We start from the raw sequence: 57,072 nt of genomic DNA, 5'->3' as shown, positions 1-57,072 counted from the left end.
CAACCTGATGACTAGCTACAACGCCTTCAACGCCGGCAAGTAAGCCAACCTTTCCGGGCACCCCCAGGCGGTGCCCGGCCAGGGCTGCATACCCATCCAATCCACCGCCCGTCCGCCGTTGCACAGTGGATGCGGGCAAGCTCATCCCAAGGAACGCCGATGAACACCGCACTCCAAGACAACCGCGAAGTGGTGACCGTATGCCTGCAACACAAGGTGCTCGGTAGCCCAACGGGCGCCACGGTAGCTCAACCGCCGCGCTGGAAGCAGGCGCTGCTGACCTACCTGGTGATCTGCCCGATGACCATGGTCATTCCGCAACTGCTGGCGCCGCTGTTCGCACGCTTCCCGCAGTTGGGCGGCCCGATCACCGGCAACCTGGTCGTGAACCTGTTCGTCATCCTGCCCGTGGTGTTCTACATCATGCCTTGGGTAACCCGCCGCTGCGCCAATTGGCTGCGTGGGTGAGCCGCGCCGTCTCGGGCTTGACCTCGAATGGGCAGCCTTGGCGGCACAAAATTTGATCAGGGCTAACCTTCTACAACCCATCGCACAGCCATCCAGGCCCTGACCCAGCACCAACCGGCATGCTCCACAGTTGCGCCTGCCACCGCACCCAGAGACGGAGAACATCATGTCCCAGGACCGCAACGACAAGACCCGTCGCCAGTTCCTCGCCACCAGCACCGTGCTCGGTGCCGCCGGCGCGCTCTGGTCCGCATTGCCCTTCACCGGCCAAGCCGGTTCAGCTCACGCATCCAGCCAAGGAGGTTCCATGTCCGCCGACCTGATTCTGTTCAACGGCAAACTACACACCGTTGACCGTGAAAAACCTACCGCGACTGCTGTCGCCATCAAGGATGGCCGCTTCGTCGCCGTGGGCAACGATGCCGAGGCCATGGCCCACAAGGGGGCAGCCACGCAAATCATCGACCTCAAACAGCGCACGGTGATCCCAGGCCTGAACGACTCGCACCTGCACTTGATCCGCGGCGGCCTGAACTACAACCTGGAGTTGCGCTGGGAAGGCGTGCCGTCGGTGGCTGATGCCTTGCGCATGCTCAAGGACCAGGCCGCACGCACGCCTACGCCGCAGTGGGTGCGTGTGGTCGGTGGCTGGAACGAATTCCAGTTCGCCGAGAAACGCATGCCGACCCTGGAAGAGATCAACCAGGCCGCGCCCGACACCCCGGTGTTCCTGCTGCACCTTTACGACCGCGCACTGCTCAACCGCGCGGCACTCAAGGCTGTTGGCTACTCCAAGGACACGCCGAACCCGCCGGGTGGTGAAATCCAGCGGGACAAGTTCGGCAACCCGACCGGCATGCTGATCGCCCGCCCCAACGCAATGATCCTCTACGCCACGCTGGCCAAGGGGCCGAAGCTGCCACTGGAGTACCAGGTCAACTCCACCCGCCAGTTCATGCGCGAACTCAACCGCCTGGGCCTGACCAGTGCCATCGACGCCGGTGGCGGCTACCAGAACTTCCCCGACGACTACTCGGTGATCCAGGAGCTGGCCGACAACAACCAGCTGACCGTGCGCATTGCCTACAACCTGTTCACCCAGAAGCCCAAGGAAGAACTGGACGACTTCAAGAAGTGGACCGCCAGCGTCAAGCTGCACAGCGGCACCGACTTCCTGCGCCATAACGGCGCCGGTGAAATGCTGGTGTTCTCGGCCGCCGACTTCGAAGACTTCCTCGAGCCGCGCCCGGACCTGCCACAGACCATGGAGGAAGAGCTGGAGCCGGTGGTGCGCCACCTGGTCGAGCAACGCTGGCCATTCCGCTTGCACGCCACCTACAACGAATCGATCACGCGGATGCTCGACGTGTTCGAGAAGGTCAACCGCGACATCCCGTTCAACGGCCTGCCGTGGTTCTTCGACCACGCCGAAACCATCACCCCGCAGAACATCGAGCGCGTGCGCGCCTTGGGCGGTGGTATCGCCGTCCAGGACCGCATGGCCTTCCAGGGTGAATATTTCGTCGATCGCTACGGCGCCAAGGCGGCTGAGCAGACCCCGCCAATCAAGCGCATGCTCGACATGGGCGTGCCGGTGGGCGCTGGTACCGACGCCACCCGTGTGTCCAGCTACAACCCGTGGACCTCGCTGTACTGGCTGGTCAGCGGCAAGACCGTTGGCGGCATGGCGCTGTACCCGGAAGGCCTGAGCCGCGATACCGCGCTGCAGCTGTTTACCCAGGGCAGTGCCTGGTTTTCCAGCGAACAGGGCAAGAAGGGCCAGATCAAAGTGGGCCAGTTGGCCGACCTGGCGGCGTTGTCGCTGGACTTCTTCAGCGTCGATGAAGAGGCGATCAAGGGCATCGAGTCGGTGCTGACGATCGTCGATGGCAAGGTGGTGTACGGCGCAGGTGAGTTCGACAAACTGGGCCCGCCGCAGGTGCCTGTGTTGCCGGAATGGTCGCCGGTGGTCAAGGTGCCGGGGCACTGGCGCGTCGGTACGCCATCGTTGGCCGCCGCCGTGCACCAGTGCAGCGGGCCATGCGGGGTGCATGCGCACAGCCATGAGAAAGCGCGGCATTCGAGCGTACCGGTGAATGACTTCCAGGGCTTCTGGGGTGCGCTGGGTTGTTCATGCTTTGCTTTCTAAGCTGAACTGATGTGAAAAGGGGGCCAGTTTTGGCCCCCTTTTCTGTTCTTTCACTGCTGGCGCTTTCGCCGGTGCTCAAGCCATGTCGCTGATGGCAAATTCCTCAGCCAGATGATCGATCAACGCTCGCACCGACGGCAGCAACCCGCGCCGCGACGGGAAGATCGCATGCACGATCCCGCAACGCGGGTGCCACTCAGGCAGCAGCTCTACCAGCCGCCCTGCCGCCAGGTCTTCACGCACCGCCACTCGCGGCAAGTGGGCAATCCCCACGCCTGCCACCACGAAGTGGCGCAACGCGAACAGATCGTCAGTCACCATGCGCGGCTTATGCGGGATGACGATGCTGCGGCTGTTGCCCTCACCCTGAAACAGCTCCCACTGGTACTCACGCTGGGCACTGCCCCAGTGCACGCTCGGTAGCGTGCCGAGCAGCTGTGGGTCGAAACCTTTGGGCAATTGCTCCAGGTATTGCGGCTGGCCGACCAGGCACTGGGTGCTGTTGCTCAGCACCTTCATCACCATGTCGGTGTTCTCCAGCGGCGGAAAGCGCACCCGCAGGGCAATGTCGAAGCCCTCGTGCAACAGGTCGACACGGCGGTTGGTACTTTCGATGAACAACTCCACCTGCGGGTACTTGAGCATGTAGCGGGTCAGCATCGGCCCAACCCAGGAATTGAGCAGGGTAGTCGGGCAACTGATGCGCACCAGCCCGCGTGGTTCGCTGCGGTTGCGCTCGATGATCTCTGCCGCGCCCTCGGCCTCTACGCGCATGGCCAGGCAGCGGTTGTAGTAGGCCTGGCCGATCTCGGTCAGTGAGCAGTGCCGGCTGGTGCGGTGCAGCAAGCGCACGCCCAGGCGGTCTTCAAGGTCGGCGATGCGCCGGCTGAGCTTTGACTTGGGCATGTCCAGCGCCCGGCCGGCTGGGGCGAAGCCACCGTGCTCAACGACTTGGGTGAAGTAGTAGAGGGAGTTGAGGTCTTCCAATGATCGTTCTCCAAATGGAACGCTAAAGGCATTTTTCGCAGTCTACCGCCGTGAAGGTGATGATTTTAATCTGTGCCCATCAACGCGAAACACCCCGAATTGCTGAAAAATTCATAACCCTTAGGAGCACAGACCATGAGCAAATTCACCTACAACCGCCTGAACAAAGACGACGCCGCCGTGCTGCTGGTGGACCACCAGGCTGGCCTGCTGTCCCTGGTGCGCGACATCGAGCCGGACAAGTTCAAGAACAACGTGCTGGCCCTGGCTGACCTGGCCAAGTTCTTCAACCTGCCGACCATCCTCACCACCAGCTTCGAGCAAGGCCCCAACGGCCCGCTGGTGCCAGAACTGAAAGCCCTGTTCCCGGATGCCCCGTACATCGCCCGCCCAGGCCAGATCAACGCCTGGGACAACGAAGACTTCGTCAAGGCGGTGAAGGCCACCGGCAAGAAGCAGCTGATCATTGCCGGTGTGGTGACTGAGGTCTGCGTAGCCTTCCCGGCGCTGTCGGCGCTGGAAGAAGAGTTCGATGTGTTTGTGGTGACTGATGCTTCCGGTACTTTCAACGAAATGACCCGCGATGCTGCTCATGACCGCATGAGCCAGGCGGGCGCCCAGCTGATGACCTGGTTCGGCGTGGCCTGTGAGCTGCACCGCGACTGGCGCAACGATGTGGAAGGGCTGGCTGCGCTGTGCTCCAACCACATTCCGGATTATCGGAATTTGATGACCAGCTACAACGCGTTGACTGCGGGTAAGTAACCAACCCATAGCAGTGCGCGCAAAGGCCGGCTCTCTCTATAGGGGGCCGGCCTTTTTTGTTTGCTGTGCTGGCCTCTTCGCGGGTGAACCCGCTCCCACAGGTACTGCACAGTTTCAGAACCAGTGGTGATCCTGTGGGAGCGGGGTCACCCGCGAAAGGGCCGGTACAGGCGGCATCAATTCATTGGCTGTGACTCAATCCCATCCAGCAGTGCCTCAACCAGCCCTTCTGCCATTTCGAGTGAGTTTAGGTTGCTCCAGAACAGGCTTTTGCCTGTCTCATCCAGATGCTCCAGGGCTTTGTAGCCACAGTCGTAGGCACCGCGCAGGTACTGGGCGACATGTACCAGGGCGTCGTGGGCTGAGACGCCGGGGTTTACGGTGAACAATGGGGATGGCCGGCATCGCAGCGGCTGAAAGGGCGTTGTGTGGTGTTGGGGAGGGGTGGATCGGGAACAATCTTTTTCATAGCCAAACTCCGATAGAGGTTGGCCGGCACCATCCGTTTCCACGCGAAGGGTGGCGGCTGCACGCGGGGTGGAAAGCCGGGCTATCGGAACCCCGGCAGGCCATACGGCCTCCCGCGTGCAACTGCCATGACGACAGCTGTTCCGATTACCTGCCGGGTTTCCACACCCGATCGCTGAACCGACAGCGACCCGGTCAGCCTAGAGAGCAGGCCTTCCCCGGACAATCAGACGGGCGTCGACACGGGGTGTAGGATAAATCCTCGGGATCGGCGGTAACGTAGGAAATGGTTGGTCGGGAAGTAGGATCTTGCTGAGAATCGGACGATTCCGTGATGGTTTCTTGGGTGCGCGTAATGGCGCCACAACCCTCAAGGCGTACGACAAAGGCCCTCAATCCCCATCCGAATCAAACAACCGCGCCAGCTCCACCCGCGCCTCCTTGGCCGTCTGCATCACCTTGGCCCGGTCATCGCGCACATGCCCCTGGGCCACCAGCACTTCTTCGTCATGTTGGGTAAACCGCGCAATACGGTCCGCCGCCTGTTCATCGCTCAAGCCCAACCCCACCAGCGCCCGGCGGGTCATTTCCAGGCTGGAGTAGAACGTCTCGCGAATCGGCTCGGCGCCTGCATCCACCAACTTGTGCACATGCTGGCGGTTACGTGCCCGGGCGAGCACTTTAAGGTGTGGGTACAGGCGTTTCACCCGTTCGGCGGTATGAATGGCAGCTTCAGGGTCATCGATGGTGATGATGAAGTACTCCGCTTCACCCACCTTGGCGGCGTGCAGCACCTCGGGGCGCAGGGGGTCGCCGTAGAACACCGGCACCTGTTCGAACATGCGGGTCATCTCGATGGTGTCCACCGAGGTTTCCAGGGCAATGAACGGGATCTTCTGCGCACGCAGGATGCGCGCGACGATCTGGCCCATGCGGCCCATGCCGACGATCACCACCCGCGGCGTATCCGTCTGGATCTGCTTGTACTGCTCGGGCACTTCACGCGCCGGTTGCGGGCGTTTGAGGGCGCGGGTGCAGCCCAGCATCAGCAGCGGGGTAATGGCCATCGACAGGGTGATGGTCATCAGCAGCAGGTCGTAGGTCTGGGTGTCGAACAGGCCCTGGTCCTTGCCCAGCTTGAACACCACGAAGGCGAACTCGCCACCCGCCGCCAGCACCATGCCCAGGCGCAGGGCGCTGGCGCTGTTCAGGCCACCAACCAGGCGGCCGACGCCTATCAGCAGCACCAGCTTTACCGCCACCAGCAGCAGGGTCAGGCCCAGCACCACCAGCGGCATGTCCAGCAGCAGGCGAAGGTTGGCGCCCATGCCCACGCTGATGAAGAACAGCCCCAGCAGCAGGCCCTTGAACGGCTCGATCTGCGATTCCAGCTCGTGGCGATATTCCGAATCGGCCAGCAGCAGGCCGGCGAGGAAGGCGCCAAGGGCCATGGAAATGCCGGCTTCTTCCATCAGCCAGGCCGTGCCGATCACCACCAGCAGCGCGGTGGCGGTGGACACCTCCGGCAGGCCGGTGCGGGCTACGGTGCGGAACACCGGGCGTAGCAGGTAGCGGCCGCCGATGATCACCACGGCGATGCTGGCGAACACCTTGAGGCCGTGTTGCAGGCTGTCGCCGTGACTGGTGTCCGGGCCACTGGCGGCCAGCAGCGGCACCAGGGCGATAAGCGGTATGGCGGCGATGTCCTGGAACAACAGGATGGCGAATGCCAGGCGGCCGTGCGGGGCGTTGAGTTGCTTGCTCTCGGCCAGGCTCTGCAGGCCAAGGGCGGTGGACGATAGCGCCAGGCCCAGGCCGAGCACGATGGCAGCCGGCAGTGTCTGGCTGAAGCCGAACAGGGCGATGGCACCGATCAGCGCGCCGGTCAGCAGCACCTGGGCAGTACCGACACCGAACACCGACTTGCGCATCAGCCACAAGCGCTTGGGCGACAGTTCCAGGCCGATGATGAACAGCAGCAGCACCACCCCCAGCTCGGAAATGTGCGCCACGCTTTCGGTGTCGCGGATCAAACCCAGCGCTTGCGGGCCGATGACCACGCCGGCCAGCAGGTAACCGAGCACGGCACCCAGTTGCAGGCGCTTGGCCAGCGGGACAGCGAGGACGGCGGCAAGCAGGAAAATCACCGCGGTTTGCAGAAGGCTGCCTTCGTGTGGCATTGGCTCGTACTCCATGAGCTGCCGGGGCAGCGTTTGAACAGTTTGGCCGACGATTCTGGGGCTTGGAGTGGGGGCAGACAATCTGCTGCCAGGGAGAAACATTGTCCTGATAGAAGAGACGATAGCGGTGGCCAGCGATCAATTGGCGAGCAGCCATGGGCCGCACAAGGCGAATCTAACCGCTCCCTGGTCGGTATTGCAGGGCCTCGGCCAGATGCGGCCTGCCAATCGTTTCACAACACTCCAGGTCCGCCAGTGTCCGCGCCACTTTCAACAACCGGTGTGCCGATCGCAACGACAAGGTCAGCCGCTCGCAGGCCCCCTCCAGCCAGGCCTGGTCCGCCGGCGCCAACCCGCAGTGGCGGCGCAAGCCCTCGAGATCGAGAAAAGCATTCGCACACCCTTGCCGCTTGTGCTGCACCGCGCGCGCCTGGGCCACTTTGGCCGCCACATCGGCACTGGGCTCACCGCAGGGTTGGTTGTTCAGCGTGGTGCTCTCGCGGGCCACGGTCAGGTGCAGGTCGATGCGGTCCAGCAGTGGCCCGGACAGCTTGTTGCGATACCGTGCGATCTGCTCGGTGCTGCAGCGGCAGCGGCCGGTGGGGTCGCCCAGGTAGCCGCACATGCACGGTCGACATAGTATCAATGGACAAGCGCTGAAGGCGGCGTAAACGAACGGTTTGGACTGCTCATAAAGTGTCCATGGATATCTTGAATGAACGTGGACATCAGACTCGAAAATGTCCATAGGCAATGGGATTTAGTCATTGGCTGGGCAATTGCACTCCACTTGACCACGCTTTTGCATTGCCGCTGACCGGTCATCTGCATTCGACTTGACCAGCCGCTTGCACCGGATCTGACCAGCACAGTAGGAGCGCCTTGACCGGCATCTATCGACCCAAAGCCGACGTCGAGGACTCTTGTTTTATGCCATTCAGAAACGGTTTAAATGGTGCCGCCAGGGAGCATGGCGATCGCTTTAGACCTGAATGAGTCGAGACGATCTGCACCGAACGCAATACGTTCAGACGCCACGAGCGTGCGGACAAAGGCAACACTGTATCGACTCCCAACGCACACCGCGCAGGGTTGCTGATTAGCGTTCCTCACCACACTCTTGGAAGCATTGATCATGAAAACCTTCAGAATCGAGAACTACGAAACCAACAGCGCACAAAACCCTTCAACGCTCGGGTTCAAAACCATGGCGCTTGGCATCTACGGGGCCTATTTTGCGCTCGCCGTCATTTACTTCTGGTTCGGCGGAATGAAGTTCACACACTACGAAGCGGTCGGACTGGTTCCGCTGGTGAGCAACAGCCCTTTCCTGGGTTGGGTTTATGAGATTTTCAGTGTCGACACCTTCTCCAATCTGCTTGGCGTTCTGGAGGTCTCGATCGGAATACTGATTGCAGGTCGCTTGCTGTCACCGAAGCTTTCTTTGATAGGTGGCGTGCTCTCTGCCGGACTCTTTTTCACCACCTTGAGCTTCATGTTCTCGACCCCCGGCGTGATCGAACCCGGCCTCGGTTTTCCCGCTATTACGGTCGCTCCAGGTCAGTTTCTACTTAAAGACATCGGGTTACTTGCCGCTTCGATTTTCGTGGCTGGCCATTCTCTGACGGAGCTGGAACGCCGTTGAGCCGATGATCGACCACCCGGGATGGCCCGGAGCAGTTAGATGTTTCAGGCCATCGCTCCATCATCTGAACCTGCCAGGTCTTTAATCCAGTCCCGAGGACTGTAGCCCGTCTTGCGTCGAAACGCGCGCGCAAGTGCCGAAGGACTTTCATAACCGACTTCGGAGGCGATCAGTGTAATCGACCGTCCTTCACGAAGTCGCTTCTGCGCCAGGCTGATACGCCAACTCAGCAGATAATCGGCGGGCGTCTGCCCGATAACGGCACGGAAATGCACCGCGTAGGCCGCGCGAGACATGTTCGATTCGCTCGCCAGTTCCGCAATTGACCAAGCACGATGAGGTGCGTTGTGAATCTGCACCAAAGAGCGCGACAACCGCGGGTCAGCCAGTCCAGCCATCATTCCAGTACGCAACTGGTTGTGATCAAGCAGATGTCGAAACAACAGGATGACCAGCAGTTCGAATAACCGTCCCAGCGCTGCCTCCCGACCACAATGTGCACCCGCCGCCTCGCCGAACATCCATTTCAACGTATCGGCCAGCATTGGCAGTTCATCCAGGGACAACACCAGACAATCGGGTAACGAAGCCGACAGCGGGTTATCGACCCCACCCTCAAACTCCATTGACGCACACAACAACTGAGCTCCCTCGGACTCACCGGCAAACAATTGATGCCGGCTGGGGCGCGGCATAAAAATCAGGCTGGGCCGGATCAGCAGCAATTCCTTACGATCGGCTCCCAGTAACGTAACACTGCCAGCTTGTAGCAGATGGATATACCCACGACCGTCAGCGCCGTCGTAAGACGACAAGCCGCACAGTTTGCCACTGTAAAACAGGTTTGCGCGCACGCCGAACTGTGACAACAAGGTAGACAAGCGATCCATGGGCAATCTCTTGGCAGAAATAGACGCCCAGATCATAACACCGCCGGATTGCGCCCCATCGTGACTCAAATGCTGTATTACCTGATGGGCTAAGTTCGATCAATCTTTGCCTGAAGTGACGGCCGCTTAGCGTCGATTACTACCCGTCACGACAGGCAGTAATCGGCCATGAGCTGCCATCTGGTATCGACGAAGCCAGTGACGATATTCCAGTCACAGCTGCTAAAGCGCGCCGCATCGAATATCCTAGCTCCACGCAACCACCTCGAAGCAGTGTATTGAACGATGGGTTTTGAACAACTAGCGGAGCTACGTGACCGTCTGCGGGCTGAAAAAGAGCCAGCAAAGGCCGTCATCCAGACAGACCTCAAGTGCAAATCCTCCCCCCAGGCCAAGCCTCTCAGCCAGGATCCTGCGTTAGAAGCGATCTGGCCATTGCAGAAGCATTTTCCATTGGCTTTCCCAGTCAATCCGTCCCCCAAGGTTCCGCTCAAGGAAGGCATTCTCAAAGATGCTGAGCAACACTTGGAACTACTCGGACTAACCCGCGAACAGCTCCAGTTAGGAATTTCTACTTGGTGCCGAGGAACTCGGTACTGGGCAAGCATGGTAGAGAATGCGCCACGCTTGGACTTGGGCGGTCAAGCAGTTGGCACTGTGACCGCCACTCAGGCGAAGCAGCAAGCTTCGCGGCAACGCGTCCAAGACCGAAAAAATCGGGCGAAGTTGAAAACGCATGTCCCGGCACCAGTCGAAAGCTGACAGGGTTTGCGGGCCCCTTACGCGAAATGCGACGCCCAGCGTCGCATCTGCAATGTGATTCGATTACAACGAAGCCTGGATTCTTTGTGCGGCCGCATCGCTCACCCATCCGTGCCAGATTTCCAGATGCTCCCTGAAGAATATCTTCGCCAGCTTCGCGAGTCGATGTGCTCCTTGGTCATCAGCGCCAGGTTCTGGTTGAGTAGATCGATAGGAAGATTGACCTTCTCCAGCACTAACGGGCAGTTCACCCTCGCGCGCAGTCTAGGATCTCGTGAAGCGCAGCCCACGGGTATTCTTTTTTTCCATGGCTAGCCTCGCATGTACCGGCATGCAGAAACGGTCTCTCACAATCTTCCAGCGCTTGGCTCTCCAGGCAGCCAGTGCATACCACTCGCCCGGCAACGATCATCCATAGATCGTTCCATTTCTCAATTCTTCGCTCGATTTCCATATCCTGACTCCTTTCATGTGGGTCCATGGATCGAACGATACATCGGGGGGCAGCCGCTTTGATACGCTCGAAAACATCCCCCATTTTGAGGGAAATAATGCTGCACTGATATTCGGGGCATCGGGTGAAAGCTGTGTTTGTCATCGTCGGCTGGTTGCCTCACACCAACAGGAAAATTCTAACTTTGCTCTAAAAGTCTAGGATGGCAGCATCCAAACTAGAGGTATTTTTCAGTATCAAAAATTTCACAGCTGCCCAGCGTTTGTGCACTGGTTCCAACGTAGTGCAGCTCTGAAAGGTGGCCGAGCCCTCCCCATCCGTTACCAAATCCTGCTAACTATCTGTTTTTAATAGCTTTCAACTTCCCCCTTCTCTTTCTGTAAAATTTGGCACGAGTCCTGCTTTACCCAACTGCGGTCATCACGTGCGTCATCGACGCCGGCCGAAAATACATACCTGTCAGCTATTCGCTGACAGATCGGCAAATAAGCCCTTCAAGCCTTCACGGCTCGGAGGGTTTTTTTTGGTTTTTTTAAGGAGCACGCGCATGAAGCTTCAGCAGTTTTTGGGAGGAATCGAAGGATTGGGCCCGGTCACGGTGGAGAAGCGGGTATTCGTACAGCCGTGGGAGGCCCGTCTATTTGGGGTGCACGCGACGATGATGGGCACCAGCATTTGGGCCTGGCCAGACCTGCGGGTTAAAGCCGAGGGCATGAACCCGCTCGACTATTTCAAGTACCGCTATTACATCAAGTGGCAAGGCGCGATGGCCGAATTCCTCGTGGAACGTGGGTATATCGAGGCTGCTGAACTCGACGCACTGACCCAGCGTTTTCTCGACAACCCGGACACGCCACTGCCCGAAAAAGGCAATCCGCAGATCACCGAACGCGTGATCGATTACCTCTGGACCGGCGACAACCCGTATCGAAACATCGCCACCCAGCCCAAATTCAAAGTCGGCGACACCGTCTGCGTCAAAGATGTACCACTTGGCATCCATACCCGGCTACCCGGCTACCTACGCAACAAAGTGGGCGTTGTGGAAGTGGTGTACGACGGCGCCTACCTGTACTGGGACAAAGGGCCGACCGATGGGCTCGGCACACCCCAACCGGTTTACAACGTGCGCTTCAAGACCACCGACATCTGGTCAGAGATCCCTGACCACGGCGACGTTTTGTACAACGACTTTTTTGAAGTTTACCTGGACAGCGTTCAGCAGCAATGACGCGCCAAGCGCACGCGGCCTCGCCCCTTTTACGAACCAAGGAATTGCACCGATGAGCACACACGATCACGACCACGACCATCAACATGCGTCCGGCGAGCACCATCACCACGATGAAGAACGCGGCCCGGAAAGCTATTACGCGGCCCGCACCAAAGCACTGGAATCGCTGTTTCGTGAAAAAGGCCTGATCGGCACCGACACCGTTGATCGCGTCATCCACTTCTTCGACCACGAAATGGGGCCGTTCAACGGCGCCCGGGTCGTAGCCAAAGCCTGGACAGATGAGGCTTTCAGAGCGCGTCTGCTGGCCGACGCAAACCAAGCCATTAAAGAGCTGGGCTTGCGTGAAGGCATCGAAGGCGAAAACCTCAAGGTCGTCGAAAACACCCCAAGCACCCACAACGTCGTCTGTTGCACGCTGTGCTCATGCTGGCCGTGGCCGCTGTTGGGCCTGCCACCCTACTGGTTCAAGGATCCGGTGTTCCGCGCACGCGTGGTGCGAGAGCCCCGCGCGGTGCTGAAGGATTTCGGTGTCGAACTGGACAGCTCCAAGAAAGTCGCGATCTGGGACAGCAGCGCCCAAGTGCGCTTCTTCGTGATTCCTCAGCGCCCTGAGGGCACCGACCACTTCTCCGAGGAGCAGTTGGCCGCATTAGTGTCCACCGAAGCGATGCAGGGATTGGGTCTGGTTAGCACGGCGCAGCAAGGAGCCTGATCATGAGCACGCTGAAAAACCGAGTGGATCAACTGTGCGGCGACCGCAGCGCCCTGCCGAAAAACCAGGAACGTTTGGTGTTTGATGAGCCGTGGCAAGGGCGAGCGTTCGGCCTAGCCCTGGCGCTCGCCGAACAAGGCGCTTACCAGTGGGATGAGTTCCGCGCTTCGCTGATCTCGAACATCGGGGCCTGGGACAAGACTCACACTCCCGACGACCCTGACTGGCATTACTACCAGCACTGGCTGGCCTCGCTGGAAAAACTGGCGATGGACAAAGCACTCGTCACTCCCGAATCCCTCAACGCTCGTACGCAAGAGTTCCTTGAGCGTCGTCGGGACGAAGTCATCTGAAGCCGTTGGCTTCAACACCCTCATCACAGCGCGAACACGAGGTACACATCATGTCTACTCTTCAATCCGTTTCAAGCATCACTACCACCGTATCGTCCGCTCGAAGCGCCCGGCGCGTGCTCAACGCCTGCTGCGTGATGTCCCTGGGCGCGGTGCTGCTGTACTTCGCCGGTTTTTCCAGCCTGCCGGCTTTGCACAACGCCGCGCACGATACCCGTCATACCGCTGCATTTCCTTGCCACTGAGAGGGCCTGAGCCATGATCAAGCGCATGCTGCAAACGGCGGGTTTCGCCGGGATGGGGGCCGCTCTAGTGTTGACGCTCATCCAAGCAATCTGGGTGTCCCCGCTAATCCTTCAGGCCGAAACCTATGAGCAGGCGGCCAGTGCCGGCCATTCCGATCCCCATGAGGCAGGCGAACATCATCACGAAGATGCCGGTTGGGCCCCAGAGGACGGCTGGCAGCGGGTGACGTCCACCGCCGCTGCCAACTTGGTGGTCGGCGTGGCGTTCGGGCTGGTGCTTGCGGGGGCGATCAGCCTACGGCCGCCGCGCAAGCTCTCAACGGGGGTGCTGTGGGGGCTGGCCGGGTACGCGGTGTTTGTACTGGCGCCCTCGGCGGGTCTGCCACCGGAACTGCCCGGCACGCAAGCGGCTGATCTGCACGCCAGGCAACTCTGGTGGGTGGGTACAGCGATTGCTACGGCCATTGGACTGGTGCTCATCGCCTTCGCGCCAAAGGCCTGGTTGAAGGTGGCTGGCGTCGTGCTGTTGGCGGTGCCTCACCTGATCGGCTCGCCGCAGTTAGCGTCGCCGGAGATGCTGGCGCCCGCCGCGCTGCATCACGAGTTCGTGATCGCGACGTTGATGGCGGACGCCTCGTTCTGGGTCACGCTGGGGCTGCTCTGCACCGTATTTTCCCGTCGTGCCGCAACTTCCGGGCTGTTCAAATCCCCACAGCAGGAGTACGCGTAATGTCTGAATTGACCAGCCTTGCGATCAGTGTTGCCCTGCTGGGCGGCGTGTGTACCTGGTTCACGCTCTCAGTGGGGGTGCTGCTCATTTGGGCGGCCTTCGCCGCCAGGGCCTGTTTTTTCCACTCAGGTGGAGACGTGCGCGCCCTGCGCACCACGATCGTCTCCAATTGTTTTGGCGTGTTCACCGCATGGCTGACGGCGGTAGTGATCGTCTCGGTGCCGGGGGCGACGGTGTTGGGCGAGACGATCTGGGCCAGCGTCGTGGTCTGCATCAGCATCGCCTGCTACATCTCGGCGGCCAGGGTTGGCCTGTTCTCCTCGATCCCGGCGGTGACCTACGGCTATGCGTGCACGTTTGCATTTCTGCTGCAAACGCCCGGAAAGTTCAGCACTGAAAACCTCACCAGCCTGAGCTTCTCCAACGCATTGATCATCGTGCCCGCGTCAATGGTCGTGGGCGCGGTATTTGCCTTTGCGTCGGCCCGCTTCGCTGCACGCCTGCAACGTCGCGCTGCATTAGCTTCGTAGGAACTGATGATGGCAAACCTTTCTCACAAGACGTGCGTGCGGATCGGCCTGATGTGCTCCACCACTGGCTCGTACCAGAGCATCGGCCAGGCGATGCTCTGTGGGGCGCTGCTGGCCATTGAGCGCGTGGCGCGCGACCCGCGCTTCACCTTCTGTTTTGAGCCTGAAGTAGTCAATCCGGGCGGGGACTTGACCCAGTACTACGCGCAAACCCAGGCACTGCTGGACAGCGGAATTCGGCACGTCGTGGGGTGTTACACCTCGTCGAGTCGCAAGGAAGTTTTACCGCTGTTCGAGCGGCGCGACGGCTTGCTCTGGTATCCCTCGCACTATGAAGGGTTCGAGTGCAGCGACAACGTGATATACGTAGGTGCCTCGCCCAACCAGCACATCGTGCCGCTAATCAGCTACCTGATGAACACCGTGGGCAAGCGCGCCTATTGCGTGGGCTCCAACTACGTGTGGCCTTGGGAAAGCAATCGGGTGATGCGCGAAATACTGGAAGCCAACGACGGCGATGTCGTCTGCGAGCGTTATCTCCCGATTGGCTCCACCGATGTCGAGCAGATCATCGATGAGGTCCAACGCCTCAAGCCGGATTTCGTGTTCAGCTCGTTGATCGGGGAATCCGGCCAAGCCTTCGTGGCCGCCTATGGGCAGGCCGTAAATACACAGCGGATTTCTGCGTCCACTCCGCTGGCCAGTTGCACGTTGTCGGAGGAGGAACTGAAAGCCGTGGATGCCAGCGTGCGCGCCGGGCATATCTGTTCATCGGTGTACTTCCAGAGCATCGGCACCCAGGCCAACGCGGAGTTCGTTCGTGACATTAAGCAGCGGTACGGCGTGCAACAGGTGACGTCCGCCGATGCTGAAGCCTCGTTCATCGCGGTGCTGTTGTTGGCCGAAGCCATTCACCTGGCAGACACCGACGACGTGCAGCAGGTCAGAAGCGCCTCCGTTCAAAGCCGGTTGAACGCCCCTCAAGGGCCAGTGTGGATCGACCCGGAAAACCACCACTGCTACCTGACGCCGCGCTTGGGCATCTCCAACGCCAACGGGGATTTCGAGATCCTGGCGAGCGCGAAGGAGCCGCGCAAACCAGACCCGTACCTCACATGGTTGGACATGGGCAAAGTCGGCGATGGCGCCGTGATGGAAGACCATGGCGATCGCCTTAAACCGGAGTTGAGGATCGTCAGATGAAAAGGCCTCAGCTTCCCAACCTGCGTGACCATCGCGTGCTGATCCTGCACAAGAAGGACCATGACTATCAGGTCTTGAGCGGGCAACTGGTGAGGCTGGGATTGAAAATCATCGAGCCGGTCGAGGGCCAAGCCTTGCCTTGGTCGGAGGTGGACGTGTGTTTTTTCGATGCCAATCAGGCCCACAAAAATACCTTCCCTTGGCCGGATGGGGAACCGCGAGTGCCGTTGATTGCCATGTTCAGTGCCGAAACCCCTGAGAGGATTCACTGGTCATTGACGCAAAGGGTGTGCGCGTTTCTGGTCAAACCGGTGCGCTCAAGCGGGACATTCCTGGCCCTGCAACAGGCGATTTTTGAATTCGGATCGCGGTCCCGGGCCGACGCTGAAATTACCCAATTGCAAGAGCGTGTGAAGGCCCGGCGGGTAGTGCTCAAAGCCGTAGTCAAGCTGATGGAGTTGGCCAACATCGACGATGACCAAGCCTATGAACAGCTGAGGGAATCGAGCATGACCAATCAGATGTGCATGGAGGAAATGTGTCTGCGGTTTTTGCAAAGCGGCTGTGAGAAAAGCGCGCTGAACATGCTGCGTCACCAGCGAAGGCCCTGACTCGGCCAGACACAAACGCTCGCGGCCCAAGCCGCAGTTTATCGATATCACCCCCCTCAATGGCGCACCGCTGGTGGTCCGCCAAAGGGAGCTTTTTGCCAAAAAAATGGAGTCAACGTATGAACTGGCTGGAAAAATCGATCATGTTTACCCGGGGCGTGGCCCAGGGCAAAGAAGGTGAAACCCACGAGCTGACAACAGATCGTCAGGGAAAATTTCACTACACCATGGGCCCCTACTCGGACCCGGTTCTGCACATTCGCCCAGGGGACAGGGTTATCGTCGAAACCGCCGATGCCTTCGAAGGCAAAGTCAAACATGAGCACGATCGCCCCAGCGAACTGCTGCGCATGCCGTTTCTCAACCCTCAGAGCGGCCCCATCATGATTGCAGGCGCCGAGAAGGGAGACGTGGTGGCCGTCCGCATCGAGTCGATCCTGCCACGGGGTGAAAACCCTCGGGGTACGTGCTGCATGATCCCCCGTTTCGGCGCCCTGACCGGCACCGACCTGACCGCGATGCTGACCGACCCATTGCCCGAGATCACCCGCAAAATCCATGTCGACGAGCAGCATGTCCATTGGAGTGATCGCGTGACCCTGCCCTATCAGCCGCACATCGGCACGCTAAGCCTTTCGCCTGAAATCGACTCGATCAACTCCCTTACGCCCGACAACCACGGCGGCAATATGGACTTGCCTGACATGGGCCCAGGGAGCATCACGTACTTGCCGGTGCGCTCGCCAGGTGGGCGTTTGTTCATCGGCGATGCGCATGCGTGTCAGGGCGATGGTGAGGTGTGCGGCACGGCCGTGGAGTTCGAGAGCACGACGACCATCCATGTCGAGCTGATCAAGAACTGGAACATCGACTGGCCGCGCCTTGAAACCGAATCCATGCTGATGGCCATCGGCAGTGCACGCCCCTTGGAAGACGCGACGCGCATTGCGTACTGCGAATTAATTCTTTGGCTGGAAAAGGAGTACGGCTTCGATCGCTGGGACGCCTACATGATGCTGAGCCAGTGCGGCAAGGTGAGACTGGGCAATTTCGTCGACCCAAAATATTCAGTCGGTGCAGCAATCGACAAGCGATACCTCTGAGCAGCAAGGCCACCCACCCTGTTGTTGACGAGCCAAAGTCCTCCAAAAAACATTCAGTGCACAGTCACGTTTGATCGCCAGCCATGCTCCCGCAAACGGGGCGAGGCTGGCACCCAGCATGAGACGACTCTAGACGAGAAGGGCGAGCCATTGAGCAAATGGGGTAGGGACTTATAACAGAGTTCCATTGTGCGTCCCTGCTAGAGCGGGGCGAACTCATTCGTCCCGTGGTGCGAAAATTATGGAACTCAGGATAGCGGCGATCACTAGCTGCTGCTAGTGGCCTTCTGCCCCAGCAAGCTAGAGAGCCTAGGTTGTTGCCGCTGATGCGATTTTGACCCAGGCTGCTAATTTAGCTTGGCCCACATGCGGCATTCGAACTCACCCCAATGAATAGCCCTAGTTTTCCCAAACACGTCGAAGGTCTGCTTCTGGCCGTTGGCTGCCCTTCGTGAAGGGCAGCTAAGCGTCTACGTACTCGCGGTAGCCGTCTTGTTGATAGCCGGTGTGATGCATGACGACCGGCTGAGAAGGCCGAGGGCGAACGCTGCTGGTTCACTCGCGATGCCTGGTAGCATCAGTTGATGCCACCTTGGCCGCGTAGAATGCTTCGTTAGCTGCAGAGTCCATGGGCCTGAGCATCGGCTATCTGAAAGTTATGCGTAACGCAGCGAAAGAGGTTGCCTAAAGCCTTTTACGCTAGCCAATTTACTTGCTGCTTAAGTTCATCCAACGCAGTCTGAATGCGTTCGTCTGGGTTTTCTTCCAGGCTCAGATATAGCGATGCCGCGTCTGCTATGTAGTGCCTTTCGGTGAGCGACGGATAGGCCCAGATCTCTACCCATTCCTCGATCTCGTCCAACGAATCTATGACTTCGAACGCATCAAGCGCCAGCATATCGTTGAACACTTTCTTGGTCATTCCCCATACGGCCTGCTTAGGCTCCGCTAGCATCGTGTATTTGGCCAAGGCCGCTTCCCCCGCGAGATACACGTCGGTCGCCATGGGGAGAGTGTTGCGGGTTATGCCAATTCTCTTTCTGACGGGGACCGTAGGTATCGCTTGGCCTTTCGGAACACCTCAGCTGGTGTCCCGTTGAAGGCATAGGTCTTCCACGGAAGCTCGCTCTTTGCAGGGGTAATCACCTCAAGGGAGGTCAGCTGTTCCACAGCCTTCGAGAGAGTTACCCGGCTGTAATTGAGGTCGCCCAAGAGGGCGTTCGTCGTGAAATAGGCTTCGTAGGTTTTGCCGGCATACAGGCATGAGAGCAGCATGGCTTGGGCGGCGGGGAAGAGGGCGGACAGCTCGCTTTGCTCTCGACGCAGGCGGAAGCTTTCGCGCAGGTCCAGTGCTATTTCCGGTATGAACATCTGGAATCTGGGCTGGATGAAGTTGACTTGATGCGTGATGAGGCTATGGCGCTCTTGAATCGACAATGATCTGCAGACGTAGACTACTACCTGGTTGGTGACCTTGTGCACGAGCTCAATGTGCTTCTGAAGGCTCACGATGCCCGGATAAGCAACCTCATCACGCGAGACCAGCAGCATGATATTGAACGCCGAACTTTTCCCCATCGGCATTTTCAATTCGTAGGTCTTGTAGCTATCCCGGATGGTGTAGGGGACCCGAATTGGCATCGGCGTTAGGTGCGCTTTTACACCTAGAGCGGACTCGATGTAGGTCTTAGCTTCGTCTTGTAAATCCGGCATGTCCTGGCTTCGTGTAAACTACTTTTTTCACTGTAAACCAAAGTGGTTTACAAGTAAAAAAAGTGGTTTACAGGCCAGCATTTATGGGAGTGAAAAAGGATTGCTGGACCTTTCCCGTAACAACGGACGCCAAAAAGCGATACTTAGATCGCTAAGGTTACCAGGTACTCGAGCACTCGCCGTAACCACACTGATGGGTTCAAGGCTCAGGCCGTTGCGCTAGCTGAAAGCGTTGACACAACCGAGGCTCCCCGCCAGCTAGAGATGCCCGTTAAGACGCTAAACAACTGGGTAGGTGCCATGCGCAGTGGTAGGCCGTTGAGCTCTTCTACCGGACCAGTCTTCTGCATTCGTGCTTACCATCGATACCACCGGATTTGCCATGCACACATTTTGACCATGATCGGCAAAAAACGGACCGAAGCGATCGTTAACTGACGTAATCTTGCTAGTGTGACTTGCAGTCACAGGGAAGATCTAAGCGCAGATGCCCAGCATGGTGAAAAATAGAAGCTCAAACAGACACGGAGGGACGGCAGTGCTCAATCATCTTTATAGGTTTCGTCCTGTCAGTAGCCTGCTTGGCGGTACCAGAGAAAGCGAGCTGGAAGGGTGCTATATCTATTTCTCGCCACCGGAAAAGCTCAACGACCCACTGGAAGGACATCGGGAGATCGTATGGAAAGGGGATTCGGTCGTATGGGAGAATTTCTTCCAGCACTTCATGGACTGCTTACTCATTCGAAATACTCAATATTTTACTGGGGAGTTTGAAACTTTAGATTTTCCGATATTTCCAAATTATGACATTCAAGCAGTACCACCTGAAAATTACAAAGAGATCGCCGGTCTTGTATCGAGATTTTTTGACTCGCCAAATGTAAAAAGACATATCGCAGTTTTGGCTTTTAAGGGGCGGCAAGTAAATCAACACGAGCTAATACTGCACCTGCGATCGATTCAATCCTTTGCAATGCATATTATTTCTGAAGTGTTAGTTTCCTACAAGCTTGTTGAAAAAGGCTTCGGTATAAATGGCGCTTCGCATGAAGAGTTGCTAGCAGTTTCAACCAACCTTCTAGATTATCTAGAAGGGCTAGGTGACGAGCTGTTAAACGTTGAATTCGATAGTTCTGCGCTGGCATTTTTAAGAAGTGATGACTTGGTAAAAGGTTATGCTAGATCTAAAATAGGCGAATCCAAAAATTGGACACGGCTTTGCATAGATTTTCCAGAAGAGTTTTTGACATCCAGGATCAGACTCACAACCTCTGAATGGTTCGTAAGCTGTTTTATGGAGAATTGTGAGAACTCGGCAATCTGGGGTACATATGGCAATAACCACCAAGGCGTTTGTCTAAAATTTAAAGTAAACAATGAGGAAGGGCAGCCAGGGATCTCGCTTATGAAACCCGGATTAAAGCAGGGCATAAAGTGGTGGACTCAAACCAAATTTCATTTCACTAAAGTATCTTATACAGAAAAGAGCCCTAATCTTGATTTTTTTTGTAGCCTGGCTGCATATGGTGCACAGGAAGTTATAGATAAATGGTATACCGATAAAAATGGAAATGTAAGCTCGAGAAAATCAGATGTCTTCGAGAATTATTCACAATGGCGGGATAATTACCACAGGGACAATTTTAAAAGCCTTACAGTGAAAACAAGGCACTGGTCGAATGAACAGGAGTACAGGCTTATTCTAAAGTCTCAGTTTAACTCCTATCTTAACGAAGAAGATAGGAAGCTTCGTTATAGCTTTGATGACCTGGACGGAATTATATTTGGGATAAAAACAGCGGATTCAGATAAGTATAAGCTTTTAGAAATGGTAGAAAGGATGTGTAAGATAAGAGGTCGCGAAGAATTCACATTTTACCAATCGTTCTATGATTCATCCACGGATGCCATTCGTTATCGGCCTATTGCTCACGTTAGTAAGCAAGGTGTTAGAACTCATAGGGACTGAGCACCGAGCACCATCTGAAACGGTGACTGCTCAGAGCGATCCCATCGAAGCTCGAAGAAAACAAGATGTGAAAACCTCTCACCCTTCGAGCTTCCATTCCCTTTCCGATTTCAACCCCGGCGAACTTTCACCCGCTGACAATAATGTCTGTGGAGATGCGAGCACGTCAGATGATCAAATCCGTCGGAAATATCTGGTCATGCCGAAATGCAAATGGGTGAGAAAGTCTCGGCTTACCTGCCTAACTTGGAAATGTTGCTTTTTGGCTTTGTTGCTTGGAGCCGTTGATTTTCCATCGTGAGTTCAAGGATTTTTGAGTCAGCCTCCACTAGCAGAGCCAGAGCATTATCCCGTTGGCTTTTGAGTGCCTCAATTTGCTCCCGTAGCGTCCTATTGCGATTGCGCTGAGCGTAAATTGATTGTGATGGAGAGCGGGGTTGCTCATCACCGTACTGGTTGATCCAATACTGGATCTCCTCAACAAGTGTGGGAAACCTGGCTTTTTTCAAAGCCGATGGATCTAAACCCGCCTCCCTGGCCACGTTATTTTGAGTAACCCGCGTTCCCTTAGGTAATAGGTTCGGTTTACCCCGCTTGAGCCTGTCAAAAGCCTCACGGAACGCTGTCTCGGCACGCCCGCCGCGAGGTGAATTAGGAATTTTTGATGACATCCAAGACGCTCTCTACAGCCTGCAGCTGATAGTTGATTGATATATGGAATGGTGATCCATCTTCGGCATCTCTCGAACGCTTTTGAAGGACTTCCCGCAATTTTAGGATTTGTTGTTTTTTACCCTTATCAATCAGCAGATCAAGACACGGGGGTTTGCCATCGCCACCACCACATCTGCCAACATAATCTATCCCCCCATAGGGGCAGGGCATTGGGTTGGCGCATGCTCCTAGAAGAATTTCGCGGTAACCAATCGCGCCATCTTTCGCAGCCTTTACAAGCTTGTTGTGATCTTTCACGCTGACTAGATTTAAAATTTGATCTTTTCTCTTTTCGCCATGTGGGCTTACGAAGGTAGAGGTGTTGAGTGCAGAGAAGCTTCTAGCCACTGATTCATACATGGCGCGGATATACTCAGCCTGCGCTTCTTGATTTAGGTTAGCATTGAGATGGTAATACCCATTTCCATAATACCTAGTCATGGCACGACTCGCATGCTTCAGTTGATACTGAACTGAGGGATCGCTCACAATCCCTGAGGCGCTCATGTTAACCGCCCCCGTGCGCCGAAGCTGATGCCATGCAAGCGGCCAGATTTTACCCACAGCATATTTTGCAGGGGATAATGTTGGAGTGATCAAAAGAGCCCCTACTAAATCGCCTTCCTGGATCTTAAGCTCGTTCGTATCAAATAATCTTGGATATCTGCTTAGAAACATACTGTAATGGAGTTCATGGCAGCGGATATCGGGGGTGGTATCAAATCTGGTACTTCTACGCCATGGCTCGTAAGCTCTAAGTGCAAGAAAAGGATTTTGTTTGTCTTCCTCAGTCAATGAAATATTTGAGTTGAAGGAGGCACACCTGGTCCTAAATTTGCTTACGGAGTTCATTACCTCAATGGCCAAGTTAGAAGATGGGGAGGTGATCCAGTATGCTTCATCGTCCTCGATTGTTTTGTTAGTCGAGCCTCTAAGGAGGTAAATGTCCTCTTTTGTAATCTTGTCTTTTTCAATCACCAAGCAATCGGATCTGAGCGAGGATGTTTCATCGATACGCATTAGCGTAAAATTCAGTAAGTATGCTTTACCGATATTGCTAGCCATTGAAAAATACTGCGACAAGATGGTGGCGCCATTATGTCGGACATCTCCACACCATTTCTCTAGCAGATCCAATATCCCAAAATTTTCGGCGGTGATATAAAAAGGGCCAAATTTATGACCGCTAAATAACTTTGACTTTAAAGCTGGATTGTTTAGTGATACAAAGGGGAGGTTATATTTTGTCAATTGTTGTGAGCATGAAGCTCTCAAGCTTCCGGCGTTTAGAGCGTATGCTTGAAGGCAGTATTCCGCACATGCCTCCAAAGCACCTAAGTTATTCCTGAAGTCTTCAAGGAAATCACGGAGTCGACTTAATTGATATAGCCATATACGGGGTGGGATATAAGCTGTCTGTGATTTTTCATGTGAAGGGATTTTTGACTGTAATTCGGCTATTCCTTTGGCGTCAAGAATGTATACGCCAGAATGCTCGCGTTGCTCCCATAAGGTATGAAGCAGTACGATAAGTCGACGAGCCTGAGACGGCCAGACGACCTTAGAGAAGCTTTCAATAACTTTTGGGAATCGATACAAGTCAGTCGCTAGAAGATTGTTCTTTGTGCAGTATGTGAAGATCTGTCTAAAATTTTCATAGTGACCCACTAATGTCCGGATTTCTCTACACGGATTAGGGCCGTAAATCCAAAATGCTACAATGCGTTTGAAGATTTCAGAGTTCTCCGGGCTGATATCTCCGGATCTTTTTCTCTTAGACTCTCCAAAGTTTAGCTTTAGTACAAAGCCTGCCCATGGTGTTAGGTCCCACTCGTTATCGCCATACCTCGCTGTTATTTCACCCTCGGTAGATATGCAGATTGGAAAGTCAGGTGCGGGCGGCCACGCGCTCGGCATAAAATTCACGTCGCTTGGCGATGCCGTGGCTGTAACTATATTCAATCCAGCAAAAACCATACTCGGCATCACCGCGCTAGCTCCATAAGTTGTATTAGTCCCTCATAGTTGCGATGAAAGCGGCCTTCTCTCATTCTGTTCTCAGATTCTAGCACCCAAGATGTGCGAGGCTCACCACTTTTGGAAAAATGGTTAAGCTTTGTATCTATGCGGTTTATCAGTGTAGTTATGGGGTGATCTTTTTTTGTTTCTTTGGAAGGAACAGAACGATCTAGTTCCAACGCTTTTAGGTATTTATAGGTAGCTAAGGACCACACGTAATCTTCGCTATCTACATCGCGTTGGTATTCGCAGAAAAGGCAACCTGCAGGTGTTGAGCAATCAGGCTTATAGGCTCCATCCAATAACGTGCCCGACATGATGGGATGAACTGGTGCTATACACATTCCGGGCCCCACTGACGCGACAGCTGGATCGGTCATTCGATAGAATCGAGATATCTCTACAGCCGCTGCTTGGTGATGTGGCTCCTCATATATATGTAGCAAGGTTTCTTTTGTATGCTGGGCCATTTCAGCCACGAGGTCAGGACTGCGACTTTTCCGAAGTAACCAATTGATTCTAGACTTACGCAAGGCCATAGGGCGGAAATGTTTTATTCCTAGTGTTCTGCACCGAGAAATAATACCCTGAAATGTTGGAAAGCTACCCTCGACGGGTATCTTGTTTGAGTACACAAAGGGGAACAATCGGTCGTCGTCAGCGACTCCTAAAATTTTAACCCATTCTAGGTATCTCTTGAATAGTGGTACATATTCTTTGAATATTACAAACTCAGCCTCTCCGCCCAGACGCCCCTTGTAGACTCTGTAAACTACAACGTCATCCCCATCGGTCTTATATCTAAAACTTCCAACTTTCAGTCTTGCGGCTTGGGAAAGATTCATTCCGGTCTGGGATATGAAAATTAAAATCTCGACTTCTATCCGGAGGTTTACCAGGGATTTCCGCTTTTCAAAAACCAGATGAGGTGGAATTGCCGCTCTGCGCTCTAAAAATCTATTTTTTTCTGAGGTGGCTTGGCAGGAATCTTCGATATTTATGTTTAGCAGCCCCGGTTGTTCAGTAAGTACATCGCCGGATTTTAATTTTATTAATAACGGCAGAGGTCCAGTCATCGCCTCTACCGTTAAGTTATTTGATAGATCCATCAATAAGCTGCCGAACCTAAAGAGCTCCTCTAAGTTTTGTTTGTCAGCCTCTGTGCCCAAGGCTCTATTTTTTTTTGAGCTCACCCTAAGCCTAGTTGTGGATAGAAGGCCGACAGTGAGCCGGAGGCAAGGCTTTAGTAGGTTGTCAATCGTTTTTGCCTGCCTGTAGGCGGTCATATTTTTTAAGTCTCGATTGACCCGCACTCTCTGGATCAAGTGTTCTACCCAAGATTGGTAGGACGCAGCGACTTGCTCTATAGTCGCCTGGGAAGTGTTCTGGTCACACCATGAGAAAAATGTGCGCAAAGTTCGTATTCTGGTTTTGACAGTAACTTGCTGAACGCCACGGACTATCTGTGCGGTTAATTCGTCATGCAATGCCTGAACCAGCGGGAATCGCTTAGCGTCAGGTAGGCCGAAATGGCCAGCCTCAATCAATTTCATAACCTTGTCAGCGGGGGCTTTAGAGGCCCCGATGTAGAGCAAAGAAGCTAGGTCAAACTTAGCTTCATGCGTGCCATAGGGGAGCGCTGGAAAGGTTAGGTCTAGAATTTTACTCATCGCCGAATGCATCCGAGCCGGCTATTCCTAAGAAGTCACGTGTGAAAGCGTCCGCTATTTCTGACATAACTTCCATCTTCTCGATGAAGCGAATATAGGTAAGGGAGGTTTTTTCGCTTTTATGTAGCAGTGCTTGTCGAACCAGTTGAATAGCCGTGCTAACTGAGCCGTGTTTTAATGCAATGCGAGCGAGTTCAGTTGCGAAAGTGCACCTACTTTGATGAAATCGGAAGTTTCGAAAGGCACTGATCCCATTTGAAATTCCGTCTTTTCGCAGCCTGCCCAGTTGTACACTGATACCGCGACTAGCATTGCCATCTCCGTGGCCGAAAGCTTTCCCGTAACGACTCAGGAAGATCACATCGCGGCTATCAGGGGCAGCCTGGCTCTGGCGGGCTAACCTTCGTGTCGAGTAAATGTATTCATTCAAAAGCTTCAGATCTTCGTCGCTGATCCAGATCTGACCTGTAACACCAAACTTAGTGTGTACTGGCGGGTGCGCTCCTGGGCCAACTGCAAGCTTGTTGAAACCTGGGAACATGGGATCAGGCACGGCCCGCTTAATTGTGGCGATCCTCAGATCACATAGCGTGCCTATCCGCATCCCTGTGCCGAAGCCGAGTCTCAATAGAAGGTAGAGCTCATAATTCCCATGTATCAAAGCGAAGCTGACCACCTGACTGGCAGCCTCTGCGGTAAGTGGGATGAGCCCATCTTCAAGCTTTTCTCCCTGAGACTTGCGATTTGGGATCGCTAAATTTGTGGTCGCGACCATCATCGTTCTAGCAAAACCGAACTCATCCACCAGCCGGACGCCGACTTGCTCGTCAGTCCACATGGGCCATTCTGTAGACAGCAACCGGGACGCTGCCAACCACTTATAGAATCTGACAACTGCCGCCATGCGTTGAGACGCCGTAGACGGTGCCAGCTCTCCGCAATCTCTAGCCGCGATCAGGTCGCCTCGGAACCTCACTAAGCATCGATCTGCCTCACGCGCCGGAAAATGCCACCACTGAACATTTTGTCGCTCTAGCCATTTGGCATAAGCATGAAGGTGGGTGATCGAAGATAAAGTAGTTTTCGAGTCGGTACTTTTGCTCGCCTGCTCGAATGCCCAAAGGTTCGCCTCTCTCCACGGGGTCTGGTCAGCCCAAACGATTTGCGGGAGTGACTCGATGATGTTCTTAGCTGACGCTGGTGTTCTGTGCAACTCACCGTCTAGCAGCTTGATTTGGCTGGGGGTGTAGCGAATTTTTTCTAGGGTTGCCATTTAGGTGTGAGGGTCTAAATGTCCATGGGGCGCACAATGTAGACTATGTCTGTCCACGTCGTCCATGTCGACCGTGCAAGGGCACGGGTTCATCGCCGCCACCAGTTGGAAGCGCGCTGGGAAGCGCACCTTGTCGCGGGCCCGGGCAATCACGATTTCGCCCGACTCGAGCGGCTCGCGCAGCACCTCCAGCACGCGCCGCTCGAACTCTGGCAACTCATCCAGAAACAGTACGCCGTGATGGGCCAGGGTTATTTCGCCTGGTTGCGGTCGGCTGCTGCCCCGACCAGCGCCGGGCCGGAGGCGGAGTGATGAGGGTGGCGGAACGGCCGCTGCGGCCAGCTGTTCAGCGGTGCATGCCCGCTGATTGACTGGATTGCCGCCACTTCGAGCGCCTCGTGCTCGTCCAGCGGCGGCAGCAGCCCCGGCAAGCGGCTGGCAAGCAACGTTTTACCGGTGCCGGGAGGCCCGGTGAACAGCAGGTTGTGTGCCCCGGCGGCCGCCAGCAACAGGGCACGCTTGGCCGCCAGCTGCCCCTGCACTTCACTCAGGTCCGGGTAAGGCCGTTGCTGCAGGATCAGGCCGTTGGCAGCATACGGCGGCAGCGGCACCTGGCCATTCAGGTGGGCGACCAGCTCCAACAGGTGCCCCACCGCATACACCACCAGCCCGCCTGCCAGGCTGGCTTCCTCGGCATTCTCCCGTGGTACTACCAGTGCCCGGCCTGCCTCGCGCGCCGCCAGTGCCGCCGGCAGCACACCCTGCACCGGGCGCAGTTTGCCAGACAGCGCCAGTTCGCCCAGGCACTCGACCTCGGTAAGGGCGGCAACCGGCACCTGGCCGTCGGCGGCGAGGATGCCCAAGGCAATGGCCAGGTCGTAACGCCCGCCATCCTTGGGCAGGTCGGCGGGGGCGAGGTTTTGGGTAATGCGACGCTGCGGGTAGTTCAGCCCGGAATTGACGATGGCACTGCGCACCCGGTCCTTGCTTTCCTTGACCGTGGTTTCCGGCAGGCCGACTAGGGTGAGATGGGGCAAGCCATTGGCCAGGTGGGTTTCGACACTGACTGCTGGAGCCTGCACGCCCACTTGGGCGCGGCTGTGGACGAGTGCTAGGGACATGGACACTCCGTTGTCACTGGAAAGGGCCGCTTCCTGCGGCAGGTGCAAAGGATAGCCAGCACTGCCACGGCAGGCGCAACAACTATGCGTCCTGGTATTTCAGGGCAGTGTTTTTCCCTGTGTTTCGATGCCGTCCGGCAAAAATGGATCCAATAGACTTTGCGCAGTCGCCAGGTATGGCTTAGTGTTGTTGGGCAATTGCAGTTGCCATGGGATGGCACCGCGTCTTTTTTCAAATGGACTTGAGGTATTGCGCCGTGCAAACGCTTACCCGCACGCGCCAGGTAATCCGCGAACTGGTACAGGCCAGTGCATTCGTTGAACTCAACCGCTTTTTCGACAGCCTTGAGGCACGGTGGCGCCAAGCCCCGTTCGGCGAGTTCCCGGCCTACCTGGCTGCCATCGAAGGGCACATGCTGGTCGACCTGGAAAACCAGGGTGACAGGGCCCTGAGCCAAGCGCTCAAAGCCTGGATTGACGCCTGCCCCAAGGCGTACCACCCACAAGTGGTCATGGGCATGCATTGCTTCCACCGAGCCTGCCAGGTGCAGGTTGGGGGCCAACGCAACGCTGCCCGCGTGCTGGCCGTCGAGCAAATGTGTGAAACCGCAACCGCGCACCTGTTGCGTGCAATGGACCGGTCTGCACAACCCGTGGCCGCGGCCATTGGCATGCTGCGTATCAGTGCGCAGCTGCGCGAGCCTGGCTGGTTGATCGAACTGTTTCAGGGGCATCCAGCGCGTTACAGGCCCAGTGCCCATGCTGATGTGGAAGTGCAGGAAGCCGCAGCGCCCTTGCTGGTGAAGCATGGGGTATTCCCCCTGGCTGAGCTGCCACAGGCGTTGCCGCCTTGCCTGGGCAGGCGGGTCGATCATGAAAACGAAGACCCCCGCTATTACTGGCTGCGCCATGCACTGGTCGCTCGCCCTGGATGCTTCGAAGCGATTCAGGCCATTGCCGTTTACCTGCAGCCCCGCTGGGGTGGCAGTTTCGATGCGCTTGAGCTTTTGGCCAATGGCCCGTTGTGTTCAACCTGGGACGAAAGCTTGCGCAATGCGCTGCGCTGGATGGCCGTCGAATGCAGGCTGATGCTGCCGCATGCCAACCCGTTGCAGGCCGTCGCCGAATGGCAGCCGGTGTTCGAAAGCTGGTCACAACGCCCGAAAAGGCCCCGAGAAAGCGCGGTCGTGCTGGCCTGGCGGGGGGCGCTGCGCAGCCGTGCAGTGCAAGACCATGCCGGCGCAATGCGCGATTTTGCCGCGAGCTTTGCGTGCAATACCGACCACGGCGCCATCCGTGCCATGGGCGAGCCATTTCGCTGCCTGGTCGAACTGATACTGCGCAAAGGCATGACGGATGAGAAACACCTGTTGCGCAGCGCCATCGAGCGGTTGTGTGAAGGCCGCTCCCATGCGGGCGCCTGTGCATTGCGCGCTGCCGGGCACCGGTTCGGGCTGTGGGGGCTGCCACGCTCGGTCGAGCAGGCAAGGCTTTGGTCGCAGCGGGCGGTGAAACGCCAGTGCGCGGGTCAGGCACCGGGGCTCGAGGTGCTCGAGGTGGCGAAGTTGCTGTGGGCAGCCAACCGGCATGAAGTGGCCTGCTACCTGTATGAACGCTGCGCCGAACTGAACCTGCCTGGGGCCGCCCTGGGCCTGTACGAGCTGCACAATGGCGGCTTGGCCAACACACCGGCGCATTACCTGGATGATGAGGCAGCCGAGTACTGGCTGCAGCGCGCGGTGGAAGCGGGCAGCCGGCAGGCCAAGTACAACCTGGCCTGCCTGCGCATGGATGGCGATGAGGACCTGAGTGAGCGCAGTGCCATGCTGGCCGTCAGGCAGCTGCTGGTCGACGCACTGGGCAATGCGCAGACCAATGCCCGTGCACGTTTGCACCTGGGGATTTTGTTGCGTCAGTTTGGTGAAGCACAGGAGCGAGCCGAGGCAGTTACCTACCTGCTGAGCCTGGTGGAGTACCCGGACCCTTGGATTGCCGGGCGTGCCAGCGCCGAACTGGGGCTGGCGTGGATGCAGGGCCGCGGCACCCGCAAGCAGAGCCGCTTTGCCGCCATCGAATGGGCCAACCGGGCGGCCAGATTACAGCCGGGGGATACGGCCATCGAGGATATCCAGGCCGAGATCCTCAATTCGCGCAACCGGGTGAAGACGTTGTTTACCCAGTGTGGCGCGGCATTGTTCCGCGGCACCTTGCATGCCAGCGAGTTGCCACCGAAACAGGCCTGTATGAATTAGACCGGGGCTGCAAAGCAGCCCCCTCTCATTCAGGGCTTGGCGCCAAGGATGATGTGCGAGGCCTTGATCAGCGCGGTGGCCTTCACGCCTGGCGCCAGCCCCAGCTCCTGCACGGCTTCGCGGGTGACGATGGCATACACCTCGGTGCCACCGGCCAGCTTCAGCACTACCTCGGCGTTCACAGCACCATCGCCAACCCGTACCACTTCACCTTCCAGGGCATTACGGGCCGACAGCTTGTAACCGGCAGCGTCAGTCAGCAGCACCACCCAAGGCGCCTTGACCAGCGCCACGGCGTCTTTACCGACATTGATGTTGAGGTTATGCAGGCTGGCCATGGTGACCACTGCCACCAGTTTTTCACCACCACCGAGGGTCAGCTCGACTTCGGCATTGACCGCACCGGGCTGAACTTGGGTGACTTTGCCTTCGAAAACATTGCGTGCGCTGACTTTCATGGGGAAACGCTCCGTGTAACAACCCGCGCCCGAGGGATTCAGGCGCGCACATAAACCCAGGCAGTCAGGCCCGAGGCGAGGGTGACGGCGACGCGCTTGTAGTCGGCGACTTCATAGCGGTCCGCCGCCGCCAGCTCTTCTTCGCTGATCTGGAAGACCATCCCGGCCACGCTGTCGTCGGCCTGGCTGCTGGGGGAAACGATGGGGTGATGGGGCTTGCCGCTGGCGGCCAGTACGCCCGGGTCGGTGATCTCGACCCAGTCCTGGCGGTAGCCAAGCATACGGTCGGCCTGGCCGCTCAGCTCACGGCCGAAGTTGGCCAGTTGCACGGCTTTGTCCTGCAATGTGCCGTAGGAAAACAGCAGTACCGGGTATGCGCTGGAGGGCTGCATTCACTCACCTTGTGGGTTCAGCCGTGCTTCCAGCTCGGCTACTTGTTTTTCCAGTGCTTCCAGGCGCGCGCGGGTGCGCGCCAGCACGACCATCTGGCTGTCGAATTCGTCGCGGCTGACCAAGTCCAGCTTGCTGAAGGCACCTTGCATCAGCACCTTGAACTGGCTTTCCAGTTCTGCACGGGGCTGGGCGGTATCGTTGCTGAACAGGCGCGAGGCTTGATCGCTCAGGGCATCGAGAAGGGCTTTTGGCGCGAGCATGGGGCGGTCCACTGAAACTGAAAGTGGTCGGCAGTGTAGCACGGGCCATTCAGCCACTCAGGCTCGCTCCCCCTGCACATTTTTCGCGCAGTACGCCCTGCCAGCGCGCACCGATATTGTGCATGTTTTCCATACTGGCGACTGGCCAATCCCGACTGTTTCACATAACCCACTGTTTTCCGGTGCTTTGCCGGAACTGGCAAGGTTTCTGCAAAGACCTGAACGAGCCATGCACTGATGCAGTTCCTTGTGACCGGGCAGTGCGCACGCGGAGCCGGATACCGACGACGCGTTACAAAGCCAAGCGCTGCGCTTAGACTTGAGACGGGTTTGTTTTCCTGGGGCAAGTCCACCAAATCGGGAGAGAGTTTCATGAAGCTAGTCACAGCCATCATCAAGCCGTTCAAGCTGGACGACGTGCGCGAGTCGCTGTCGGAAATCGGCGTGCAGGGCATCACCGTCACCGAAGTCAAAGGCTTCGGTCGGCAGAAGGGCCACACCGAGCTGTATCGCGGTGCTGAATATGTGGTCGATTTCCTGCCCAAGGTGAAGATCGATGTCGCCATCGATGACAAGGACCTTGATCGGGTAATCGAAGCCATCACCAAGGCAGCCAACACCGGCAAGATCGGTGACGGCAAGATTTTCGTGGTGAATCTGGAGCAGGCAATCCGTATCCGTACCGGCGAAACCGATACCGACGCGATCTAAGCAGCAAAAAAGCCTCACCAAACCCAACGCCCCAGGAGAAAACAACATGACTCTGCGTAAGATCGCAGGGCTAGGAGCCCTATTGTCCCTCGTAATGCCCGGGCTTGCCCTGGCAGAGGAAGCTGCCCCAGCGCTGAACTCCGGCGATACCGCCTGGATGCTGACCGCAACGGCGCTGGTGCTGTTCATGACCATTCCGGGCCTGGCCCTGTTCTATGGCGGCATGGTGCGTTCCAAGAACGTGCTGTCGGTGATGATGCAGTGCTTTGCAATCACCGGCCTGATGAGCATTCTCTGGGTCGTTTACGGCTACAGCATGGCCTTCGATACCACCGGTATGGAAAAGGGCGTGCTCAACTTCAACTCCTTCGTTGGCGGTTTCTCCAAAGCCTTTCTCAGCGGCGTGACGCCCGAGAACTTGACCTCGGCCACCGCGCTGTTCCCTGAAGCGGTATTCATCACCTTCCAGATGACATTTGCCATCATCACCCCGGCGCTGATCGTCGGTGCCTTCGCCGAGCGCATGAAGTTCTCCGCGATGCTGGTGTTCATGGGTATCTGGTTCACCCTGGTGTATGCGCCTATCGCGCACATGGTGTGGAGTGGTGACGGCGCACTGATGTGGGACTGGGGCGTGCTGGACTTCGCTGGCGGCACCGTGGTGCACATCAACGCCGGTATCGCAGGCCTGGTCTGCTGCCTGGTGCTGGGCAAGCGCAAAGGCTACCCGACCACGCCGATGGCCCCGCACAACCTGGGCTATACCCTGATGGGCGCGGCCATGCTGTGGATCGGCTGGTTCGGCTTCAACGCAGGCTCCGCCGCTGCGGCCAACGGCACCGCCGGCATGGCCATGCTGGTCACCCAGATCGCCACTGCCGCTGCGGCACTGGGCTGGATGTTCGCCGAGTGGATCGGCCACGGTAAACCCAGTGCCCTGGGCATCGCCTCGGGTGTGGTTGCCGGCCTGGTCGCCATTACCCCGGCTGCAGGCACCGTGGGCCCGATGGGCGCTCTGGTGATTGGCCTGGCGTCGGGTGTGATCTGCTACTTCTGCGCCACCACCCTCAAGCGCAAGCTGGGCTATGACGACTCGCTGGACGCTTTCGGCGTGCACGGAATCGGCGGCATCATCGGTGCCATCCTCACCGGCGTGTTCGCAGCCCCTGCACTGGGCGGCTTCGGTACCGTCACCGACATCGGCATGCAGGTCTGGATCCAGGCCAAGGGCGTGATCTTCACCGTGGTGTACACCGCCATCGTCACCTACGTGATCCTCAAGGTGCTGGATGTGGTGATGGGCCTGCGGGTCAACGAAGAAGAAGAGTCGGTCGGCCTCGACCTGGCTCAGCACAACGAACGCGGCTACAACCTGTAACTGCGACGCGGTAAAAATTTGCCCGGCTTGCCGGGCATTTTTTTGTCAGATTTTCAGCATTTCGCGCTCGGCAAACGGTTTATTCGACACGTTCGCGACGTAGGTAAAAAACTTACAAGTCGTAGGGCGTTTATGGAGCTTTGCTTTTTCCACGGGCGCGCTAGAATGCGCGCCGAAGGGTGTTTGACGTGTAGTCCACACACTTCGCCAGCCTTTGCTAGGCTTGCCAATAGCGTGTGGCCAGCAGGGGTTAATGGATTTGTCAGGTCCTGCCAGGAGCAGGGCCTGCTGGGTGCCGCCTCCCATCAGGAGTGCCGACCCAAGGGCAGTGGCCTAACCCACGGCCAGTTGAATTTTCACTGGTGGCTGCCGGTCTACGGCTGCACTGGTCTATAACTAACCTGCTTTTCGCAAGTCATGAGGTAGAACATGAGCGACGACGATCTGGAAAATGATGACCTCGAAGTAGGCGACGAAGACGAGGCTGATGAAGGCCTCGAAGCGGCGGCTGACGACGGCGCCGAAGATGCTGGCGATGACGACAGCAGCCCGGCACCCGCTGCCAAGGGCAAATCCAAGGCGGCGGTCTCGGTAGACGAGATGCCGAGCATGGAAGCCAAGCAGAAAGAGCGTGATGCCCTGGCCAAGGCGATGGAAGAGTTCCTTTCGCGCGGTGGCAAGGTGCAGGAAGTCGAGGCCAACGTGGTCGCCGACCCGCCCAAGAAGCCGGACAACAAGTACGGCAGCCGCCCTATCTGAGTGGCTGATCGCAAAAAAGCCCGCCGTCGCTGCGGGCTTTTTTGTGCCTGTTGTTCAGAACAGGTTGCTGTGCAGGCCGGGCCTTCAACGCCAGCGCGAAAGGATGTCGGGTAGCTGCGACAGGCGCTGGATCTCGGCATCCGGTGCCTGTTCGCCCGCCCATGCCTTACCCTGTGGGTTGAACCATACCGCACGCAGACCGGCGCGCTGGGCGCCAGCGATGTCATCACCGGGGTGATCGCCAATGTGCACCGCCGCGCTGGCTTCCGATTCTCCACGGCGTAGGGCTTCCAGAAACGGCGCCGGGTCCGGCTTGCCGATACCGAGGTCCTCAGCGCACAGGGCAAAGCGGAAGTAGTCCGCCAGCCCCAGCCGGCTCACATCGGCGTTGCCGTTGGTGACCACGCCCAGGGTGTAGTGGTGGCGCAGAATCTCCAGCACCGGTTGCACTTCGGGGAAGATCTCCACCTGATGGCGGGCATGCAGGAATACTTCGAAACCTGTCGTTGGCCAGTTCCTGCGCATGTTTCTCGCTGTAGCCGACCTCTTCCAAGGCATGGAACAGCACGCGCCGGCGCAGGGCGCTGATGCGGTGCTTGAGGCCGGGCTCGGCTTGTACCAGGCGCTCGCGGATGGCGAACAGGTGCTCCACCGGCACGCCGCCAAGGATCGGGGCGTTGGCTTCGAGCCAGTCGCGCAGCACGACTTCGGCAGTGGCAATCACTGGCGCGGTGTCCCACAGGGTATCGTCCAGGTCGAAGGTGATCAGCTTGATGCTCATGAGTCATTGCCCTTGCTGCGTTTGGCCCGAGGGTGGGCGCTGTCATACACCGCGGCCAGGTGCTGGAAGTCCAGGTGGGTGTAGATCTGCGTGGTGCTGATGTCGGCATGGCCGAGCAGCTCTTGCACCGCACGCAGGTCCTGGGACGATTCCAGCACATGGCTGGCGAAGGAATGGCGAAGCATGTGCGGGTGCAGGTGCTGGCCCAGCTCGCGCTCACCGGCGGCCTTTACCCGCAGCCGGACGGCCTGGGGGCTGATGCGGTTGCCCTGGCGGGTAATGAACACCGCGCGGTCGCGCGGGTTGCCAATGCCGCGCAGGCGGTACCACGCCTGCAGCGCCTCGCGCGCCTTGCGGCCAACAGGCAGTACGCGGGCCTTGCCGCCCTTGCCCAGTACCTGTACCAGGCCGGCGGCGAGGTCGAGGTGATCGAGGTCGAGGTTGGTCAGCTCGGACAGGCGCAGGCCCGACGAATAGAACAGCTCAAGGATCGCCTGGTCACGTCGGGCGATGAAGTCGTCGTCGACGCCGCCATCGAGCAATTGCAGAGCGCGGTCGGTGTCCAGCACCTTGGGCAAGCGGCGCTCACCCTTGGGCGCGCTCAGGCCGGTGGCTGGGTCGTGCTGGCACAGGCCTTCGCGGTTGAGGTAGCGGTACAGGCCGCGCACGGCCGACAGTAGCCGCGCCAGGCTGCGCGAAGACTGGCCATGGTGGTGCAGGCGGGCGATCAGCTGGCGCAGTTGCTGGATCTGCAGCGCCTGCCAGTCGGCAATCCCGTGTTCCTTGCAGTAGGCGATGACCTTGTCCAGGTCACGGCGGTAGCCCAGCAAGGTGTGCTCCGATACCTGGCGCTCGTTGCGCAGGTGTGCGCAATAAGCCTCCAGCTGGCGTTCCATCAGCGTACCGAGCGCAGGGTCTGGGTAACGCGTGGCACAACGCGGCCGAGTACTTCGGCGATGTAGCCGAGGAACAGGGTGCCGACGCTGCTCTTGTAGTGTTGCGGGTCGCGGCTGCCGATGGCCAGCACCCCATGCAGCCCCTGGTACTCAAGGGTGGCCACGGCACTGGAGCCTACTTCCCGGCGCTGTTCCTCGCCGAACAGGAAGGCCAGCTCGTGCTCGCGCAGGTTGCCGCTGACCGTCTTGCCGCCGCCCAGCAGGGCGCCGATGGCCTGCTGGGCCTCGGCGTTGCTGACCCAGCGCCCGACCGGCGCGACGTTGTCGCCGAACAGGATCAAGCTGACGAAGGGCACCTGGAACTCCTGGCGCAGGCTGTCTTCGACCGCCATGACCACGTCTTCCAGGCTGCCGGCATCCAGCAGGTCAAGGATCAGCCGGCGGGTCTTGTCGAACAGCCGGTCGTTGTCGCGGGCCACGTCCATCAGTTGCGACAGACGATGGCGCATTTCGATGTTGCGGTCACGCAGCAGCTTGAGCTGGCGCTCCACCAGCGACACGCTGTCACCACGCTGGTGCGGGATGTGCTGTTCGATCAGCAGCTCGTCGTGCTCGGCGAAGAAGGTGGGGTGGGCGCGCAGGTAGGCGACCACCGCTTCGGCATCGAGTTCGGTGGACTGCTTGGGTACAACCTTGGGCTGATCGGTCATGGCGGTTACTCGCTTAGAGACGAACCTGTCCTTCGTAGACGCGTACGGCCGGGCCGGTCATCAGTACGGGCTTGCCGGGGCCGGCCCATTCGATGTGCAGGCGCCCGCCGGGCAGGTCGAGGGACACCGGAGAGTCCATCCAGCCCTGACTGATGGCTGCCACGGCTGCGGCGCAGGCGCCGGTGCCGCAGGCCTGGGTTTCGCCCGCGCCGCGTTCCCACACGCGCAGGTTGGCGCGGTGGCGGTCGATGACCTGGATGAAGCCGGCATTCACCCGCTGCGGGAAGCGTGGGTGGTTTTCGATCTTCGGGCCCAGCTCATGCACGGGGGCAGTACGCACGTCGTCGACACGCAGCACGGCGTGCGGGTTACCCATGGACACGGCGGCAATCGAATGCAGCTGGCCGTCAACTTCCAGTGGGTAGCTCAGCGCCTGTGCGTCGGCGACGAAGGGGATTTCGGCAGGGATGAAGCGCGGCGGGCCCATGTCGACACTCACCTGGCCGTCGTTCTGCACGTCCAGCACGATGATGCCGCTCTTGGTTTCCACACGAATGCGCTTTTTCGCAGTCAGGCGCTTGTCCAGCACGAAGCGGGCGAAACAACGAGCACCGTTGCCACATTGCTCGACCTCGGAGCCGTCGGCATTGAAGATGCGGTAGCGGAAGTCCACTTCCGGGTTGTTCGGCGCCTCGACGATCAGCAATTGGTCGAAGCCGATGCCGGTATGGCGATCACCCCATTGCTTGGCGTGCTTGGGCTGGATGTGCGCGTGCTGGCTGACCAGGTCGAGGACCATGAAGTCGTTGCCCAGCCCATGCATCTTGGTAAAACGCAGCAGCATGGGCTTACTCCGGCAGCAGGCTTTCGCCAGCGTACAGTTCGGCGATGGTCTCGCGGCGGCGTACTTCGAACGCCTGGTCGCCGTCGACCAGGATTTCAGCGCAACGGCCACGGGTGTTGTAGTTGGAACTCATGACAAAACCATAGGCGCCCGCAGACGCTACGGCCAGCAAGTCACCTTCGGCCAGGTTCAGCACGCGGTCCTTGCCAAGGAAGTCGCCGGTCTCGCAGATAGGGCCGACCAGATCGTAGGCACGGCCTTCGCCCGCACGAGGCTTGACCGCGCTGACACCCATCCAGGCTTGATACAGGGCCGGCCGAATCAGGTCGTTCATCGCCGCATCGATGATGGCGAAGTCCTTGTGTTCGGTGTGCTTGAGGTATTCCACACGGGTCAGCAGCACGCCAGCGTTGGCCACGATGTAGCGGCCCGGCTCGAACACCAGGGCCAGGTCGCGCTCGCCCACGCGCTCGCGGATGGCTTTGATGTAGTCGGCCACCAGCGGCGGCTGTTCGTCGCGGTAGCGAACGCCAACACCGCCGCCCAAGTCCAGGTGGCGCAGGTGGATACCGCATTCGGCCAGGCGGTCGACCAGTACCAGCAGGCGGTCGAGTGCGTCGAGGAACGGCTCCACGGTGGTCAGCTGCGAGCCAATGTGGCAGTCGACACCGACCACTTCCAGGTTCGGCAGCTGTGCGGCACGCACGTAGATGGCCTCGGCGTCGGCGATGGCGATGCCGAACTTGTTTTCTTTGAGGCCTGTGGAGATGTAGGGGTGGGTACCGGCATCGACGTCCGGGTTGACGCGCAGCGACACCGGGGCAACCTTGCCCATTTCAGCGGCCACTACTTGCAGGCGCTCCAGTTCGTCGGTGGATTCGACGTTGAAGCAGTGCACGCCAACTTCCAGGGCGCGGCGCATGTCTTCACGGGTTTTACCGACGCCGGAGAAGACCACGCGGTCTGCGCGCCCGCCAGCGGCCAGCACGCGCTCCAGCTCACCGCCGGAGACAATGTCGAAACCTGCGCCCAGGCGCGCCAGTACATTCAGTACGCCCAGGTTGGAGTTGGCCTTTACCGCGAAGCACACCAAGTGTTCAGTGCCTTGCAGGGCATCGGCGTAGCTACGGTACTGGGCCTCGATGTGGGCGCGCGAATACACGTAGGTGGGGGTGCCGTAGCGCTCGGCGATGGCCGACAGGGCCACGCCTTCCGCGAACAGCTCACCGTCGCGGTAGTTGAAAGCGTTCATCTGGTTTCCTTACTGCGCTGGCGACTGCTCGGGCTCGGGCTGCAGTTCGGGCTGCTGCTCTTGTACCGGGGCCGGCTTGGCTTTGGGCTGGTGCTGGTGCGCCTTGTGCGCTTTGCCGTTATCGCCGTCTTCAGGCAGATACAACGGGCCTTTCTGGCCGCAGGCAGAAACGAGGCAGGCAACAGCGACCAGCGCCGCGAAGGAGGAAATCAGGCGCTTCATGGGTGAAATCCTTAGAAAAATGCAGTATTGCGCCCGAGTATACCGAGCGACCGGCGGCTTGCCTATGCAAGGACCGGTCCGCCGGGCGGGCTATTCTTACCCCCTTCAGTGGCTAATCTTTGCATTCGGCGGCAAGCGCCCGTATCTTGCCCGGCTTGCCTGTAACGCAGCCAATTTCGAGGTTCCTGCAATGAGTTTGAGTGAAGCGCGTTTCCATGATCTGGTCGACGCGACCCAACAGGCCCTGGAAGACCTGTTCGACGAGAGCGGCATGGACCTGGACATGGAGAACTCCGCCGGCGTCCTTACCGTCAAGTTCGAGGGCGGCGCCCAACTGATCTTCAGCCGCCAGGAGCCGCTGCGCCAGCTGTGGCTGGCCGACCGTTCCGGTGGTTTCCACTTCGACTACGACGAAGAGAGCAAGAAGTGGGTGTGCGAAAAGAGCGAAGAACTGCTGGGCGAAATGCTCGAGCGCATCGTCTGGGAGCGGGCCGGCGAGAAGCTGGACTTCGACGAGATCTGACATGAGCAGCGCCCAGGCTCGGCCGCCCAAGCCGCTTTACAGCAACGTCAGCCCCGCCGTGCCATCGCCGTGCATTAGCGTATGCCGGTTGGACGAACAGCGGGTGTGCACAGGTTGCCACCGGCATGTCGAGCACATCCGCGAATGGCGCTCGGCTGACGACGAACGGCGTCGGCAGATCTGCCGCGAGGCCCAGGCCTTGCGCGATCAGGCTAAGGCACACTGAGCGCAGGGGCTTGAGTATTTACCCGGCTGTGGTAGTGTCGGGTTCTGCGTCGGTGACGCCAAAGCCTTCTCAAACCCCGCCCTTGGGCGGGGTTTTGCTTTATTTGCACATTGAAAACTGCCTGTTCAAAGGAGTCTGACTGGATCATGAGCACCAAGCCTTCCCTCATCCTCACCCGATTGGACGTACAACGTCTGGAGCGTCTGATCGACAGCCTCGACGAGAGTACGCCGGGTGTGCTCGCCTTGCAGGACGAGCTGGACCGCGCCGGGCAGGTGGTCGGTCACGAGGAAGTGCCAGCGGGCGTGGTGACCATGAACTCGCGCGTGCACTGCCGTGAGGAAGCCAGCGGCAAGGATTACCACCTGACGTTGGTTTACCCGAAGGATGCCGGGCCGGAGGGCAAGGTTTCGATCCTGGCGCCCATTGGCTGCGCCTTGCTGGGGTTGTCGGTGGGCGAGCAGATCGACTGGCCGGCACCGGGTGGCAAGACCCTCAAGCTGAAGCTGCTGGAAGTGGAATACCAACCGGAAGCGGCGGGCGATTTCGACCTGTAAGGGCCAAGGGGGCCGCTTTGCGGCCCATCGCGACACAAGGCCGCTTCTACAAGGAATCGCATTCCCCTGTAGGAGCGGCCTTGTGTCGCGATGGGGTGCAAAGCACCCCCGGCAATTCAGGCGCCTTCCGCCAAAACCTGCTCCAGCCCCTCATTCAAAGCCTGCTCCAGCACCCGCTTGTAGCTCAGGTACACCTGCGTCGCCCCCAGCCGGTCATCCAGCAACTCGGATAAATCCAGGTCGGTGATATAGCACTGGTACTGCCCTGCGCCGTGGCGCTGGCCAATGATCTGCCGGGCCACCACCGCATACAGCTGCTCGCCATGCTCCAGCTCGGAAAACTCCTGTTGGTCGCAATACAGCGTTACATGCGCCGCGCCCGCGACCCCGGCCTGGATGATCGCCTGCACCTCATAGTAAGGCTGGTCGCTGCCCTCGATCGGGGCCAGGCGCGGCTCGATGCTGCGTGCCTTGCCTGCGCCAGAGGGCAGAAGCTGCGCATAGTGGATATCCAGCGAGGCCGGCCGCAGGCCGTCGAGCGGCAGGCGGGCATCGCGACGCATCACCACCGAGCGCAGAAAGCGTTGCAGCGGCAGCAGCAAGTGCGTTTCGTCATGCAATGGCAGGCGTTGTTGCCACAGCGCGTTGTACTCATCCAACACATACAGCTCGGCCCAGCCGTCCTGCAGGCGATAGAACACCTGGATACAGGCCGGCCTGCCGTGCTCCAGTACCAGGCGCAGGTCGTGGTCTTGCAGGGCGTTGGCGTCCAGGTACAGCGGGCTGTAGGCGCCGCGCTCTTCGCCCAGGTAGGCTAGCAGCGCCTCATGCTCGTCCAGGGTGGTCAGGCTGACATGCTGGGGTAGCAGCTCCAGTACATGGGTGTGCTGGGCTACCTGCAGCAGGTAGCGATGGTGCAGCCCCTGGTCCAGCAGCAGTTGCACGGTGTCGAAAATCTCCTCTACACGCTGGCCGATGGCCTGGGCGCGGCTCTGGCAGAAGCAGCGCACCCGCACCCGCGGCCGGTGGCCGTGCAGTACCGGGCTGTTGAGGAAATCGCGCAGGCAGCGCACCAGTGCGTGCTCGCCGTCATAGCGCTGGACCAGCACCTCGTTCCAGCTGTTGATGGTGACCTGGTCCAGGGTCAGCACCAGGTTTTCGCGCACGCCGGCGTAGCTCAGCGAGTCGGTGCGCTCGGTGGTCATCAGAATGTTCAGGTCGCGGTGATGGCGCAGCGGGTCGATGGCGACATTGACCAGCAACAGCACCTCGTCGGCAACGCTGGGCTGCAGCAGGCGCACTTCACTGACGGTCGGCAAGGGCAGGGGAATGCTCTGCTGCAGGCAGCCCAGCAGGTTGAACAGCTCGTACTCGCCAAGGTCGCTACTGCCTGGGTGCAGCGCCAGGCGGGTGCTGCTGTCGATCACGCCGTTGCGATGGGCCCAGGCGAGCAGCTCGAGCAGCTCGCGGCAGCGCTTGATCGGGCTGAAGTGCTCCACCTCGTGGGTGCTCAAGTTGCCGCTGTAAAGCTCCCAGTGGTGGTTGCCCGGCTCCTTGCGGTTGGGTGCCTGGACCAAGGTCAAGGTGCCTTCGGCGAGGTCTGGGGCGATACCGGGGTTGATCACTTCGACCTTGCCGGCGCGGCGCTCGAACGCCGCATACAGGCGCCGGCCCAGTACATTGAGGTCGCGCTGGTCGGCGCGGCTGCTGGCGTTCTGGGTGAGCGCGAACTGGCTGAGGAAGCGGTAACTGTGGTTCAGCTCGGCCACCAGTTCGCGGCGCTCGACAGCAACCTGTTGCACTTTCCATTGACGGCGGCTGTCCAGCAAGGCCAGCTGTTGCTGGCTCCAGCCCCACTCGTCGGTCAGGCGCTGCAGCAGCCGGCGTTGCCAGCCCATGCTGCGACCCTGGTCGCTGAGCTTCTTGTTCACCTTGAGGTACAGGCTGCGGCGTACCAGCTCCAGGCGCGCGTGTTCGCCACGTTGCAGCAGGTAGCGTTCGATGCGCCGGTAAACCATCACGTAGGGGTCGAGCTCGTCGAGGTCTAGCTGGTTGGCGAACACGGCCTGCTTGTAGTCCAGGCTCAGGCAGCGCACGGCAGGGTGTTCGCTGGCGTAGGCTTCGGTCAGCAGCAGTTTGAGCAGCGATTTGTAGGGCGAGTCGATACCTTTGAACAGCTGCCACAGGCCGGCGCCGACGAACTCGCCGGGCGGAATGTGCGCCAGGTTGCCGAGGTCGAGGGCGTCATGGCTGCGGATGAACCGCTTGGACAGCAGGGTCTGGGTATAACTGTGGTAGTTGTGTTCCTGATACACCGGCACCAGCCACCATAGCGGTGTGCGCCCGGCCAGCCACAGGGTGGTGCGGTAGAACTCGTCCAGCAGCAAGTAGTGCTGGGTGGTGCCACAGTCGTCGGAGCCGAGCTGGCCATCGCGCTCGCCATGGGCGAAGCCCTGCGTGTCGATCAGGAAAAAGTGTGCTTCGGCTCCCAGGCTTGCCGCCCAGGCCTCCAGTTGCTGGCACTTGCGGCGCAGTTCATCCAACTGGTGTTCGGGCAAGCCGGGTGCGTGGCACACCCACAGGTCCATGTCGCTGTGCTCGGCCTGGGCCAGCGAGCCCAGGCTGCCCATCAGGAACAGGCCGTGAATCGGGCGTGGCGGGTTGCCATGCGCGGCCTTGTAGGTGAACGAGCGCGCCAGGCGCTGGGCCTCCGCCACCAGCTCGACACCTGGCGCATAGCCCGATACGCCGGCAGGCGTACTGCCCGAGACGTAGCCTGGCAACAGCGGGTGGTTTACGTGAAACAGCAGCGGTAGCAGCGTCAGTACCTGTTGCTGACGTGTCGACAGGCCTTCCATTGCCCGCTGCAGCCGCCCTTGGTTTAACTGCAGGAAGCGCGCACGCAATGTCGCCAGGACCTTGCGGTCGATGCCTTCGTCCAGGTCAGGGCGGATTTCGTGAGGGTGGTTCATTGCGCGCTCGGGCAGGCCAGTGAAGCTGTGGCGAGTTTAGCCTGAGTGGCGGGGTCGGATAAGCAGTAATTGTAATTCTGGCGCCATTTTTCCAGCGTTCTCGCGCTCCAGCTTTCGCTGAGCTTCAGGCATGATGGGCGCATTGAGTCCAAGTCGAGAATTTCCGATGCGTGTATGGATCGATGCCGATGCCTGCCCCAAAGCGGCCAGGGATCTGATCGTCAAGTTCGCCCTCAAGCGCAAGTTCGAGGTGGTGATGGTGGCGGGGCAGGCCGTGGCCAAGCCGGCGTTCGCGATCGTGCGCCTGATTGTGGTACCCAGCGGCATGGACGCGGCCGACGATTACCTGGTCGAGCACGCCGTGCCTGGCGAGTTGGTGATCTGCAGTGACGTACCGCTGGCCGACCGCCTGGTGAAAAAGGGCGTGGCGGCACTGGACCCGCGTGGGCGAGAGTTCGACGAACGCAACATGGGCGACCGCCTGGCGGCGCGCAACCTGTTCACCGAGCTGCGCGAGCAGGGCCAGGTGGGGGGCGGGCAGGGCGCTTATGGCGAGCGGGAGAAGCAGGCATTTGCCAATGCGCTGGACCGGATCATTGCCCGGCTGTCCAAGTCCTGAAGAGCTTGCGGTTCTCTGTGGGAACGGCCTTGTGTCGCGAAAGGGGCGCGTTGCGGCCCTTTCGCGAGGCACAGAAGGCCGCGCCGCTTTCGGTGCTTACTCGTGTGTCAGTTCCAGCACCCGGTCCACCAGCTTGTAGATGCCCCCGCCGCTTCGCTGATCGACTTGGCTTCCATGTAAGCCGGCGTAGTCACCAGTTTGCGCTGGGAGTCTTCGACAATATCGTGCACATCGCACTCCTCATGGGTGCCGCCCATCTTCTCGACCGCCGCCGCCGTGCCGGCGTCGCTGCCGATGGTGCAGACCACGCCCGGCCCGTAGATCTTCGCGGCCAGTGCCGGCGAGATGCAGATCAGCCCAACCGGCTTGCAGGCGTCGGCAAAGGCTTCGGCCAGGGTCAGTACGTCCGGGTTGATGCTGCAGTTGGCACCTTCCACGGCAAAATTGGAGAGGTTCTTTGCCGCCCCAAAACCGCCTGGCACGATCAACGCATCGAAGTCCTCGGCCTTGGCCTCGCGGATGTCCTTGACCTCGCCGCGGGCTATGCGCGCCGATTCCACCAGCACATTACGCGACTCGGGCATTTCCTCGCCGGTCAGGTGGTTGATGACGTGCATCTGTGCAATGTTCGGCGCGAAGCACTGCACCTGCGCACCGCGCTGGTCGAGGCGCAGCAGGGTGATCACGCTTTCGTGGATTTCGGCGCCGTCGTACACGCCACAGCCGGAAAGAATCACCGCTACTTTTTTTGTCATGTTCACTACTCCAGTGTCGAGGCGCTAAATGTCCTCTAGTTTGGCAGATGTCGCCATAGGGATTCCCGCGGGTGCGGCCTAATCTTGGTGGATAACGCCTGAGGTCGTGCCCATGGACCTGATACTGCTGGCCGTGCCGTTCTTCTTTGTGCTGATTGCCGTCGAGCTGGTAGCTGACCGCGTGCGTGGCCAGCGCAATTTCACCCTGGCCGACTCGATCAACAGCCTTAGCACCGGCGCACTGTCGACCAGTACCGGGCTGCTGACCAAAGGGGTAGGGCTGGTCACCTATGCGCTGGCCTTCGAACACCTGGCGGTTTTGCGGTTGCCGGCAGAGGCGTGGTGGGTATGGCTGCTGGCCTTTGTCCTGTACGACTTCTGTTACTACTGGCTGCATCGCCTGGGGCATGAGCGCAACGTGCTGTGGGCCGCACACTCGGTGCATCACCAGAGCGAGGAGTACAACCTCACCACGGCGCTGCGCCAGACCAGTAGCGGGTTCATCTTCTCGTGGCTGTTCTACCTGCCGCTGGCGCTGGTGGGCGTACCGCCACTGGTGTTCATCACCGTGGCCTCGCTCAACCTGCTGTATCAGTTCTGGGTGCATACCCGACACATCCCCAAGCTTGGCTGGCTCGAGTGGGTGTTTATCACACCATCCAACCATCGCGTCCACCATGCGCAAAACCCTGCTTACTTGGATCGCAATTACGGCGGTGTGTTCATTCTCTGGGACCGTCTGTTCGGCACCTTCAAAGAGGAAGACCCGGCCGAGCCGGTGGTGTTCGGGGTGACGACACCGTTGGCCAGCTGGAACCCGTTGTGGGCCAACCTGCAGTTCTATGCCCAGCTCTGGCATGACGCCCGGCACACCGCCAGCCTGTGGGACAAGCTGCGCATCTGGTTCATGCCCACCGGTTGGCGCCCGGCCGACGTGGCTGCGCGCTACCCGCAGGCCAAGCAGGACCTGGCGCTGTTTCGCAAGTTCGAGATTGCCCTGGGCCGCGCGCAACAAGCCTACGTGGCGGCGCAGTTCGTGGTGTATGTGGCTTTGGGCAGCTACCTGATGGATGTGGCCGACCGCGTGCCGATCGCCGCGCTGGTGCTCGGCTGGTCGCTGATGGCGTTTGGTCTGTTCGTGCTGGGCGCTTTGCTGGAGAACCGGCGCTGGGCTGCGCGCCTGGAGCTGGCGCGGCTGCTGCTGAATGCGCCGGCGTTGTACCTGGCCGGCGCCTTGGGCTTAGCGGTGGTCGCGCCGCTGGCCTGGTTCCTGCTCGTGGCTTACAGCTTGCTCAGCCTCTGGGGCCTGGGCCAGGCCCGCCGCCTTGCGCTCCGCGCGCAGGGTGCGGAAGCGCCGACGCAGCCACAGCAGGCCGCCCAGCGCCACCAGGCCGCCGAGCACCCATAGCTCGTAACGTTTCACGTTGCCCAGCAGGCCTTCGAGAATGGCGCCGAAGTGGTACGCGGCCGCGCCCAGGGCGATTGCCCAGATAGCCGCGCCAATGCCGTTCAGCAGCAGATAGCGGCGGGGTGGATAGCCCGACAGGCCAATGGCCACCGGCATGACCGTGCGCAGGCCATAGACGAAGCGAAAACTCAGCACCCAGATATCAGGATGGCGGCGGATGTGGTCCAGCGCCCGGTCACCCATTGCCTGCCAGCGCGGCTTGCGCGCCAGGATCCTGCGCCCGTGGCGGCGGCCCATGAAGTACCACAGCTGATCGCCCGCGTAGCTGCCGAAGAAGGCCACCAGGCACACCAGCTTGATGTCCATGTAACCACGGAACGCAAGGAAACCCGCAAGCACCAGGATGGTCTCGCCTTCGAAGAAGGTGCCTAGAAAAAGGGCAAAGTAGCCGAAATCCTGCAGGAATTGTTGAAGCATTTTCTGAGGTGCTGGCGAAATGAACGCGAAGCCTACCCCTTCGCGCGCAATCGTGAAAGTGTCCAAATGTGTCTCGACGTGAACAATTCCTACACAGACAATGCCAGAGGCCACGCGCCATGGCTTGCCCTGGTGTGTAACACAGGCGTCATAATGGGCGCTTATCTTGCCGCTCAATTGATGATAGGGCGTTAACGTCCTCAGGAACGCCAGATGAATAATGAAGTGCTCACCCCTGTCGCGATCAAGGATGCCCAGGAGCTCCCAGAAGAGATGGTGCAGACCCCGCCTGACCTGCCGCCGGCGCCCGAGCCCGTAGCGGAGCAGGCGGCCGAGCCTGTGGCCCCGGTGCCCGCACCGGCCCCGGCAATCACTGTCCCTGGCCTGGACGACAGCAGCCTGTACATTCATCGCGAACTCTCGCAGTTGCAGTTCAACATCCGTGTGCTGGAACAGGCACTGGACGAGAACTACCCGTTGCTTGAACGGCTCAAGTTCCTGCTGATCTTCTCCAGCAACCTCGATGAGTTCTTCGAGATCCGCGTGGCCGGGTTGAAGAAGCAGATCAATTTTGCCCGTGAACAGGCCGGTGCCGATGGCTTGCAGCCGCACCAGGCGTTGGCGCGTATCAGCGAACTGGTGCACATCGAGGTAGAGCGCCAGTACGCGATCCTCAATGACGTGCTGCTGCCGGAGCTGGAAAAGCATCAGATTCGCTTCATTCGCCGTCGTTACTGGACGCCCAAACTCAAGACCTGGGTGCGCCGCTATTTCCGCGACGAAATCGCCCCGATCATCACCCCGATCGGCCTCGACCCGACCCACCCGTTCCCGTTGCTGGTGAACAAGAGCCTCAACTTCATCGTCGAGCTTGAGGGTGTGGACGCCTTCGGTCGCGATTCGGGCTTGGCGATCATCCCTGCCCCACGCCTGCTGCCACGGGTCATCCGCGTGCCTGAAGAGGTGGGTGGCCCGGTGCCGACTACGTGTTCCTGTCGTCGATGATCCACGCGCACGCCGACGACCTGTTCCAGGGCATGAAGGTGAAGGGCTGCTACCAGTTCCGCCTCACCCGTAACGCCGACCTGGCGCTGGACTCCGAAGAAGTCGACGACCTGGCCCGTGCTCTGCGTGGTGAGCTGTTCTCGCGCCGTTACGGCGATGCCGTGCGCCTGGAAGTGGCCGACACCTGCCCGAAACACCTGTCGGACTACCTGCTCAAGCAGTTCAGCCTCAGCGAAAGCGAGCTGTACCAGGTCAATGGCCCGGTCAACCTCACCCGCCTGTTCAGCATTACCGGCCTGGACAGCCACCCGGAGCTTCAGTACACGCCGTTCACCCGGCAATCCCCAAGCTGCTGGTGAACGCCGACAACATTTTCAGCGTGATCAGCAAGCAGGACATCCTGCTGATGCACCCGTTCGAGTCCTTCACCCCGGTGGTCGACCTGCTGCGCCAGGCCGCCAAGGACCCGCATGTGCTCGCCGTGCGCCAGACCCTGTACCGCTCCGGGGCCAACTCGGAAATCGTCGACGCCCTGGTGGACGCGGCGCGTAACGGCAAGGAGGTCACTGCGGTGATCGAGTTGCGTGCGCGCTTCGACGAAGAGTCCAACCTGCAGATGGCCAGCCGCCTGCAAGCGGCCGGTGCGGTGGTGATCTACGGCGTGGTCGGGTTCAAGACCCACGCCAAGATGATGCTGATCCTGCGCCGCGAACAGGGCGAGATCGTGCGTTATGCGCACCTGGGTACCGGCAACTACCACGCCGGCAACGCCCGCCTGTACACCGACTACAGCCTGCTGACCTCTGACGACGCCCTCACCGAGGACGTTGGCAAGCTGTTCAGCCAGCTGATCGGCATGGGCAAGACCCTGCGCATGAAGAAGCTGCTGCACGCGCCGTTCACCCTGAAAAAGGGCATGCTCGACATGATCGCGCGGGAAACCCAGTTCGCCCTCGAAGGCAAGCCGGCGCACATCATCGCCAAGTTCAACTCGCTGACCGACGCCAAGGTCATCAAGGCGCTGTACAAGGCCAGCCAGTCAGGTGTGAAAATCGACCTGGTGGTGCGCGGCATGTGCTGCTTGCGCCCAGGTATTCCGGGGGTTTCGCACAACATCCAGGTGCGCTCGATCATCGGCCGCTTCCTCGAGCACACGCGGGTGTTCTACTTCCTCAATGGCGGCGAAGAGCAGATCTACCTGTCCAGCGCCGACTGGATGGAGCGCAACCTCGACAAGCGCGTCGAGACCTGCTTCCCGGTGGAAGGCAAGAAGTTGTTGCTGCGGGTGAAGAAGGAGCTGGAAGGCTACCTGACCGACAACACCCACGCCTGGACGTTGCAGCCAGACGGGCGCTACGTGCGTAGCACCCCGACCGGCAACCAGAACCCGCGCAGTGCCCAGGCGACCCTGCTGGAGCGCCTGAGCAACCCGGTCCTCAACGTACGCTGAGGACGAAGCCGACCCGGGCCAGCCACTCCGCCTCGTTGGCGAAGTCGGCCTGGGTCAGCTGGTTCTGCTCCAGCCAACCTTCAGGGAAAGCTACATCCAGGCTGTTGTCGCCGCCCTTGAGCTCTACCTTTGGCATCTGCTGGGTGCCGCGAATGTGGTGGAACAGAATGGCAAAGCGCAGCAGCACGCACAGGCGCAGCAGCTTGACCCCTTCATCACCCAGCTCAGCGTAACGGTCCTTGGGGATGTTGCGACGGTGGCCGCGCACCAGCAGGGCCATCATCTGCTGATCTTCGCGAGAAAAGCCCGACAGGTCGGAGTGCTCGATCAGGTAGGCGCCATGCTTGTGGTAGTGATAGTGGGCAATGTCTAGCCCTATTTCGTGTATTTTCGCGGCCCAGCCAAGCAGATCGCGCCAATTTCCGTCTTTAAGGTCCCAGGCGTCGGCCACTTGGTCGAAGGCGTGCAATGCCTTGCGTTCCACACGCGCAGCCTGGCCCTGGTCCACGTGGTAGCGCTCCATCAGCGAGTTCAAGGTGCGTTCGCGCACATCCTCGTGGTGGTGACGGCCGAGCAGGTCGAACAGCACACCTTCGCGCAGGGCACCGTCACAGTGGTCCATGCGCTGCAGCTCCAGGGCATCGAAGATCGCTTCGAGAATCGCAAGGCCTGCGGGGAAGATGGTCCGGCGGTCCGGCTTGACGCCGTCGAAGTCGATCTTGTCGACCTCGCCCAGTTTGAACAGCTTGCGCTTGACCCAGGCCAGGCCTTCGGCGTTGACCTCGCCATTGCCCAGGCCGCCGGCCTTTGATGGCGGCGCCGATGGCGCGAATGGTCCCGGACGAGCCAATGGCCTCGTCCCAGGTCAGGCGGTGCAGGGCATTTTCGATACTCATCAGCTCCAGGCGCGCGGCGGTGTACGCCTGGGCATAGCGGGCCGGAGTGATCTTGCCATCGCGGAAGTAGCGCTGGGTAAAGCTTACGCAACCCATCTGCAGGCTTTCGCGCAGCAGCGGCTCGAAACGCTGGCCGATGATGAACTCGGTACTGCCGCCACCGATGTCTGCCACCAGGCGCTTGCCGGGGGTATCGGCCAGGGTGTGCGATACGCCCAGGTAGATCAGGCGCGCTTCTTCACGGCCGGAGATGACCTCGACCGGGTGGCCGAGGATGGCCTCGGCGCGCTGGATGAATTCGTTGCGGTTGCGCGCTTCGCGCAAGGCGTTGGTACCGACGATGCGTACGGAGCCTGCCGGCATGCCGTTGATCAGTTGAGAAAAGCGCTTGAGGCAATCCAGGCCTCTTTCCATAGACTCTTCACTGAGCTTGCGCTCTTCGTCGATGCCGGCGGCTAGCTGAACCTTCTCGCCGAGCCGCTCAAGGATACGGATTTCGGTATGGTGGGCCTTGGCCACGACCATATGAAAACTGTTGGAGCCAAGGTCGATGGCGGCGATCAGGGACAGGTTCTTCGCGATGGTATGCGGCATGATCTGGTTGTTCTCGGTCGTTAACCTGGCAATCGTGCCACGATAGCAGGCTGTCGCCAACGCGTGACACTCAGCCGGTGTGCTGGCCTTGATGCAAGGCAATGTGCCATTCGATTCTATGACGGCGACATGACAGTTTCGATTCGCGGCTTCTTGCACAACTATAGTTACACTCAATCGTCCGCGGCTTCCTGTAGGCGGCGGGGGCGGCTATGATGGGCAACGTTTTTTATTGCTTACGACCTTGGAGATTTCCATGAGCGACAAAATCAAACACGTCACCGACGCCAGCTTCGAAGCCGACGTACTGCAGGCTCAAGGCCCGGTGCTGGTCGACTACTGGGCTGAATGGTGCGGCCCATGCAAGATGATCGCTCCGGTTCTGGACGACATCGCTGCCACCTACGAGGGCAAACTGACCGTCGCCAAGCTGAACATCGACGAGAACCAGGAAACCCCGGCCAAGCACGGCGTGCGCGGTATCCCGACGCTGATGCTGTTCAAGAACGGCAACGTCGAAGCCACCAAGGTTGGCGCTTTGTCCAAATCGCAGCTGGCCGCGTTCCTCGACGCCCACCTGTGATGTGAAAAGGCCCCGCAAATGCGGGGCTTTTCTTTTTCAGAGCACTAGACGCAGAAAAAAGCAAGTGTTACATTCGGCCTCGCACTGCTTTTCCAGTGCCCTCTACACGCCGTCGCCGAAGCATCCCTAATTCGAATCAGTACGCGATCCTGTCGCCATCTAGCGGCGCGGCCTCATTAAGCCAGAAGCTTAATTCTCCCTTCTTACATGATTACGTCACTCCCCTTATGAACCTGACTGAACTCAAGCAAAAGCCGATTACCGATCTTTTGGAAATGGCCGAACAGATGGGCATCGAAAACATGGCCCGTTCGCGCAAACAGGACGTGATTTTCGCCCTGCTGAAGAAGCATGCGAAAAGCGGCGAAGAGATCTCGGGTGACGGCGTGCTGGAGATTCTCCAGGATGGTTTCGGTTTCCTGCGTTCGGCTGATGCGTCCTACCTGGCCGGCCCAGACGATATCTACGTCTCGCCCAGCCAGATCCGCCGTTTCAACCTGCGTACCGGCGACACCATCGTCGGCAAGATCCGCCCACCGAAGGAAGGGGAGCGTTACTTCGCCCTGCTGAAGGTCGATACCATCAACTTCGACCGCCCGGAAAACGCGAAGAACAAGATCCTGTTCGAAAACCTGACGCCGCTGTTCCCGAACAAGCGCCTGAAGATGGAGGCCGGCAACGGCTCCACCGAAGACTTGACCGGCCGCGTCATCGACCTGTGCGCCCCGATCGGCAAAGGCCAGCGCGGCCTGATCGTTGCCCCGCCAAAAGCGGGCAAGACGATCATGCTGCAGAACATCGCGGCCAACATCACCCGTAACAATCCCGAGTGCCACCTGATCGTCCTGCTGATCGACGAGCGCCCGGAAGAAGTGACCGAAATGCAGCGCACCGTGCGCGGCGAAGTGGTTGCTTCCACCTTCGACGAGCCGCCAACCCGCCACGTGCAGGTTGCCGAAATGGTGATCGAGAAGGCCAAGCGCCTGGTCGAGCACAAGAAGGACGTGGTCATTCTGCTGGACTCCATCACCCGTCTGGCGCGTGCCTACAACACCGTGATCCCGAGCTCCGGCAAGGTGCTGACCGGTGGTGTCGATGCCCACGCCCTGGAGAAGCCGAAGCGTTTCTTCGGTGCTGCGCGTAACATCGAGGAAGGCGGCTCGCTGACCATCATCGCCACCGCGCTGGTCGAAACCGGCTCGAAGATGGACGAAGTGATCTACGAAGAGTTCAAGGGCACCGGCAACATGGAGCTGCCGCTGGACCGCCGCATCGCCGAGAAGCGTGTGTTCCCGGCCATCAACATCAACCGCTCCGGTACCCGCCGCGAAGAGTTGCTGACTGCCGACGACGAACTGCAGCGCATGTGGATCCTGCGCAAGCTGCTGCACCCGATGGACGAAATCGCCGCCATCGAGTTCTTGGTCGACAAGCTCAAGCAGACCAAGACCAACGACGAGTTCTTCCTGTCGATGAAGCGCAAGTAAGATCGTCGTACCACGCAAAGGCCGGGGAAACCCGGCTTTTTGCTATCTGTATTTTGGCTATTGCGGCCCTATCGGCGCTACACTCTGCACCCCCGACCGATACGGCCAACACGAGGCTCCTGCATGCAGTATCGCGACTTGCGCGACTTCATCCGTGGCCTGGAACAGCGCGGCGAGCTCAAGCGCATCCAGGTTCCGATCTCCCCCGTCCTGGAAATGACCGAGGTCTGCGACCGCACCCTGCGTGCCAAAGGCCCGGCGTTGCTGTTCGAAAAGCCCACCGGTTTCGACATCCCGGTGCTGGGCAACCTGTTCGGCACCCCGGAGCGGGTGGCCATGGGCATGGGCGCCGAGTCGGTCGATGAGCTGCGGGAAATCGGCAAGCTGCTGGCCTTCCTCAAGGAGCCCGAGCCGCCCAAGGGCCTGAAGGACGCCTGGTCGAAGCTGCCGATCTTCAAGAAGGTCGTGTCGATGGCGCCGAAAGTGGTCAAGGACGCGGTGTGCCAGGAAGTGGTGGTCGAGGGTGACGATGTCGACCTCGGCGCTCTGCCGATCCAGCACTGCTGGCCAGGCGACGTGGCGCCGCTGATCACCTGGGGCCTTACCGTGACCCGTGGCCCGAACAAGGACCGCCAGAACCTGGGCATCTACCGCCAGCAGGTGATCGGCCGCAACAAGGTCATCATGCGCTGGCTGAGCCACCGTGGCGGTGCCTTGGATTACCGTGAGTGGTGCGAGAAGAATCCCGGCCAGCCGTTCCCGGTCGCCGTGGCCCTGGGCGCTGACCCCGCGACCATCCTCGGTGCCGTGACCCCGGTGCCGGACACCCTCTCCGAGTACGCCTTTGCCGGCCTGCTGCGCGGCAATCGCACCGAGCTGGTCAAGTGCCGCGGCAGCAACCTGCAGGTACCGGCCACCGCCGAAATCATTCTGGAAGGCGTGATCCACCCAGGCGAAATGGCCCCGGAAGGCCCCTATGGCGACCACACTGGCTACTACAACGAAGTGGACAGCTTCCCGGTGTTCACTGTCGAGCGCATCACCCACCGGCACAAACCGATCTACCACAGCACCTACACCGGTCGGCCGCCAGATGAGCCGGCGATTCTCGGTGTGGCACTGAACGAAGTGTTCGTGCCGATCCTGCAAAAGCAGTTCCCGGAAATCACCGATTTCTACCTGCCGCCGGAAGGCTGCTCGTACCGCATGGCGGTGGTGACCATGAAAAAGCAGTATCCGGGCCATGCCAAGCGCGTAATGCTGGGTGTGTGGTCGTTCCTGCGACAGTTCATGTACACCAAGTTCGTTATTGTCACCGATGACGATATCAACGCCCGCGACTGGAACGATGTGATCTGGGCCATTACCACGCGCATGGACCCCAAGCGTGATACGGTGATGATCGACAACACGCCGATCGACTACCTGGACTTCGCGTCGCCGGTATCGGGCCTGGGGTCGAAGATGGGCCTGGACGCCACGCACAAGTGGCCGGGCGAGACTACACGCGAATGGGGACGGGTTATCGTCAAGGACGAAGCCGTCACCCGCCGTATCGATGAGCTGTGGGATCAGTTGGGAATAGATTGATGCAGGTAACGTTGCAGCCGTCCGGGGCGGTGCTGGCGCTCGAACCCGGGGAACGGATCCTGGATGGAGCGCGGCGGCTGGGCTATGACTGCCCGAACAGCTGCCGCAATGGCAATTGCCATGTCTGCGCCGCGTTATTGGTCGAAGGCCGGGTACGCCAGGAAGGCGAAGTCCGCGACCATGGCGAGTTGTTCACCTGCATTGCCGAACCGCTGGAGGATTGCGTGTTGCTCTGGGATGGTGTGCTCGCCTTGGGCGAGCTGCCGGTGCGCAAGCTGGCGTGCAGCGTCAGCGAATGCGTCGACGTTGGTGGCGACGTCTGGCGGGTGCGTTTGCGCGCGCCGGCCGGCAAGCCACCGCGCTACCACGCCGGGCAGTACCTGATGATCGAGCGTGAGGGTGGCAAGCAGGCCGCTTTTTCGCTGGCCTCCGCCCCCCACGCCGGGCGTGAGCTGGAGCTGCACGTGCTGGCGCGAGAGCCCAGCGCACAGCAACTGATCGAGCAACTCAAGCGTGACGGTCTGGCACGTATCGAAATGCCGTTTGGCGACACCCACCTGGCCGAGTTGCCCGACGGGCCGTTGGTGCTGATTGCCGCCGGTACCGGCATGGGCCAGATGCACAGCCTGCTCGAGCATTGCCGAGCCAATGGCTTCAAGCACCCGGTACACCTGTACTGGGGCGTGCGCCGGCCCGAAGACTTCTATCAGATCGAGCACTGGGACGAATGGCAGCGCCTGCCTAACCTGTTCCTGCACCAGGTGGTCAGCGACCTGTGCGGCTGGGAAGGCCGTTGCGGCATGTTGCATGAAGCGGTTTGCGAAGACATTGAAGACCTCAACAGCGTGCATGTGTATGCCAGCGGTTCGCCGAACATGATCTACGCCACCCTCGACGCCCTGGTCGAGGCCGGTATGGATGCGCACCGCATGCGTGCCGATGTGTTTGCCTACGCGCCACGTGGTTAATAACCAAAGTTTGCAAGTATGGGTATAAGGCGGTAATTGTTACCGCCTTGGCCATTAACTTTCACAGTGGCTGAAACAGTATTTCCCAGTCGTCGGAACCGCGCATGAAACACTGACGCGAGGGCTTGAGTATTCCTGCAATTCTGGCCTATGGTTACTGCAAGCGCCCCGGGTAAAGCGGCCTGGGGCTGCAGCGTAATCGAATTTCGCTACATCCGTAGTTCACAGGGATAATGGCGGCAGCTTATGTCGGCACTTGAAAGTATGTCCTGGGAAGTTTCATATCCTCCGGCACTCGACTTCGGTCAGCAACATACTCACGATCAGTTGTTCAACTCCATGAAGACGACCATGTCTCGGCATCAGGGCGGGCCTGTGTGGCTGTTCGCTTATGGTTCGTTGATTTGGCGCCCCGAGTGCAATTCGGTGGAACGTCAGCGCGCGCGGGTGCATGGTTATCACCGGGGCTTGTACCTGTGGTCGCACGAACACCGTGGCACCCCGGAAACCCCTGGGCTGGTGTTTGGCCTGGACCGTGGTGGCTCCTGCAGCGGCTTTGCCTATCGGCTGGATGAAAGCAGCCTGGATGACTCGCTGATGGCCCTATGGCAACGGGAGATGCCGTACCCGGCCTACCGGCCGCACTGGCTTAGCTGCCGGTTGGGCGATGGCAGCAAGGTGCAGGCATTGGGCTTTGTGCTGGAGCGGCATTTACCCTGTTATGCGGGGAATCTGCCGGATACCTTGCTCAGCCAGATTCTGGCCAGTGCCAAGGGGCGTTATGGCACCACGCGCGACTATGTGGAGCAGACGTTGAATGCCTTGCGCAGCCACCAGATGCCCGATCGCAACCTGGAGGCGCGGTTCCGGCGTTGCCATAACCTGCGCGAAGTGTGAACAACCTCTACCGGCCTCTTCGCGGGTTTTTCTGCGAAGAGGCCTGAACTGCCTTACTTGGCCAACACCACCAACTTACCCACAGCCTGGCGCTGCCCCAGCTTCTCGATGGCGGCCCCAGCCTCGGCCAGTGGATAAGTCTGCGACACCAATGGCTTCAACTTGCCCTCGGCATGCCAGGCAAACAGCTGCTTGAAGTTGGCTGCATTATCCTGCGGCTGGCGCTGGGCAAACGCGCCCCAGAACACCCCCAGCACCGCCGCACCCTTGAGCAGTACCAGGTTGGCCGCCAGCTGGGGAATGCTGCCGCTGGCAAAACCCACCACCAGCAGCCGGCCATTCCAGGCCAACCCGCGTACCGCTTGCTCGAATAGCTCGCCACCGACCGGGTCGTAGATCACGTCGACCCCCTGGCCGCCGGTCAGGCGCTTGATTTCTTCGCGCAGGCTGGCCTGGCTGTAGTCGATCAGCTCATCCGCCCCGGCCGCTTTGGCCACGGCCAGTTTCTCGGCACTGCTGGCTGCCGCGATCACTCGCGCGCCCATGGCCTTGCCGATTTCCACCGCCGCCAGCCCGACCCCACCGGAAGCGCCCAGCACCAGCAAGGTCTCGCCTGCTTGTAACTGACCGCGCTGACGCAGGGCGTGCATCGAGGTGCCGTAGGTCATGCCGAACGCCGCAGCGGTGGTGAAGTCCATGCTCGCCGGGATCGGCAGCACGTTGTAGAAAGGCACCGCCACCTGCTCGGCGAACGCACCCCAGCCGGTCAGCGCCATGACCCGGTCGCCCACCTTGAACGTGCCAGCCTTTTCCCCGACTGCAGCCACCACCCCCGCCGCTTCGCCGCCAGGGGAGAACGGTAGTGGAGGTTGGAACTGGTACTTGCCTTCGATGATCAGCGTGTCGGGGAAGTTGACCCCGGCAGCCTGCACGTCCAGCAGGATCTCGTTTTTCTTCGGCTGCGGGCTGGCCACGTCTTCCAGTACCAGATCGCGCGCCGGACCCAGGGTTTTGCACAACACGGCTTTCATCGGGGCTATTCCTTTGCGGGTAATGGCCGATAAGTGTAGGAGGGCCGCTTGCCGGGTCAACGAGCATGGCCTGCCCTGATGGGCCGGCATAAGCCCGGGCTTGGGTTTGAGCGGTGTGCTGGGTAAGCTGGCGCCAACTGTATTGAG

The 57,072-nt window shown here is 59.5% G+C and carries 49 protein-coding genes and 9 pseudogenes (1 of these 58 running past the window's edge); 31 read left to right on the top strand and 27 right to left on the bottom strand.

What is annotated here, in order from left to right:
- The 3 genes from ycaC (AB5975_09350) to AB5975_09340 form a co-directional block, all read left to right on the top strand.
- Nucleotides 1-43: the end of an isochorismate family cysteine hydrolase YcaC gene (gene ycaC / locus AB5975_09350; GenBank protein XDR21998.1), read on the top strand. The gene continues 587 nt to the left of window position 1, outside the view; the window shows 43 of its 630 coding nt (coding positions 588-630); its start codon lies off the left edge, out of view; it ends in the stop codon at nt 41-43.
- Between the two features lie 116 nt (nt 44-159).
- Nucleotides 160-468, top strand: a complete 309-nt coding sequence (locus tag AB5975_09345) for a hypothetical protein (protein ID XDR21997.1) — start codon at nt 160-162, stop codon at nt 466-468.
- Nucleotides 469-634: 166 nt separating this feature from the next.
- The gene (locus AB5975_09340; protein XDR21996.1) at nt 635-2,617 is read left to right on the top strand and encodes an amidohydrolase; all 1,983 of its coding nucleotides are present in this window, start codon (nt 635-637) and stop codon (nt 2,615-2,617) included.
- Between the two features lie 75 nt (nt 2,618-2,692).
- Here the strand turns inward: AB5975_09340 and AB5975_09335 are convergent, their stop codons facing one another.
- The gene (locus tag AB5975_09335) at nt 2,693-3,604 is read right to left on the bottom strand and encodes a LysR substrate-binding domain-containing protein (protein ID XDR21995.1); all 912 of its coding nucleotides are present in this window, start codon (nt 3,602-3,604) and stop codon (nt 2,693-2,695) included.
- Nucleotides 3,605-3,739: 135 nt separating this feature from the next.
- Here AB5975_09335 and ycaC (AB5975_09330) point away from each other — a divergent pair, with 135 nt between their 5' ends.
- On the top strand, nt 3,740-4,369 hold the full coding sequence (gene ycaC, locus AB5975_09330) for an isochorismate family cysteine hydrolase YcaC (protein ID XDR21994.1): 630 nt from the start codon (nt 3,740-3,742) through the stop codon (nt 4,367-4,369).
- A gap of 176 nt (nt 4,370-4,545) precedes the next feature.
- Here ycaC (AB5975_09330) and AB5975_09325 read toward each other — a convergent pair.
- The 3 genes and pseudogenes from AB5975_09325 to AB5975_09315 form a co-directional block, all read right to left on the bottom strand.
- Nucleotides 4,546-4,838, bottom strand: a pseudogene (locus AB5975_09325) (hypothetical protein).
- Nucleotides 4,839-5,229: 391 nt separating this feature from the next.
- Nucleotides 5,230-7,017, bottom strand: a complete 1,788-nt coding sequence (locus AB5975_09320) for a monovalent cation:proton antiporter-2 (CPA2) family protein (GenBank protein XDR21993.1) — start codon at nt 7,015-7,017, stop codon at nt 5,230-5,232.
- A gap of 175 nt (nt 7,018-7,192) precedes the next feature.
- Nucleotides 7,193-7,648 (bottom strand): annotated as a pseudogene (locus tag AB5975_09315) (ATP-binding protein).
- Nucleotides 7,649-8,152: 504 nt separating this feature from the next.
- On the opposite strand from AB5975_09315, the gene AB5975_09310 reads away from it, so the two are divergent.
- On the top strand, nt 8,153-8,662 hold the full coding sequence (locus tag AB5975_09310; protein XDR21992.1) for a YkgB family protein: 510 nt from the start codon (nt 8,153-8,155) through the stop codon (nt 8,660-8,662).
- Between the two features lie 44 nt (nt 8,663-8,706).
- On the opposite strand, the gene AB5975_09305 is transcribed toward AB5975_09310, so the two are convergent.
- On the bottom strand, nt 8,707-9,552 hold the full coding sequence (locus AB5975_09305; GenBank protein XDR21991.1) for an AraC family transcriptional regulator: 846 nt from the start codon (nt 9,550-9,552) through the stop codon (nt 8,707-8,709).
- Nucleotides 9,553-9,837: 285 nt separating this feature from the next.
- Here AB5975_09305 and AB5975_09300 point away from each other — a divergent pair, with 285 nt between their 5' ends.
- Entirely contained in the window at nt 9,838-10,314 is a 477-nt protein-coding gene (locus tag AB5975_09300) for a ProQ/FinO family protein (GenBank protein XDR21990.1), read from the top strand.
- A 63-nt stretch (nt 10,315-10,377) separates the two neighbouring features.
- Here the strand turns inward: AB5975_09300 and AB5975_09295 are convergent.
- Nucleotides 10,378-10,550 (bottom strand): annotated as a pseudogene (locus AB5975_09295) (histidine ABC transporter substrate-binding protein).
- A 765-nt stretch (nt 10,551-11,315) separates the two neighbouring features.
- On the opposite strand from AB5975_09295, the gene nthB reads away from it, so the two are divergent.
- The 9 genes from nthB to AB5975_09250 all read left to right on the top strand — a co-directional run bounded on the left by nthB (nt 11,316) and on the right by AB5975_09250 (nt 17,492).
- Nucleotides 11,316-11,999, top strand: a complete 684-nt coding sequence (gene nthB, locus AB5975_09290; protein ID XDR21989.1) for a nitrile hydratase subunit beta — start codon at nt 11,316-11,318, stop codon at nt 11,997-11,999.
- A gap of 52 nt (nt 12,000-12,051) precedes the next feature.
- Nucleotides 12,052-12,717, top strand: a complete 666-nt coding sequence (gene nthA, locus AB5975_09285) for a nitrile hydratase subunit alpha (protein XDR21988.1) — start codon at nt 12,052-12,054, stop codon at nt 12,715-12,717.
- 2 nt (nt 12,718-12,719) lie between these two features.
- Entirely contained in the window at nt 12,720-13,070 is a 351-nt protein-coding gene (locus AB5975_09280) for a nitrile hydratase accessory protein (protein XDR21987.1), read from the top strand.
- A gap of 50 nt (nt 13,071-13,120) precedes the next feature.
- Nucleotides 13,121-13,315, top strand: coding sequence for a CbtB domain-containing protein (locus tag AB5975_09275; protein ID XDR21986.1), 195 nt, complete (start codon nt 13,121-13,123; stop codon nt 13,313-13,315).
- 13 nt (nt 13,316-13,328) lie between these two features.
- Entirely contained in the window at nt 13,329-14,045 is a 717-nt protein-coding gene (locus AB5975_09270; protein XDR21985.1) for a CbtA family protein, read from the top strand.
- Complete coding sequence (locus AB5975_09265; protein ID XDR21984.1) at nt 14,045-14,575, top strand: DUF1097 domain-containing protein; 531 nt, start codon at nt 14,045-14,047, stop codon at nt 14,573-14,575. Before AB5975_09270 ends, AB5975_09265 begins: the two co-directional genes overlap by 1 nt.
- A 9-nt stretch (nt 14,576-14,584) precedes the next feature.
- Nucleotides 14,585-15,778, top strand: a complete 1,194-nt coding sequence (locus AB5975_09260) for a transporter substrate-binding domain-containing protein (protein ID XDR21983.1) — start codon at nt 14,585-14,587, stop codon at nt 15,776-15,778.
- Complete coding sequence (locus tag AB5975_09255; protein ID XDR21982.1) at nt 15,775-16,389, top strand: ANTAR domain-containing response regulator; 615 nt, start codon at nt 15,775-15,777, stop codon at nt 16,387-16,389. The genes AB5975_09260 and AB5975_09255 overlap by 4 nt, the downstream gene beginning before the upstream one ends.
- 119 nt (nt 16,390-16,508) lie before the next feature.
- Nucleotides 16,509-17,492, top strand: a complete 984-nt coding sequence (locus AB5975_09250) for an acetamidase/formamidase family protein (protein XDR21981.1) — start codon at nt 16,509-16,511, stop codon at nt 17,490-17,492.
- 694 nt (nt 17,493-18,186) lie between these two features.
- Here the strand turns inward: AB5975_09250 and AB5975_09245 are convergent.
- Complete coding sequence (locus AB5975_09245; GenBank protein ID XDR21980.1) at nt 18,187-18,498, bottom strand: hypothetical protein; 312 nt, start codon at nt 18,496-18,498, stop codon at nt 18,187-18,189.
- A gap of 17 nt (nt 18,499-18,515) precedes the next feature.
- A complete protein-coding gene (locus AB5975_09240) occupies nt 18,516-19,205 on the bottom strand; it encodes a hypothetical protein (protein XDR21979.1) in 690 nt (229 codons plus the stop codon).
- A 538-nt stretch (nt 19,206-19,743) separates the two neighbouring features.
- Between AB5975_09240 and AB5975_09235 the strand changes: the two genes are divergently transcribed.
- Nucleotides 19,744-21,174, top strand: a complete 1,431-nt coding sequence (locus AB5975_09235) for a DUF2971 domain-containing protein (GenBank protein ID XDR21978.1) — start codon at nt 19,744-19,746, stop codon at nt 21,172-21,174.
- A gap of 233 nt (nt 21,175-21,407) precedes the next feature.
- On the opposite strand, the gene AB5975_09230 is transcribed toward AB5975_09235, so the two are convergent.
- The 5 genes and pseudogenes from AB5975_09230 to AB5975_09210 all read right to left on the bottom strand — a co-directional run bounded on the left by AB5975_09230 (nt 21,408) and on the right by AB5975_09210 (nt 27,971).
- Entirely contained in the window at nt 21,408-21,845 is a 438-nt protein-coding gene (locus tag AB5975_09230) for a hypothetical protein (GenBank protein ID XDR21977.1), read from the bottom strand.
- Nucleotides 21,826-23,874, bottom strand: a complete 2,049-nt coding sequence (locus AB5975_09225; protein ID XDR21976.1) for a hypothetical protein — start codon at nt 23,872-23,874, stop codon at nt 21,826-21,828. Before AB5975_09225 ends, AB5975_09230 begins: the two co-directional genes overlap by 20 nt.
- Entirely contained in the window at nt 23,874-25,577 is a 1,704-nt protein-coding gene (locus AB5975_09220) for a site-specific integrase (GenBank protein ID XDR21975.1), read from the bottom strand. Before AB5975_09220 ends, AB5975_09225 begins: the two co-directional genes overlap by 1 nt.
- A complete protein-coding gene (locus AB5975_09215) occupies nt 25,570-26,415 on the bottom strand; it encodes a site-specific integrase (protein XDR21974.1) in 846 nt (281 codons plus the stop codon). Before AB5975_09215 ends, AB5975_09220 begins: the two co-directional genes overlap by 8 nt.
- A gap of 510 nt (nt 26,416-26,925) precedes the next feature.
- Nucleotides 26,926-27,971, bottom strand: a pseudogene (locus tag AB5975_09210) (YifB family Mg chelatase-like AAA ATPase).
- Nucleotides 27,972-28,228: 257 nt separating this feature from the next.
- On the opposite strand from AB5975_09210, the gene AB5975_09205 reads away from it, so the two are divergent.
- On the top strand, nt 28,229-30,223 hold the full coding sequence (locus tag AB5975_09205; GenBank protein XDR21973.1) for a DUF4034 domain-containing protein: 1,995 nt from the start codon (nt 28,229-28,231) through the stop codon (nt 30,221-30,223).
- 29 nt (nt 30,224-30,252) lie between these two features.
- On the opposite strand, the gene AB5975_09200 is transcribed toward AB5975_09205, so the two are convergent.
- The 3 genes from AB5975_09200 to AB5975_09190 are packed head-to-tail and all read right to left on the bottom strand — an operon-like array spanning nt 30,253 to nt 31,334.
- Entirely contained in the window at nt 30,253-30,681 is a 429-nt protein-coding gene (locus AB5975_09200) for a molybdopterin-binding protein (protein ID XDR21972.1), read from the bottom strand.
- A 38-nt stretch (nt 30,682-30,719) separates the two neighbouring features.
- The gene (locus tag AB5975_09195) at nt 30,720-31,073 is read right to left on the bottom strand and encodes a gamma-glutamylcyclotransferase family protein (protein XDR21971.1); all 354 of its coding nucleotides are present in this window, start codon (nt 31,071-31,073) and stop codon (nt 30,720-30,722) included.
- The gene (locus tag AB5975_09190; GenBank protein XDR21970.1) at nt 31,074-31,334 is read right to left on the bottom strand and encodes an accessory factor UbiK family protein; all 261 of its coding nucleotides are present in this window, start codon (nt 31,332-31,334) and stop codon (nt 31,074-31,076) included.
- Between the two features lie 372 nt (nt 31,335-31,706).
- On the opposite strand from AB5975_09190, the gene glnK reads away from it, so the two are divergent.
- From glnK to sutA, 3 genes are all read left to right on the top strand, one after another.
- On the top strand, nt 31,707-32,045 hold the full coding sequence (gene glnK, locus AB5975_09185; GenBank protein XDR21969.1) for a P-II family nitrogen regulator: 339 nt from the start codon (nt 31,707-31,709) through the stop codon (nt 32,043-32,045).
- Nucleotides 32,046-32,091: 46 nt separating this feature from the next.
- Nucleotides 32,092-33,423: an ammonium transporter gene (locus tag AB5975_09180; GenBank protein XDR21968.1), complete on the top strand. Its 1,332-nt coding sequence runs from the start codon at nt 32,092-32,094 to the stop codon at nt 33,421-33,423.
- A 429-nt stretch (nt 33,424-33,852) separates the two neighbouring features.
- Nucleotides 33,853-34,182, top strand: coding sequence for a transcriptional regulator SutA (gene sutA, locus AB5975_09175; GenBank protein XDR21967.1), 330 nt, complete (start codon nt 33,853-33,855; stop codon nt 34,180-34,182).
- Between the two features lie 84 nt (nt 34,183-34,266).
- Here sutA and AB5975_09170 read toward each other — a convergent pair.
- The 6 genes and pseudogenes from AB5975_09170 to AB5975_09145 all read right to left on the bottom strand — a co-directional run bounded on the left by AB5975_09170 (nt 34,267) and on the right by AB5975_09145 (nt 38,887).
- Nucleotides 34,267-34,963: pseudogene (locus AB5975_09170) on the bottom strand (HAD family hydrolase).
- A complete protein-coding gene (gene xerC, locus AB5975_09165) occupies nt 34,960-35,859 on the bottom strand; it encodes a tyrosine recombinase XerC (protein XDR21966.1) in 900 nt (299 codons plus the stop codon). The pseudogene AB5975_09170 and the gene xerC overlap by 4 nt, the downstream one beginning before the upstream one ends.
- The gene (locus AB5975_09160; protein ID XDR21965.1) at nt 35,859-36,569 is read right to left on the bottom strand and encodes a DUF484 family protein; all 711 of its coding nucleotides are present in this window, start codon (nt 36,567-36,569) and stop codon (nt 35,859-35,861) included. Before AB5975_09160 ends, xerC begins: the two co-directional genes overlap by 1 nt.
- Before the next feature lie 13 nt (nt 36,570-36,582).
- A complete protein-coding gene (gene dapF, locus AB5975_09155; GenBank protein ID XDR21964.1) occupies nt 36,583-37,413 on the bottom strand; it encodes a diaminopimelate epimerase in 831 nt (276 codons plus the stop codon).
- 4 nt (nt 37,414-37,417) lie between these two features.
- On the bottom strand, nt 37,418-38,665 hold the full coding sequence (gene lysA / locus AB5975_09150) for a diaminopimelate decarboxylase (protein XDR21963.1): 1,248 nt from the start codon (nt 38,663-38,665) through the stop codon (nt 37,418-37,420).
- A gap of 9 nt (nt 38,666-38,674) precedes the next feature.
- Nucleotides 38,675-38,887, bottom strand: coding sequence for a lipoprotein (locus AB5975_09145; GenBank protein ID XDR21962.1), 213 nt, complete (start codon nt 38,885-38,887; stop codon nt 38,675-38,677).
- A 190-nt stretch (nt 38,888-39,077) separates the two neighbouring features.
- On the opposite strand from AB5975_09145, the gene cyaY reads away from it, so the two are divergent.
- The 3 genes from cyaY to rnk all read left to right on the top strand — a co-directional run bounded on the left by cyaY (nt 39,078) and on the right by rnk (nt 40,193).
- Entirely contained in the window at nt 39,078-39,410 is a 333-nt protein-coding gene (gene cyaY, locus AB5975_09140; protein ID XDR21961.1) for an iron donor protein CyaY, read from the top strand.
- 1 nt (nt 39,411) lies between these two features.
- Nucleotides 39,412-39,636, top strand: coding sequence for a DUF1289 domain-containing protein (locus tag AB5975_09135; GenBank protein XDR21960.1), 225 nt, complete (start codon nt 39,412-39,414; stop codon nt 39,634-39,636).
- A 146-nt stretch (nt 39,637-39,782) separates the two neighbouring features.
- Entirely contained in the window at nt 39,783-40,193 is a 411-nt protein-coding gene (gene rnk / locus AB5975_09130; protein XDR21959.1) for a nucleoside diphosphate kinase regulator, read from the top strand.
- 116 nt (nt 40,194-40,309) lie between these two features.
- Here rnk and AB5975_09125 read toward each other — a convergent pair whose 3' ends face one another.
- Nucleotides 40,310-43,165: a class I adenylate cyclase gene (locus AB5975_09125; GenBank protein ID XDR21958.1), complete on the bottom strand. Its 2,856-nt coding sequence runs from the start codon at nt 43,163-43,165 to the stop codon at nt 40,310-40,312.
- 166 nt (nt 43,166-43,331) lie between these two features.
- Here AB5975_09125 and AB5975_09120 point away from each other — a divergent pair, with 166 nt between their 5' ends.
- Entirely contained in the window at nt 43,332-43,784 is a 453-nt protein-coding gene (locus AB5975_09120) for a YaiI/YqxD family protein (protein ID XDR21957.1), read from the top strand.
- Nucleotides 43,785-43,880: 96 nt separating this feature from the next.
- Here AB5975_09120 and elbB read toward each other — a convergent pair.
- Nucleotides 43,881-44,539, bottom strand: a pseudogene (gene elbB, locus AB5975_09115) (isoprenoid biosynthesis glyoxalase ElbB).
- A gap of 112 nt (nt 44,540-44,651) precedes the next feature.
- Here elbB and AB5975_09110 point away from each other — a divergent pair.
- Nucleotides 44,652-45,278, top strand: a pseudogene (locus tag AB5975_09110) (sterol desaturase family protein).
- Between the two features lie 501 nt (nt 45,279-45,779).
- Here the strand turns inward: AB5975_09110 and AB5975_09105 are convergent.
- Nucleotides 45,780-46,424, bottom strand: coding sequence for a DedA family protein (locus tag AB5975_09105; protein XDR21956.1), 645 nt, complete (start codon nt 46,422-46,424; stop codon nt 45,780-45,782).
- Between the two features lie 213 nt (nt 46,425-46,637).
- On the opposite strand from AB5975_09105, the pseudogene ppk1 reads away from it, so the two are divergent.
- Nucleotides 46,638-48,879: pseudogene (ppk1, locus tag AB5975_09100) on the top strand (polyphosphate kinase 1).
- On the opposite strand, the pseudogene ppx reads toward ppk1, so the two are convergent.
- Nucleotides 48,866-50,369, bottom strand: a pseudogene (gene ppx, locus AB5975_09095) (exopolyphosphatase). The pseudogenes ppk1 and ppx sit on opposite strands and share 14 nt — an antisense overlap.
- 256 nt (nt 50,370-50,625) lie before the next feature.
- On the opposite strand from ppx, the gene trxA reads away from it, so the two are divergent.
- The 5 genes from trxA to AB5975_09070 all read left to right on the top strand — a co-directional run bounded on the left by trxA (nt 50,626) and on the right by AB5975_09070 (nt 55,894).
- The gene (trxA, locus tag AB5975_09090) at nt 50,626-50,952 is read left to right on the top strand and encodes a thioredoxin TrxA (protein XDR21955.1); all 327 of its coding nucleotides are present in this window, start codon (nt 50,626-50,628) and stop codon (nt 50,950-50,952) included.
- 227 nt (nt 50,953-51,179) lie between these two features.
- On the top strand, nt 51,180-52,439 hold the full coding sequence (gene rho, locus AB5975_09085; protein ID XDR21954.1) for a transcription termination factor Rho: 1,260 nt from the start codon (nt 51,180-51,182) through the stop codon (nt 52,437-52,439).
- Between the two features lie 123 nt (nt 52,440-52,562).
- Nucleotides 52,563-54,029 (top strand): 4-hydroxy-3-polyprenylbenzoate decarboxylase, encoded by a 1,467-nt coding sequence (gene ubiD / locus AB5975_09080; protein ID XDR21953.1) that lies wholly within the window; start codon nt 52,563-52,565, stop codon nt 54,027-54,029.
- Complete coding sequence (locus AB5975_09075; protein XDR21952.1) at nt 54,029-54,997, top strand: CDP-6-deoxy-delta-3,4-glucoseen reductase; 969 nt, start codon at nt 54,029-54,031, stop codon at nt 54,995-54,997. Before ubiD ends, AB5975_09075 begins: the two co-directional genes overlap by 1 nt.
- Nucleotides 54,998-55,243: 246 nt before the next feature.
- Nucleotides 55,244-55,894, top strand: a complete 651-nt coding sequence (locus AB5975_09070) for a gamma-glutamylcyclotransferase (protein XDR21951.1) — start codon at nt 55,244-55,246, stop codon at nt 55,892-55,894.
- Between the two features lie 53 nt (nt 55,895-55,947).
- On the opposite strand, the gene AB5975_09065 is transcribed toward AB5975_09070, so the two are convergent.
- On the bottom strand, nt 55,948-56,925 hold the full coding sequence (locus AB5975_09065) for an NADPH:quinone oxidoreductase family protein (protein XDR21950.1): 978 nt from the start codon (nt 56,923-56,925) through the stop codon (nt 55,948-55,950).
- Nucleotides 56,926-57,072 lie beyond the last annotated feature (147 nt).

Source organism: Pseudomonas putida (assembly GCA_041071465.1).
Taxonomy (GTDB): domain Bacteria; phylum Pseudomonadota; class Gammaproteobacteria; order Pseudomonadales; family Pseudomonadaceae; genus Aquipseudomonas; species Aquipseudomonas putida_P.
The sequence above is the reverse complement of the archived record's forward strand: the minus strand, read 5'-3'. Positions and strand labels throughout refer to the sequence as shown.

Bases quoted from the DNA above. Each gene is read 5' to 3' on its own strand.
- AB5975_09265 (XDR21984.1), top strand. From the start codon at position 14,045: ATGTCTGAATTGACCAGCCTTGCGATCAGTGTTGCCCTGCTGGGCGGC.
- AB5975_09135 (XDR21960.1), top strand. From the start codon at position 39,412: ATGAGCAGCGCCCAGGCTCGGCCGCCCAAGCCGCTTTACAGCAACGTC.
- nthB (XDR21989.1), top strand. From the start codon at position 11,316: ATGAAGCTTCAGCAGTTTTTGGGAGGAATCGAAGGATTGGGCCCGGTC.
- AB5975_09225 (XDR21976.1), bottom strand. From the start codon at position 23,874: ATGCCGAGTATGGTTTTTGCTGGATTGAATATAGTTACAGCCACGGCA.
- AB5975_09345 (XDR21997.1), top strand. From the start codon at position 160: ATGAACACCGCACTCCAAGACAACCGCGAAGTGGTGACCGTATGCCTG.
- AB5975_09070 (XDR21951.1), top strand. From the start codon at position 55,244: ATGTCGGCACTTGAAAGTATGTCCTGGGAAGTTTCATATCCTCCGGCA.
- AB5975_09220 (XDR21975.1), bottom strand. From the start codon at position 25,577: ATGAGTAAAATTCTAGACCTAACCTTTCCAGCGCTCCCCTATGGCACG.
- AB5975_09190 (XDR21970.1), bottom strand. From the start codon at position 31,334: ATGCTCGCGCCAAAAGCCCTTCTCGATGCCCTGAGCGATCAAGCCTCG.
- AB5975_09215 (XDR21974.1), bottom strand. From the start codon at position 26,415: ATGTGGACTGACGAGCAAGTCGGCGTCCGGCTGGTGGATGAGTTCGGT.
- AB5975_09180 (XDR21968.1), top strand. From the start codon at position 32,092: ATGACTCTGCGTAAGATCGCAGGGCTAGGAGCCCTATTGTCCCTCGTA.
- AB5975_09105 (XDR21956.1), bottom strand. From the start codon at position 46,424: ATGCTTCAACAATTCCTGCAGGATTTCGGCTACTTTGCCCTTTTTCTA.
- AB5975_09255 (XDR21982.1), top strand. From the start codon at position 15,775: ATGAAAAGGCCTCAGCTTCCCAACCTGCGTGACCATCGCGTGCTGATC.
- AB5975_09120 (XDR21957.1), top strand. From the start codon at position 43,332: ATGCGTGTATGGATCGATGCCGATGCCTGCCCCAAAGCGGCCAGGGAT.
- AB5975_09195 (XDR21971.1), bottom strand. From the start codon at position 31,073: ATGCAGCCCTCCAGCGCATACCCGGTACTGCTGTTTTCCTACGGCACA.
- AB5975_09305 (XDR21991.1), bottom strand. From the start codon at position 9,552: ATGGATCGCTTGTCTACCTTGTTGTCACAGTTCGGCGTGCGCGCAAAC.
- AB5975_09275 (XDR21986.1), top strand. From the start codon at position 13,121: ATGTCTACTCTTCAATCCGTTTCAAGCATCACTACCACCGTATCGTCC.
- ubiD (XDR21953.1), top strand. From the start codon at position 52,563: ATGCAGTATCGCGACTTGCGCGACTTCATCCGTGGCCTGGAACAGCGC.
- AB5975_09340 (XDR21996.1), top strand. From the start codon at position 635: ATGTCCCAGGACCGCAACGACAAGACCCGTCGCCAGTTCCTCGCCACC.
- AB5975_09160 (XDR21965.1), bottom strand. From the start codon at position 36,569: ATGACCGATCAGCCCAAGGTTGTACCCAAGCAGTCCACCGAACTCGAT.
- cyaY (XDR21961.1), top strand. From the start codon at position 39,078: ATGAGTTTGAGTGAAGCGCGTTTCCATGATCTGGTCGACGCGACCCAA.
- ycaC (XDR21994.1), top strand. From the start codon at position 3,740: ATGAGCAAATTCACCTACAACCGCCTGAACAAAGACGACGCCGCCGTG.
- rnk (XDR21959.1), top strand. From the start codon at position 39,783: ATGAGCACCAAGCCTTCCCTCATCCTCACCCGATTGGACGTACAACGT.
- glnK (XDR21969.1), top strand. From the start codon at position 31,707: ATGAAGCTAGTCACAGCCATCATCAAGCCGTTCAAGCTGGACGACGTG.
- trxA (XDR21955.1), top strand. From the start codon at position 50,626: ATGAGCGACAAAATCAAACACGTCACCGACGCCAGCTTCGAAGCCGAC.
- rho (XDR21954.1), top strand. From the start codon at position 51,180: ATGAACCTGACTGAACTCAAGCAAAAGCCGATTACCGATCTTTTGGAA.
- AB5975_09250 (XDR21981.1), top strand. From the start codon at position 16,509: ATGAACTGGCTGGAAAAATCGATCATGTTTACCCGGGGCGTGGCCCAG.
- AB5975_09125 (XDR21958.1), bottom strand. From the start codon at position 43,165: ATGAACCACCCTCACGAAATCCGCCCTGACCTGGACGAAGGCATCGAC.
- AB5975_09065 (XDR21950.1), bottom strand. From the start codon at position 56,925: ATGAAAGCCGTGTTGTGCAAAACCCTGGGTCCGGCGCGCGATCTGGTA.
- AB5975_09310 (XDR21992.1), top strand. From the start codon at position 8,153: ATGAAAACCTTCAGAATCGAGAACTACGAAACCAACAGCGCACAAAAC.
- AB5975_09320 (XDR21993.1), bottom strand. From the start codon at position 7,017: ATGCCACACGAAGGCAGCCTTCTGCAAACCGCGGTGATTTTCCTGCTT.
- AB5975_09075 (XDR21952.1), top strand. From the start codon at position 54,029: ATGCAGGTAACGTTGCAGCCGTCCGGGGCGGTGCTGGCGCTCGAACCC.
- AB5975_09245 (XDR21980.1), bottom strand. From the start codon at position 18,498: ATGGCGACCGACGTGTATCTCGCGGGGGAAGCGGCCTTGGCCAAATAC.
- AB5975_09270 (XDR21985.1), top strand. From the start codon at position 13,329: ATGATCAAGCGCATGCTGCAAACGGCGGGTTTCGCCGGGATGGGGGCC.
- AB5975_09230 (XDR21977.1), bottom strand. From the start codon at position 21,845: ATGTCATCAAAAATTCCTAATTCACCTCGCGGCGGGCGTGCCGAGACA.
- sutA (XDR21967.1), top strand. From the start codon at position 33,853: ATGAGCGACGACGATCTGGAAAATGATGACCTCGAAGTAGGCGACGAA.
- AB5975_09240 (XDR21979.1), bottom strand. From the start codon at position 19,205: ATGCCGGATTTACAAGACGAAGCTAAGACCTACATCGAGTCCGCTCTA.
- nthA (XDR21988.1), top strand. From the start codon at position 12,052: ATGAGCACACACGATCACGACCACGACCATCAACATGCGTCCGGCGAG.
- xerC (XDR21966.1), bottom strand. From the start codon at position 35,859: ATGGAACGCCAGCTGGAGGCTTATTGCGCACACCTGCGCAACGAGCGC.
- AB5975_09200 (XDR21972.1), bottom strand. From the start codon at position 30,681: ATGAAAGTCAGCGCACGCAATGTTTTCGAAGGCAAAGTCACCCAAGTT.
- AB5975_09300 (XDR21990.1), top strand. From the start codon at position 9,838: ATGGGTTTTGAACAACTAGCGGAGCTACGTGACCGTCTGCGGGCTGAA.
- dapF (XDR21964.1), bottom strand. From the start codon at position 37,413: ATGCTGCTGCGTTTTACCAAGATGCATGGGCTGGGCAACGACTTCATG.
- AB5975_09280 (XDR21987.1), top strand. From the start codon at position 12,720: ATGAGCACGCTGAAAAACCGAGTGGATCAACTGTGCGGCGACCGCAGC.
- lysA (XDR21963.1), bottom strand. From the start codon at position 38,665: ATGAACGCTTTCAACTACCGCGACGGTGAGCTGTTCGCGGAAGGCGTG.
- AB5975_09145 (XDR21962.1), bottom strand. From the start codon at position 38,887: ATGAAGCGCCTGATTTCCTCCTTCGCGGCGCTGGTCGCTGTTGCCTGC.
- AB5975_09260 (XDR21983.1), top strand. From the start codon at position 14,585: ATGGCAAACCTTTCTCACAAGACGTGCGTGCGGATCGGCCTGATGTGC.